This window comes from Mucilaginibacter corticis (assembly GCF_007558865.1).
Classification (GTDB): domain Bacteria; phylum Bacteroidota; class Bacteroidia; order Sphingobacteriales; family Sphingobacteriaceae; genus Mucilaginibacter; species Mucilaginibacter corticis.
Genome location: NZ_VLPK01000004.1, coordinates 115,344 through 173,014 on the forward strand (window position 1 = coordinate 115,344; position 57,671 = coordinate 173,014).

At 43.2% G+C, this 57,671-nt stretch carries 49 protein-coding genes, 1 tRNA gene, 1 pseudogene and 1 riboswitch (2 of these 52 cut by a window edge); of the genes and pseudogenes, 32 read left to right on the plus strand and 19 right to left on the minus strand.

From position 1 onward, the window contains the following. Both FO440_RS19150 and FO440_RS19155 read left to right on the plus strand, forming a co-directional pair. Positions 1 to 2,212, plus strand: partial view of a S9 family peptidase gene (locus tag FO440_RS19150; protein ID WP_222104018.1) — the 3' portion only. The gene continues 50 nt to the left of window position 1, outside the view; 2,212 of the gene's 2,262 nt are visible here — the last part of the coding sequence; its start codon lies beyond the left edge, outside the window; the stop codon is at positions 2,210 to 2,212. 88 nt (positions 2,213 to 2,300) lie between these two features. Then, a complete protein-coding gene (locus FO440_RS19155) occupies positions 2,301 to 2,879 on the plus strand; it encodes a YceI family protein (protein WP_144249914.1) in 579 nt (192 codons plus the stop codon). 218 nt (positions 2,880 to 3,097) lie between these two features. Here FO440_RS19155 and FO440_RS19160 read toward each other — a convergent pair whose 3' ends face one another. Next, positions 3,098 to 3,559, minus strand: a complete 462-nt coding sequence (locus FO440_RS19160) for a DUF2147 domain-containing protein (protein ID WP_144249915.1) — start codon at positions 3,557 to 3,559, stop codon at positions 3,098 to 3,100. 105 nt (positions 3,560 to 3,664) lie between these two features. Between FO440_RS19160 and FO440_RS19165 the strand changes: the two genes are divergently transcribed. Then, positions 3,665 to 4,198, plus strand: coding sequence for a hypothetical protein (locus FO440_RS19165; RefSeq protein WP_144249916.1), 534 nt, complete (start codon positions 3,665 to 3,667; stop codon positions 4,196 to 4,198). Between the two features lie 234 nt (positions 4,199 to 4,432). Here the strand turns inward: FO440_RS19165 and tamL are convergent, their stop codons facing one another. After that, on the minus strand, positions 4,433 to 6,847 hold the full coding sequence (tamL, locus tag FO440_RS19170; RefSeq protein WP_144249917.1) for a translocation and assembly module lipoprotein TamL: 2,415 nt from the start codon (positions 6,845 to 6,847) through the stop codon (positions 4,433 to 4,435). Here tamL and FO440_RS19175 point away from each other — a divergent pair. The 3 genes from FO440_RS19175 (at position 6,838) to FO440_RS19185 (ending at position 7,923) form a co-directional block, all read left to right on the plus strand. Beyond that, on the plus strand, positions 6,838 to 7,587 hold the full coding sequence (locus tag FO440_RS19175) for a TrmH family RNA methyltransferase (protein WP_144249918.1): 750 nt from the start codon (positions 6,838 to 6,840) through the stop codon (positions 7,585 to 7,587). The genes tamL and FO440_RS19175 overlap by 10 nt on opposite strands. 49 nt (positions 7,588 to 7,636) lie before the next feature. Continuing rightward, positions 7,637 to 7,707: transfer RNA gene (locus FO440_RS19180), tRNA-Cys, on the plus strand. A gap of 36 nt (positions 7,708 to 7,743) precedes the next feature. After that, the gene (locus FO440_RS19185; RefSeq protein ID WP_144249919.1) at positions 7,744 to 7,923 is read left to right on the plus strand and encodes a spore protein; all 180 of its coding nucleotides are present in this window, start codon (positions 7,744 to 7,746) and stop codon (positions 7,921 to 7,923) included. Between the two features lie 131 nt (positions 7,924 to 8,054). Here FO440_RS19185 and FO440_RS19190 read toward each other — a convergent pair whose 3' ends face one another. Next, positions 8,055 to 9,098: a quinone-dependent dihydroorotate dehydrogenase gene (locus FO440_RS19190; RefSeq protein WP_144250209.1), complete on the minus strand. Its 1,044-nt coding sequence runs from the start codon at positions 9,096 to 9,098 to the stop codon at positions 8,055 to 8,057. A 119-nt stretch (positions 9,099 to 9,217) separates the two neighbouring features. Between FO440_RS19190 and FO440_RS19195 the strand changes: the two genes are divergently transcribed. The 6 genes from FO440_RS19195 to FO440_RS19220 all read left to right on the plus strand — a co-directional run bounded on the left by FO440_RS19195 (position 9,218) and on the right by FO440_RS19220 (position 16,634). After that, positions 9,218 to 10,366 (plus strand): acyltransferase family protein, encoded by a 1,149-nt coding sequence (locus tag FO440_RS19195; protein ID WP_144249920.1) that lies wholly within the window; start codon positions 9,218 to 9,220, stop codon positions 10,364 to 10,366. Positions 10,367 to 10,400: 34 nt separating this feature from the next. Continuing rightward, a complete protein-coding gene (locus tag FO440_RS19200) occupies positions 10,401 to 11,210 on the plus strand; it encodes an SGNH/GDSL hydrolase family protein (RefSeq protein ID WP_246104274.1) in 810 nt (269 codons plus the stop codon). 150 nt (positions 11,211 to 11,360) lie between these two features. Continuing rightward, positions 11,361 to 13,286 (plus strand): ABC-F family ATP-binding cassette domain-containing protein, encoded by a 1,926-nt coding sequence (locus FO440_RS19205; protein WP_144250211.1) that lies wholly within the window; start codon positions 11,361 to 11,363, stop codon positions 13,284 to 13,286. Positions 13,287 to 13,335: 49 nt separating this feature from the next. After that, a complete protein-coding gene (locus FO440_RS19210) occupies positions 13,336 to 13,878 on the plus strand; it encodes a P-loop NTPase family protein (RefSeq protein WP_144249921.1) in 543 nt (180 codons plus the stop codon). Between the two features lie 758 nt (positions 13,879 to 14,636). Continuing rightward, entirely contained in the window at positions 14,637 to 15,515 is an 879-nt protein-coding gene (gene sucD / locus FO440_RS19215) for a succinate--CoA ligase subunit alpha (RefSeq protein WP_144249922.1), read from the plus strand. Positions 15,516 to 15,686: 171 nt separating this feature from the next. Beyond that, on the plus strand, positions 15,687 to 16,634 hold the full coding sequence (locus FO440_RS19220; protein ID WP_144249923.1) for a sugar phosphate isomerase/epimerase family protein: 948 nt from the start codon (positions 15,687 to 15,689) through the stop codon (positions 16,632 to 16,634). Between the two features lies 1 nt (position 16,635). Here the strand turns inward: FO440_RS19220 and FO440_RS19225 are convergent, their stop codons facing one another. Together FO440_RS19225 and FO440_RS19230 are read right to left on the minus strand one after the other, a co-directional pair. Next, complete coding sequence (locus tag FO440_RS19225) at positions 16,636 to 17,589, minus strand: glycoside hydrolase family 43 protein (protein ID WP_144249924.1); 954 nt, start codon at positions 17,587 to 17,589, stop codon at positions 16,636 to 16,638. Positions 17,590 to 17,647: 58 nt separating this feature from the next. After that, positions 17,648 to 18,259, minus strand: a complete 612-nt coding sequence (locus FO440_RS19230) for an RDD family protein (RefSeq protein WP_144249925.1) — start codon at positions 18,257 to 18,259, stop codon at positions 17,648 to 17,650. Between the two features lie 80 nt (positions 18,260 to 18,339). Further along, a riboswitch (cobalamin riboswitch) is annotated at positions 18,340 to 18,545 on the plus strand. Positions 18,546 to 18,711: 166 nt separating this feature from the next. Here FO440_RS19230 and metE point away from each other — a divergent pair. After that, entirely contained in the window at positions 18,712 to 21,015 is a 2,304-nt protein-coding gene (gene metE / locus FO440_RS19235; protein ID WP_144250212.1) for a 5-methyltetrahydropteroyltriglutamate--homocysteine S-methyltransferase, read from the plus strand. 232 nt (positions 21,016 to 21,247) lie between these two features. On the opposite strand, the gene FO440_RS19240 is transcribed toward metE, so the two are convergent. Continuing rightward, positions 21,248 to 21,664: a hypothetical protein gene (locus tag FO440_RS19240; protein ID WP_186292725.1), complete on the minus strand. Its 417-nt coding sequence runs from the start codon at positions 21,662 to 21,664 to the stop codon at positions 21,248 to 21,250. A 68-nt stretch (positions 21,665 to 21,732) separates the two neighbouring features. On the opposite strand from FO440_RS19240, the gene FO440_RS19245 reads away from it, so the two are divergent. Beyond that, entirely contained in the window at positions 21,733 to 22,293 is a 561-nt protein-coding gene (locus tag FO440_RS19245; protein ID WP_144249927.1) for a suppressor of fused domain protein, read from the plus strand. Positions 22,294 to 22,295: 2 nt separating this feature from the next. On the opposite strand, the gene FO440_RS19250 is transcribed toward FO440_RS19245, so the two are convergent. The 9 genes and pseudogenes from FO440_RS19250 to FO440_RS19290 form a co-directional block, all read right to left on the minus strand. Further along, positions 22,296 to 22,508 carry a cysteine-rich CWC family protein gene (locus tag FO440_RS19250; RefSeq protein WP_144249928.1) on the minus strand — a complete coding sequence of 71 codons (213 nt, stop codon included), beginning with the start codon at positions 22,506 to 22,508 and terminating at the stop codon, positions 22,296 to 22,298. 191 nt (positions 22,509 to 22,699) lie between these two features. After that, positions 22,700 to 25,078, minus strand: a complete 2,379-nt coding sequence (locus tag FO440_RS19255) for a ribonucleoside-diphosphate reductase subunit alpha (RefSeq protein WP_144249929.1) — start codon at positions 25,076 to 25,078, stop codon at positions 22,700 to 22,702. 120 nt (positions 25,079 to 25,198) lie between these two features. Beyond that, positions 25,199 to 26,170 carry a ribonucleoside-diphosphate reductase small subunit gene (locus FO440_RS19260; protein WP_144249930.1) on the minus strand — a complete coding sequence of 324 codons (972 nt, stop codon included), beginning with the start codon at positions 26,168 to 26,170 and terminating at the stop codon, positions 25,199 to 25,201. Between the two features lie 412 nt (positions 26,171 to 26,582). Next, positions 26,583 to 26,945, minus strand: a complete 363-nt coding sequence (locus tag FO440_RS19265; protein WP_144249931.1) for a methionine-R-sulfoxide reductase — start codon at positions 26,943 to 26,945, stop codon at positions 26,583 to 26,585. 167 nt (positions 26,946 to 27,112) lie between these two features. Continuing rightward, positions 27,113 to 27,538: a putative toxin-antitoxin system toxin component, PIN family gene (locus FO440_RS19270; protein WP_144249932.1), complete on the minus strand. Its 426-nt coding sequence runs from the start codon at positions 27,536 to 27,538 to the stop codon at positions 27,113 to 27,115. Next, positions 27,525 to 27,734, minus strand: coding sequence for a hypothetical protein (locus FO440_RS19275; protein WP_144249933.1), 210 nt, complete (start codon positions 27,732 to 27,734; stop codon positions 27,525 to 27,527). The genes FO440_RS19270 and FO440_RS19275 overlap by 14 nt, the downstream gene beginning before the upstream one ends. A 118-nt stretch (positions 27,735 to 27,852) precedes the next feature. Continuing rightward, positions 27,853 to 29,397 (minus strand): annotated as a pseudogene (locus FO440_RS24915) (serine hydrolase domain-containing protein). A gap of 174 nt (positions 29,398 to 29,571) precedes the next feature. Beyond that, a complete protein-coding gene (locus FO440_RS19285; protein ID WP_144249934.1) occupies positions 29,572 to 29,994 on the minus strand; it encodes a DUF4488 domain-containing protein in 423 nt (140 codons plus the stop codon). A 161-nt stretch (positions 29,995 to 30,155) separates the two neighbouring features. Then, positions 30,156 to 32,054: an SPFH domain-containing protein gene (locus FO440_RS19290; RefSeq protein ID WP_144249935.1), complete on the minus strand. Its 1,899-nt coding sequence runs from the start codon at positions 32,052 to 32,054 to the stop codon at positions 30,156 to 30,158. Positions 32,055 to 32,448: 394 nt separating this feature from the next. Between FO440_RS19290 and fabG the strand changes: the two genes are divergently transcribed. From fabG to FO440_RS19305, 3 genes are all read left to right on the plus strand, one after another. Next, entirely contained in the window at positions 32,449 to 33,192 is a 744-nt protein-coding gene (gene fabG, locus FO440_RS19295; RefSeq protein WP_144249936.1) for a 3-oxoacyl-[acyl-carrier-protein] reductase, read from the plus strand. A 158-nt stretch (positions 33,193 to 33,350) separates the two neighbouring features. Beyond that, positions 33,351 to 33,833: a hypothetical protein gene (locus FO440_RS19300; protein WP_144249937.1), complete on the plus strand. Its 483-nt coding sequence runs from the start codon at positions 33,351 to 33,353 to the stop codon at positions 33,831 to 33,833. Between the two features lie 108 nt (positions 33,834 to 33,941). Next, positions 33,942 to 36,029, plus strand: coding sequence for a vWA domain-containing protein (locus FO440_RS19305; RefSeq protein ID WP_144249938.1), 2,088 nt, complete (start codon positions 33,942 to 33,944; stop codon positions 36,027 to 36,029). A 53-nt stretch (positions 36,030 to 36,082) separates the two neighbouring features. Here FO440_RS19305 and FO440_RS19310 read toward each other — a convergent pair whose 3' ends face one another. From FO440_RS19310 to hemW, 3 genes are all read right to left on the minus strand, one after another. Beyond that, on the minus strand, positions 36,083 to 36,964 hold the full coding sequence (locus tag FO440_RS19310) for a cupin-like domain-containing protein (protein WP_144249939.1): 882 nt from the start codon (positions 36,962 to 36,964) through the stop codon (positions 36,083 to 36,085). A 207-nt stretch (positions 36,965 to 37,171) separates the two neighbouring features. Then, a complete protein-coding gene (locus tag FO440_RS19315; protein WP_144249940.1) occupies positions 37,172 to 37,714 on the minus strand; it encodes a fasciclin domain-containing protein in 543 nt (180 codons plus the stop codon). Positions 37,715 to 37,868: 154 nt separating this feature from the next. Next, positions 37,869 to 38,990, minus strand: a complete 1,122-nt coding sequence (gene hemW / locus FO440_RS19320; protein WP_144249941.1) for a radical SAM family heme chaperone HemW — start codon at positions 38,988 to 38,990, stop codon at positions 37,869 to 37,871. Positions 38,991 to 39,137: 147 nt separating this feature from the next. Between hemW and FO440_RS19325 the strand changes: the two genes are divergently transcribed. From FO440_RS19325 to porN, 15 genes are all read left to right on the plus strand, one after another. Further along, on the plus strand, positions 39,138 to 40,442 hold the full coding sequence (locus FO440_RS19325) for a paraquat-inducible protein A (protein ID WP_246104275.1): 1,305 nt from the start codon (positions 39,138 to 39,140) through the stop codon (positions 40,440 to 40,442). Next, on the plus strand, positions 40,429 to 41,721 hold the full coding sequence (locus FO440_RS19330) for a paraquat-inducible protein A (protein WP_144249942.1): 1,293 nt from the start codon (positions 40,429 to 40,431) through the stop codon (positions 41,719 to 41,721). Before FO440_RS19325 ends, FO440_RS19330 begins: the two co-directional genes overlap by 14 nt. 88 nt (positions 41,722 to 41,809) lie before the next feature. Continuing rightward, complete coding sequence (locus FO440_RS19335; protein ID WP_144249943.1) at positions 41,810 to 42,313, plus strand: DUF6265 family protein; 504 nt, start codon at positions 41,810 to 41,812, stop codon at positions 42,311 to 42,313. 95 nt (positions 42,314 to 42,408) lie between these two features. After that, the gene (locus FO440_RS19340; RefSeq protein ID WP_144249944.1) at positions 42,409 to 43,422 is read left to right on the plus strand and encodes a LacI family DNA-binding transcriptional regulator; all 1,014 of its coding nucleotides are present in this window, start codon (positions 42,409 to 42,411) and stop codon (positions 43,420 to 43,422) included. Positions 43,423 to 43,506: 84 nt separating this feature from the next. Then, positions 43,507 to 44,889 carry a sugar porter family MFS transporter gene (locus tag FO440_RS19345; RefSeq protein WP_144249945.1) on the plus strand — a complete coding sequence of 461 codons (1,383 nt, stop codon included), beginning with the start codon at positions 43,507 to 43,509 and terminating at the stop codon, positions 44,887 to 44,889. Between the two features lie 128 nt (positions 44,890 to 45,017). After that, positions 45,018 to 46,496, plus strand: a complete 1,479-nt coding sequence (locus FO440_RS19350) for a family 43 glycosylhydrolase (RefSeq protein ID WP_144249946.1) — start codon at positions 45,018 to 45,020, stop codon at positions 46,494 to 46,496. A gap of 1 nt (position 46,497) precedes the next feature. Further along, the gene (locus FO440_RS19355; protein WP_144249947.1) at positions 46,498 to 47,466 is read left to right on the plus strand and encodes an ROK family protein; all 969 of its coding nucleotides are present in this window, start codon (positions 46,498 to 46,500) and stop codon (positions 47,464 to 47,466) included. 9 nt (positions 47,467 to 47,475) lie between these two features. Further along, positions 47,476 to 49,056, plus strand: coding sequence for a glycoside hydrolase family 172 protein (locus FO440_RS19360; protein WP_222104022.1), 1,581 nt, complete (start codon positions 47,476 to 47,478; stop codon positions 49,054 to 49,056). 50 nt (positions 49,057 to 49,106) lie between these two features. Then, positions 49,107 to 49,916: a PI-PLC domain-containing protein gene (locus FO440_RS19365; RefSeq protein ID WP_144249948.1), complete on the plus strand. Its 810-nt coding sequence runs from the start codon at positions 49,107 to 49,109 to the stop codon at positions 49,914 to 49,916. Positions 49,917 to 49,996: 80 nt separating this feature from the next. Next, complete coding sequence (locus tag FO440_RS19370) at positions 49,997 to 50,968, plus strand: DUF4271 domain-containing protein (RefSeq protein WP_144249949.1); 972 nt, start codon at positions 49,997 to 49,999, stop codon at positions 50,966 to 50,968. 24 nt (positions 50,969 to 50,992) lie between these two features. Next, positions 50,993 to 51,751, plus strand: coding sequence for a uroporphyrinogen-III synthase (locus tag FO440_RS19375; protein WP_394348382.1), 759 nt, complete (start codon positions 50,993 to 50,995; stop codon positions 51,749 to 51,751). A 255-nt stretch (positions 51,752 to 52,006) separates the two neighbouring features. Next, the gene (gene porK / locus FO440_RS19380) at positions 52,007 to 53,344 is read left to right on the plus strand and encodes a T9SS ring complex lipoprotein PorK/GldK (protein WP_144249951.1); all 1,338 of its coding nucleotides are present in this window, start codon (positions 52,007 to 52,009) and stop codon (positions 53,342 to 53,344) included. Between the two features lie 43 nt (positions 53,345 to 53,387). Continuing rightward, positions 53,388 to 54,191: a type IX secretion system motor protein PorL/GldL gene (gene porL, locus FO440_RS19385; protein ID WP_144249952.1), complete on the plus strand. Its 804-nt coding sequence runs from the start codon at positions 53,388 to 53,390 to the stop codon at positions 54,189 to 54,191. 47 nt (positions 54,192 to 54,238) lie between these two features. Beyond that, a complete protein-coding gene (gene porM, locus FO440_RS19390) occupies positions 54,239 to 55,777 on the plus strand; it encodes a type IX secretion system motor protein PorM/GldM (RefSeq protein ID WP_144249953.1) in 1,539 nt (512 codons plus the stop codon). A gap of 6 nt (positions 55,778 to 55,783) precedes the next feature. Continuing rightward, positions 55,784 to 56,761, plus strand: coding sequence for a type IX secretion system ring subunit PorN/GldN (gene porN, locus FO440_RS19395; RefSeq protein WP_144249954.1), 978 nt, complete (start codon positions 55,784 to 55,786; stop codon positions 56,759 to 56,761). 75 nt (positions 56,762 to 56,836) lie between these two features. On the opposite strand, the gene uvrC is transcribed toward porN, so the two are convergent. Next, positions 56,837 to 57,671, minus strand: partial view of an excinuclease ABC subunit UvrC gene (uvrC, locus tag FO440_RS19400; protein ID WP_144249955.1) — the 3' portion only. 1,025 nt of this gene lie beyond the right edge of the window; the window shows 835 of its 1,860 coding nt (coding positions 1,026-1,860); its start codon lies beyond the right edge, outside the window — the gene reads right to left on this strand; its stop codon occupies positions 56,837 to 56,839.

The window sequence follows — 57,671 nt, forward strand, 5'->3', positions numbered from 1 at the left end:
AGGCGCAGCCCCTTACGCCGTCAATGCGCAAAAAAAAACCGAATATGCAACCCTTACAGACGCGTTGTTTGCCGGGCAGCGGTTAAATGGCAAACAAGGGCCCCAAAGTGTTAACTGGATAAACGACGGCCAGAAATATTCATACATAGCCGGCGAGGAGATCCGTTCAATGGAACCTTCAACCTTAAAGGACGAACTGATATTCTCAAAACAGGGTCTTAGTTTCCCGGGCACTACAAAGCCTTTTGATTATGAATCGTTCCAATGGTCGCATGATTCAAAGAACCTTGTCTTTCAGTCAGATTTCAGGCCTATCTACCGTAAATCAGGCATATCAGATTATTATGTTTATAACCTGCAAAGCAAACAACTAAAGCTTGCCGCTAAAGATGCGCGCACCGCCGAGCTATCGCCGGACGGTAAAAAGGTAGGAATTGAGCGTAAAGGCAATATGTATGTTTATGACTTTGCAACCGGGCAGGAAAAACAGTTAACTGACGATGCCACCGGTGATAATGCCATTTTTAACGGACATTACGATTGGGTTTACGAAGAAGAATTTGGCAAGCCGCAGGCCTGGAACTGGTCGCCTGATAATAAATACATAGCCTATTGGCAGTTTGACGAGAGCAAAGTACCCGATTTTGAAATGACCAATTTCGAGGGAGATCATAATGATATTGTACATATCTCTATCCCGCAGGTGGGTGATGAGAACCCAAAAGTACGCATCGGCGTAGCCGATGTTACTACCGGTAAAAAGATCTGGCTGCAGCCTGATGAGACAGGCGATTTTTATATCCCGCGTATTTACTGGACAAGTAACCCGGATGTTTTGGCGATGATGACGCTAAACCGCGAGCAAAACCATATGAAGCTGTATTTCTTTAATGTAAAAACAGGCGAACACCATGTAGTACTCGAAGAAAAGAATACCAGCTGGGTAGCCGTATTTGATTTTTACACCGAGGTGGATGATATGGTTTACTTTCCAGAAAAATCAAAAGAATTTTTCTGGGTGTCAGACCGCTCGGGTTATTACCACATTTACCGCTACAGCTATGATGGTAAGCTGATCAACCAGGTTACCAAAGGCGATTGGGATATGATAAAAGTAAACGGCATCAATCCGCAGACAAAAAGTATCTACTACCTGTCGGCCGAGTCGTCTGGCCTGGCGCAGGAATTTTACACTATCAACTTTGATGGCAGTGGTAAAAAGAAACTAAGCACTGTTGATGGATTTCATCGTATCGATATGTCACCAAATACACAGTATTACATAGATACTTACAGTAACCTAAGTACACCAACCCATGTTGATCTATTTGACAATACGGGTAAATCATTAAAAACATTAGAAGATAACCAGGCCGTTACCGAGTTTTTGAAAACGCATTCGTACTCGGCACCCGAATTGTTTAAGGTTAAAACAAGTGATGGGGTAAACCTTGATGCTTATATGATCAAGCCGTTCAATTTTGATCCTTCAAAAAAATATCCTGTTGTGTTTACTGTTTATGGCGGGCCTGAATCGCATTCGGTCTACAATAAATTTTCGGCGAATGGCTGGCAGCAATGGCTCGCACAAAATGGATATATCGTTGTGGACCTGAACAACCGGGGCATATCAAACTATGGCAGCGCGTTTTTAAAGATAGGGTATAAGCAATTAGGTAAATATGAGAGCGCCGATTTTGCTGAAACCGCGCAATACATGAATACTTTACCTTACGTTGATAAAGGCAACATTGCCATAATGGGTACCAGCTATGGTGGTTACGCTACTGTTTATACATTGCTTAACCACCCCGGAGTGTTTAAGGCGGGTTTGGCCAATTCGGCAGTTACCGACTGGCGTTTGTATGACGATATTTATACCGAGCGTTATATGGGCCTTGCTAAAGAAAATGCCGCAGGCTATGATAAAAGTTCAACGTTAACGGCTGCCGGTAACCTGCAGGATCATTTACTGATTATCCATTCTATGAGTGACGATAATGTGCACCCGGCAAATACCATGCAGTTGCTTACCGCGTTAACTACAGCAGGCAAAGATGCCGATGTTAGGATCTATCCCAAAGGGGCACATGGCGCGGCTTATGATCTGGCAAGTTATGTGTTGATAGAAAATGTTAATTTTCAATACCTTGAAAAATACCTGAAGGGAAATAATAATTTGCCAAATCTTAATGCTAAAAAAGCACAATAGACATGCAAAAGTCAAAATAAATGTTTAAACATTTATTTGTTAATGTTATTTTTACTTTTGTTGAAACATAAAAAAACAAATCACAAAAATGAAAAAGATCGTTTTCCTTTTAGCAGCTGCCATATTATCAGTAACTGCTGTATCTGCACAATCTACCTGGAAAGTAGATAAAATGCACGCTAAACTTACATTCACTGTTACCCACCTTGCGGTATCAGATGTAGATGGCTTATTTAAAGACTTTGATGTTACTATTGAAAGCAGCAAACCTGATTTTAGCGATGCTAAATTTACCCTTGTTGCACAAACCGCGTCTGTTAATACCGAGGTTGATAAACGCGATGAAGATTTAAGAAGCGCTAACTTTTTTGAAGTTGACAAATATCCTACAATGAACTTTACCAGTACCGGTATTACAAAAACTACTGCAAATCATTATAAATTAAAAGGTAACCTTACTTTACATGGTGTTACCAAACCGGTTGAAATGGACCTGTGGTACCGTGGTACTATAACTAACCCAATGAGCAACAAGCTTGATGCAGGTTTTAAATTAACCGGTGTTATCAAACGTTCTGACTTTGGTTTCGGCGCAAAATACAGCGCACCTATACTAAGCGACGAAGTACAAATAAAAGCTGACGGCGAGTTCGGTAAAGCTAATTAAGAGATTAGTCATTAGTCATTAGTCATTAGTCATTAGTCATTAGTCATTAGTCATTAGTCATTAGTCATTAGTCATTAGTCATTAGTCATTAGTCATTAGTCTAATTTTGGCTATACAAGTTACTAAAAAGGGCGATAGGTATTGAAACTTATCGCCCTTTTTCATTTAGCCTACGACAGGCCTAATCTCTAATCAACCAATCTCTAATCAACTAACTCCTAATCCTTAACCCGCATAAAACTCATGGTTTTGCCTATAAATTTAAAATGCCAGTAACCGGTAACCTTTAATACGCCGTCTTTGTCAATCTGTACAGACGCGCTCCATTCCTTTCCGCTTTGCGCGTCATAGATCTTGCCATTTTCCCAACTGTCTGATTTGGGTACATAAGTCATGGTGCTTAGTATATCCATGCCTAATAATTTGCGGTTTCTTAAAGCCGGATCAGGGTTATGCTTATCAGTCCACTCATCCATGGTTTTGCTATTATCGACGTTTTTAAACCAAATGGTTTTCCCTCTAAATCCGTTTCCTTCTTTATATACCTGAACTATAATGTCTTTTTTTGATGAGATCCATTTGCCGCAGATCCTGTCGGCATCATTTGTTGTGTATTTAGGCGCAATAGCGGTAAGAAAAAATAGGGTGAAAAATTTAAATAGTAGTTTATTATATAGCATTATACCTTATACTTTAATTCAATTGATGTTAGTACCTGCATCATCGAATTTTATTAACTAAATTTATTGCGGGTTGTTTGTAATTTTCAAACCTAATATTAAAAAATGAAAAAGATATTATTTGTTGTTTTCCTGATGCTGGTTGCAGGCAATTTTGCGTTTGCCGATACCATTACTATTAAACATTTTGTAATAAAAGAAAACCCGTTTGCCGATAGCGAAATAGCACTTGTAGCAGTTGATACGGCAGGAAATATCCAGGAGAATGTTGACGGTGTATTTGCATTTACAATTAACGGTTTCCAGGAACAAATGCGCTTTGAAAAGGGCACGGCTTTTTATCGCCATAAATTAGATAAATCGGCATTTTTTTATGTGAAGCATGTTAATGATGCCGGCACACATTCCATGCTCTATTACATTTACAAACAGGACGGCAAACTGCACCCCATGCACGTAAGCTGGATGCTGTTGGTAATAATTCCGCTGGCTTTAGTGCTGTTAGGTTATATGTTTAAGCGGTTTATCATCATCGCGGTAGTGATCTTCTGTGTTTTCCTGTACTTTAACCACCACAACGGTTTAACTATGCCTACCTTTTTCGAGAGTATATTTGATGGGTTGAAGGGGATGTTTTAGTCATTAGTCATTAGTCATTAGTCATTAGTCATTAGTCATTAGTCATTAGTCATTAGTCATTAGTCATTAGTCATTAGTCATTAGTCATTAGTCATTAGTCATTAGTCATTAGTCATTAGTCTAATTTGAGGCTATACAAGTTACTAAAAAGGCGATAGGTACTGAAACTTATCGCCTTTTTTATTTAGCCCGCGACAGACCTGATCTCTAATTAACTAATCACTAATCTCTGCGTCAAAACGGCATCCCGATACCGAAGTTTAGCTGCATGAAGTTATAGGTATCGCCGGCCGGGTTTCCTTGCGTATCAATACCGGTTCGGTTAGCATTAAAATAGGCTTGTTTAAATGCGCCAGGGTGGAATAGTTCGTTAGCATGTCTGAGTAGTACCCATTGGTCTGCGCCATTAAACTGCGGGTCTTTAAATTTAAATGCGGCATCCAGCCTGAATACGAAGAAACTCACATCAAACCGCAAACCGGTGCCTATACCAATGGCTGTAGACTGCAGGAAATTATTAAGCCTGAACTCGCCGTTAGGGTTGTCGCTTTCTTTATGCAGGCGCCACACGTTACCTGCGTCAATAAACACAGCTCCTTTTAGCTTGGCACCAAAGAAATCGTTGGCCAGCTTATACCGATATTCGGCATTGGTGATAAATTTGATCTCGCCAAACTGGTCAATGTACTTTAAGCGGGCGCGTAAGGTATCACCGGTAGTAGGGATCAAAGAACCCGAAGGGCCATAAGCTGTCCCGCGGTTAAACTGTCCCGGCCCTAAAGTACGGGGCAGCCATGCCCGCATATCGTTGGCGCCGCCGGCATAAAAGTTTTTTTCAAAAATTAGCTGGTCGCTGTTGCCATACGGCAGGCCTATACCGGGGTTAACCCTGAATATAAATTGGCGTTCGCCGCCAAAACTATGGTAAACCCTAAAATCAACTTCGGCTTTGGCATATTGCGCAAACGCGTATCCAAAAATGGTGTGCTTACCCAGGCTATCCTTTGCTGTGTTTAATGCTTTTGTTATGCCTGATAACACATTACCGCCGACATCTAAAGACCCCCTGAAATAAGTAAAGTTTGAATAGCTGTTTAAAAAATTGCCGTTAACCTGGTAGGTATACTGGCTACCTGTTGTAAGGATGGTACGGCCAATTAATTTAATGTATGAGTACCGCTGTTGCGCTAACAGTTGCTGATAAGCCGCGGGATCAATAACACCTTTTGAAAACTCAATATCAATGGGAGTAACACTATGTATCTTGTTGGCCGTCTCCAGGAAATCATAAGTTACTGAATTAATAAAACTGGTGCGTTGAACCAGGCCTTTTTGATAGAACAACGAATAATTGGTTGAAAACGTAGTATGTGGTACACCGTATTTACCCGGTTTTGCAAAATTGAATGGTGTAACTATCCACGGGTATATCAGGCTTGCACCCGCTTTGAAATCTTGATTCTCAATGCCGCTTTTATTTACTGAATTATGATCGTTGTCAAACAATATACTCCAATTTAACTTCAACTGTAACGTAACCGCTTTTTTAAACATATTACGATTGGTAAACGTATTACCAATGTTATACCCATAATTACCCCCACTGAATAAAAACTCACCTTCAACCCGGTCAGACATTTGTTTAAGCGGCACTAATTGTAATACTGTATTCAACCTGTTGGTACTATCGGGAGTTTTTGTATAAGTTGGGTTGGGCACGTTCCTGAAAACGTTGAGCTCTGATAAACGCGAAGTAGTGATAGTTTGAAAATCAGCATTGTAAAGTTCGCCTTTCTTTTGATAGATATAATCTACTACCGGGTGCGGTTTAAATCGTTTTGAATGATCAACAAATTTAAATTGAGAGCCAACCTGTATGGTATCGGCCTTTGCCGTATCGCGCCCGTTACTGCTGGTTATAGTAATAAGCGTGTTGTTAATGGTATAAACCGGGTGCTCGGGTTTATCGGCGGGGTTATCAATGATCATGGTCAGGTCAACCACGCTGCTGTTATAGGTTGAGTCGGATATATAATTAATATACTGTCTGAAAAAATCAAAGTAGCCGTTACGTTTCATCACCTGGAAAAACGCGTCGCGATCATACGCTAGGCTATCGGTATCAAATCGTCCGCCGGGCTGCAGGTGCGAAAACTTAGGACGGTTGGCACGGTACAGGCCGCGCACTTTGGGGTCTGCTATGCTGTCAGAAATTTTCCGGATCTTGAACAAAGGCCCCTCAACGGTGGTGAAAACCAGCTGCGCCCTTTTCTTTTTAATAGCTATACTGTCGGTAACTTTTGCTTTTAAATAGCCCTTGCTTTGTATAAATTTTTCTATCTGTATACGCGAAAATTCAACCAAATTGCTGTCTAATATCGCGGGCGGGTCGCCAATGTTTTTTTTGCCGTTTTTATTGAACAGGTAATAAAGCTGCAGGTTAAAAGCGTTATTGGGTTGTTGCTGCTTATCTACATAATTTAACGCAAGCTCTGTAAACTCTTTATCCATCCCTTTAATGGTAACTTTGCGCACTAACGATTGGTTACCTTTAAGGTTACGTGTTAAACTGCAGCCCGAGCCTATAAAGAGCAGAAGAATACTTAATATTGCAATACGGTATCTATTTGTACTTATATATGCTTTCAAAATCTAATATCAGTTTACTACAGTCTTTACAACATAAAAAATTTCGCAGGGAACATGGCTTGTTTTTAGTTGAAGGCTACAAATCGGTAACTGAATTTATTAATTCGGCCTACCAAATTGAAGCTGTGTACCATACGGCCGCTATTGCCCCAAAAATGCTTAAATTATCGCAGAAAATGAATTTTCAGGAAATTTCATCTGCTATACTTGAAAAAATAAGCGCTTTAAAAACCCCGGCCGATATTATAGCGGTAGTTAAAATACCACAATGGCCGGTTTTAAATTATACTACCCTTAACAAAAAATTCTCCATTGTGTTGGACGGAATTCAAGATCCGGGCAATATGGGCACCATTATCCGTACGGCCGACTGGTTCGGCATAGAAAATATCATTTGTTCTGAAGATTGTGTAGAGGTATATAACCCAAAGGTAGTACAGGCCACAATGGGTTCGCTTTCGCGGATAAATGTGCATTATGTTGATTTGGAAAATGTTTTATCCGAAACAAAGCTGCCTGTGTACGGTGCTTTACTTGACGGGGAAAATATATACAGTACCGATTTTGGCAGTGAAGGTTTGGTGGTTATGGGTAATGAAGGCAAGGGTTTGACAGAAAAAGTTAAGCAATTAGTAACCAAAGCTATAACCATACCTGGTGCCGGTAACGCCGAATCTTTAAACGTAGCAATTGCCACCGCGATATTTTGTTCAGAAATAAACAGAAATAAGCTTAAATAAATGTTGGCAGGCAATAAATAATTACTATTTTTGCAATCCTTTAGAAAAAGGTCGGATGGCCGAGTGGCTAGGCAGAGGTCTGCAAAACCTCCTACAGCGGTTCGAATCCGCTTCCGACCTCATTGGGTTAACATAAAATATTAAAAGTAAAGCATCATGGGCGTAACACGTTTAAAAAGAAAAGATAGAAGGAACAAAACTTTTTCAAGATTAGAAGTTCAGTTTTTAAAGAATGCAACTAACATTGAACCGGGAAGCCGTTCTGCAGAGTCACCTAAAAGCCAGGTAACTTTAAACAATATTGTTTTGGCTAAAGCAGCAGCTGCCAACAACTAATTTTAAAGAAATTTTAATATTTAAGATCCTGCCGGTTTTACCGGTGGGATTTTTTTGTTGAGCTTTTCCGTAGAGACGCAATACTTTGCGTCTCAGGATTGTTTGTCTATAAGACGCAAAGTATTGCGTCTCTACATTAAGGATAATATCTTCTTATTGATCTTCTTTATCAATCCTGGTCCTTCATAAATAAACCCGGTGTACAACTGGATCAATGAGGCACCTGCTTCCAGTTTCTCAATTGCATCCTCTTCCGAATGAATCCCGCCCACACCAATAATGGGGAATGATCGGTTTGATTTATCAGCCAGGTAACGTATTACTTCCGTTGATCTTTTGGTCAAAGGCACGCCGCTTAAGCCGCCGGCTTCTTCTTTTAGTTTGGGATTTGACAGAGACGATTTATCAATTGTAGTATTGGTGGCAATAACCCCCGCTATTTTGGTTTGCTGTACAATCTCAACAATGTCATCCAGTTGCTCATTAGTGAGATCAGGTGCTATTTTTAATAAAATAGGTTTGCTGATATCGTTCTTACGGTTGCGTTGCTGTAGCGTATTTAAAAGTTCCATCAGCGGCTCTTTTTCCTGTAATGCACGTAGGCCCGGTGTGTTTGGCGAGCTTACATTTACCACAAAATAATCAACCACATCAAACAGGCGGTCAAAGCATTTAATGTAATCGCTTGTCGCGTCTTCGTTAGGCGTGTTTTTGTTTTTGCCAATGTTACCGCCTATCAGTAACCCTTTCTGCGCAGGCGAAGCTTTTTTACGATAAGCCGCTATCCGCTCGGCAACAACATCAACCCCTAAATTGTTAAAACCCATGCGGTTGATCAGCGCCTTATCCGCAGGACTGCGAAACATACGCGGCTTGGGGTTGCCGGGCTGTGGCAGGGGAGTAACAGTGCCTACTTCGATAAAACCAAAGCCCATATTGGCCAGTTCGCTTATTACTTCTCCGTTCTTATCAAAGCCTGCAGCCAGGCCAACCGGGTTGATGAATTTAAGTCCAAAAACCTCTTTTTGCAGGCGTTGATCCTTTAAATCCCATACGGCGCGGCTCAACGCTGCGCCACCCGGAAAACGGTTAAACCGTTTTAAATTCCTGGTAACAAAATAATGAATGTTTTCGGGGTCGAACCTGAACAGTATAGGCTTAATTAAAGAATACATGGCGCCAAAGTTAGCAGTTTTAATGCTGACCTTCATATTCGGCTTCAATTTTATGGAATATGATCGCGTAAGCAACTATTTGTAATTGCGGGCGTAATAATAATTAAATACAGCCATATATGTACAACCCACTGCCGGATAACCACAGGTATAAACAATTGGATAGTTTGAGAGGGCTTGCCGCGTTAACCGTTTTTATCGGGCATTCTATAGGTTCTGTTGTAAATACTTCATTATTAACTAAGGTGCAAACCACCCCTCTAAGCATCCTGTTTAATGGGTATGCCGCGGTCATGTTCTTTTTTGTTTTAAGCGGATTTGTACTGAGTTTGCCTTTTATCAATAACGAAAAACCATTAAGCCTTACCGCGTTTTATACCAAACGTTTTTTCAGGATCTATCCTGCATTTTTAATAGCTATGATCTTATCAGTAGTTTTAAAAGAACTGGTGTATAATGAGCATACCATGGCCAATTCACTATTGTGGTTTAAACAATATTGGGCTTGGCATTGGGATCAGGTAAACCTGAAAGATACGATACGCGCGCTCCTGCTGATAGATCCAGGTTTTAACAAGCGGCTGATAGATCCGCCTGTCTGGTCGTTAGTGGTTGAAGTTAAGATGTCCATAATACTGCCTTTTTTTATACTGATAGTTTCGCGTTGCGGAGCTTTGGTGAACGTTGGCCTGTTTTTCCTGATCTCTTACCTGGCTTACCGGCATACCGGTTTACAAGTAAGTGTGTTTTTCCTCGGGGTTATTTTGGCAAAATATCAACAACAATTAAAAGATAACATAAAAGCATGGCCAATGCCCGTATTGGTTGTGGTCATGCTGGTTAGCTTATTGCTGTATAATGCCGGTTTAGAATTTCTTGACTTTCATTTAAAACCGTCCTACGTGCTTTTCTCAAACTACCTGCCGGCGATAGGCAGTTGCATGATCATTATTACCGTGTTGGCCAGTAAAAGATTAAGCAGCCTGTTTGAACGCAAGGTGTTTGTGTTTTTGGGCGTCATATCTTATAGTTTTTACTTAATGCACTTCCCGGTATTAATGACGATGTTCTCCATAATAGTAAACCGGTTTGCTTACGGAACACAGGTTGCGACAGCGGTAGCGTTTGTCATAACGGTATTGATCAGCTATTTTATGACGATATTTATTGAACGCCAATTTCGGCGCCTGGCATCCCGTCTGGTAAAGAAACACAGTATTTTTAATACCTGTAACATTAAAGCTACAGGCAGTTTGAAAGCGGTTTGACATATTTGATTTTTCAAATAAAGCTGTAAATTCGATGATCCCGCTCTGGTGGGGTATGACCAATTTAATGTTTATGGAAGATCAATCTAACAACCGTCGTAGTTTTATAAAAAGCGCGTCAATAGGTGCTGTCGCGGCTATCAGTATTCCGCAAATCGTAACGTCAGCATTAGCCGCAGCGCCTAAAGGCAAGAAAATAAGCATCGAACAAGGCGATGTGATCCTTTTTCAGGGCGATTCAATTACAGATTCGGGCAGGGGAAGACGTAATGATTGGTCCCCCAACGACGCCGGGGCAATGGGCAACGGGTACGCGCTGATGGCTGCCGGGCAGTTGTTGCTGCAAAACCCGGGTAAGGATCTGAAGATCTATAACAAAGGCATCAGTGGCAATAAAGTTTACCAATTGGCCGACCGCTGGGACGCCGATACCTTAACTGTTAAACCAAATATATTAAGTATCCATATAGGTGTTAATGATTACTGGCATACACTTAACGGCAGTTATAAAGGCACCATTGATAATTACATTGCCGATTATAAAAAGCTGCTTGACCGTACCAAGGCCGCCTTACCAAATGTGAAATTGATCATCTGCGAGCCGTTTGGTGTTTTAAATGTAAAATCGGTGACCAAGGATTGGTACCCAACTTTCGACCTGTTCAAGAAAGCCGCTCGCGATATTGCCGATGAATATAACGCCCCGTTTGTACCATACCAAGCTGCATTTGATAAAGCCATAACCCAGGCCCCGCCCGCATATTGGACAGGCGACGGCGTACATCCATCAATAGCCGGTGCAGCCTTGATGGCAGAAACGTGGTTAAAGGCGGTGAAGGCGTAGATTTTTGGAGTAAAAGGTTAAAGGCGAGAGGGAAAAGGTCTTTTCTTTCATCTTTATAAATCTGTTTGTCATTAAATGGCATCTTTGGCCTTTTACCTTTTACCTCAAAGCTTTCAGCTTTCGCCTCAAAAAACGTATCTTTGCGGCCAAATGATAGCTATAAATAATCTTACGTTCGAGATAGGTGCAAGGGCATTGTATGATGAGGCCAACTGGCATATTAAACCCGGTGAAAAAATAGGCCTTATCGGCGCTAACGGAACCGGTAAAACTACGCTTTTGCGGATCATCACCGGTGAGTATAAACCTACATCGGGCACCATATCAATGGCTAAGGACCTCACCATGGGTTACCTTAACCAGGATCTGTTGTCGTACTCGTCTGATAAGAATATTGTGCATGTAGCTATGGAGGCTTTTGAGCGCCAAAACCAGTTGCATGATGAGATTGAAGCTTTACTTAAAAAATTAGAGACAGATTATACCGAAGATCTGCTGCACAAACTAAGCGACAAGCAGCACGAGTTTGAAGCGCTTGATGGCTATAACATAGAATATAAAGCCCACGAAATTTTAGCGGGCCTTGGTTTTAGCGAAGCTGATTGCCAGCGCAAACTAAGCACCTTTTCGGGTGGATGGCGCATGCGTGTAATGCTGGCCAAGATCTTATTGCAGGCACCCGATATTTTGTTACTGGATGAGCCTACCAACCACTTAGACTTACCATCTATTCAATGGCTGGAAGACTATTTGAAAGCTTTCCAGGGTGCTATAATCATCGTATCACACGATAGGTGGTTTTTGGATAAAGTAATTAACCGCACAGTCGAATCGCGCAAGGGTAAGCTTACCGTTTATGCGGGTAACTATTCTTTTTACCTGGAAGAAAAAGCCTTGCGTGCCGAAATTCAGCGTGGCGAGTTTAAAAATCAGCAATCAAAAATAAAGCAGGAAGAACGTTTGATCGAGCGTTTTCGTGCCAAAGCATCCAAAGCAAAAATGGCGCAATCGCGGATCAAGATGCTGGATAAAATGGAGCGTATTGACGATGTGGACGATGATAACCCTGAAGTTAACTTCCGTTTCAAATTCAGCAAGCAATCAGGCCGTCACGTAGTTACGTTGGAACATATCACCAAAAAATATCCGGCCATTGATATTTTGGATGATGCCGAAGCTATTATTGAAAAAGGCGATAAAATTGCCCTGATAGGTGCCAACGGTAAAGGTAAATCAACCCTGCTGCGTATTGTGGCGGGTGCCGATAAAGACTTTAAAGGCACGGCGGTAACAGGCCATAACGTTACGCAGACTTTCTTTGCGCAACACCAGTTAGAGAGCCTGCACTTAGAGAACCAGATTTTGCAGGAGCTACAGGCATTTGCCCCAAAGCAAACTGATACCGAATTGCGCTCTATATTGGGGTCGTTCTTATTTACCGGCGATGATGTTTTTAAGAAGATCAAGGTATTATCGGGTGGCGAGAAATCGCGCGTGGCATTAGCAAAAGCATTAACTGCCGACGCTAACTTCCTGGTACTGGATGAGCCTACCAATCACCTGGATATGGCATCGGTAAATATATTGATCCAGGCCTTGCAACAATATGAAGGTACGGTGATCGTGGTATCGCACGACAGGTATTTCCTGGATAACGTGGCCAACAAGATCTGGTTTATTGAAGATCAAAAGATCAAGCAATACCCGGGTACTTATGCCGAGTACGACGAATGGTATGCCAAACGTAAATTAGAGCCCAAAACAGCTTTGCCAACGCCTCAGCCAAAAAAAGAGGAGAAAAAGCCTGAGCCGGTTAAACAAAGCCAGCCATCTGAAAACAAATTTCAGCAGCTAAAGAAACTGAACCAAGACCTTTCAAAAATGGAAGAGCAGATTGCCGCTTTAGAAAAAACGGTAAAAGACCTGGAAGCTAAACTGGCTGATGATAAGATCTACAACGACAGCGCTAAATTAAAGGAAACCAATACCACCTATGACCAAAAGAAAGCCGAGCTAAAACAAGTTCAGCAGCAGTGGGAGGATCTGGCAGAGCAGATCATGGAGTTGGAAGCATAATACTTACAAAGGCAGCCTTTAAAGCTGCCTTTTTTGTGAACCTTCTATTATGAAAATACATGTTATGGGTGCATCCTGTGCCGGTTCAACCACTTTGGGTAAAGCTTTGGCCGATCATCTGGGGTACGCTTGTTTTGATACGGACGAGTACTTCTGGATACCTTCTGATGTTCCGTATACGATTAAACGCGACCCTGCAGAGCGGAATGCAATGCTTAAAAACGATTTTTTAAAAGAAGATAATGTTATAGTGAGCGGATCATTAGTTAGCTGGGGCGAGGAGTGGCTGACGGCGTTTGACCTGGTGGTGTTTTTATATGTACCCCACCAAATAAGAATGTATCGCTTGCATAAACGGGAAGTGGAGCGCTACGGCGATGCCATATTTACCGACCCGTTAAGGATTAAATTATATAAAGACTTTACCAACTGGGCCACCGGCTATGATGATAACAGTACCAATGGCCGCAACCTTGCTGTGCATTTAAATTGGTTAAGTAAATTAAATTGCGCCGTGTTGAAAATAGAAGGAGATACCACCGTTGCCGAAAGATTAAACATAACCGTTGCTAAAATGAAAGATATCTCATAGCAGACCTGTATGGCAGGGCTGTCCGTCCGCAAGGGAACCCGGACAGATCGGACGGACGGACAGGTTGTTAATGAGGTGTCCGACCGTCCGAAAGGTGTCCGCACCTATCGCGGACGGACACTCTGAGTAATATTGATTTTTTAATTAAATATTTGATAATCAATAAATTATATGTATATTTGTATACTGTTCCAATCAACTGCCATATCCTGTAATATTATACCAAACTGCTAACCCTTTTTTTATTTTATAGAAGAAGAGGAGAAGGGGGGAGTGTATTAAAATTTTTGATAAATTTTATTTTTTACCAATGGGATATATTGATTGATAATTATCAAGTAGATTATATTTTACCATTGATACGATACTGCTTTGGTAGTACCGGTTTTATTTGCGTTAAGGATGGAAACGGATACAGGCCAGCTGGGGGCTTGTTGCAGGGTTGTGGCTAAGGCCTGAAGGCGTATGAGTGTACAGCCTGACCTGACCTTAGGAAGGTAACGCCCATAAAAAAATCGGTATAAAGGTGTCCGTCCGAAAGGGGAACAGGACAAAACGGACGGTCGGACACTCAAATATTGGGAATGTTTAACTTTTGCAAGCTTGTCCGCTTTGTCCGATCTGTCCGCGTACCAAGCGGACGGACACCTTTACGGTGCGATTGTAAATTTTTCATCATATCATAAAAAATTGTATGCCGATACAGGCAGGGGCGAAAAATAATTTTAGCTTTGCGATATAAAAGAAATCAAATACCAATGAGTGTTCTCGTAAATAAAGATTCTAAAGTTATAGTTCAGGGTTTTACAGGTAATGAAGGTAGCTACCACGCATCGCAGATGATAGAGTATGGTACCCAGCTTGTTGGCGGTGTTACACCGGGTAAAGGCGGCCAAACGCATTTAGACCGCCCTGTATTTAATACCGTTGCCGACGCTGTTGCAAAAACAGGTGCCGATGTATCTATCATTTTCGTTCCGCCTGCATTTGCTGCTGACGCGATCATGGAAGCTGCAGAAGCCGGTATAAAAGTTATTGTATGTATTACCGAAGGTATCCCTACAAAGGATATGATAGCGGTAAAAGAATATTTGACAGATAAAGATGCTCGTTTAATTGGCCCTAACTGCCCGGGCATTATCACTGCCGACGAAAGCAAAATAGGTATCATGCCGGGCTTCATCTTTAAAAAAGGTAACGTTGGTGTGGTTTCAAAATCAGGTACGTTAACTTATGAGGCGGTTGACCAGGTGGTTAAAGCCGGTTTGGGTATCACCACAGCTATAGGCATTGGCGGCGATCCGATCATTGGTACACCAACTAAAGAAGCGGTTGAGCTGTTGATGAATGACCCTGAAACACATGGCATCATTATGATAGGCGAGATAGGTGGCGGCATGGAAGCCGAAGCTGCTCGTTGGATAAAAGAAAATGGTACTAAACCGGTGGTAGGTTTCATTGCCGGCCAGACAGCGCCTCCGGGACGCCGTATGGGCCACGCAGGTGCTATTGTTGGCGGTGCCGATGATACTGCTGCTGCTAAAATGAAGATCATGGCCGAGTGTGGTATCCGCGTTGTTGCTTCGCCTGCCGAAATTGGCGCTGCTATGGCAGAGGAGCTGGCTAAGTTAGCTTAAAGCTGAAAGGCTAAAGCAGAAAGCTTTGTAGATATTGAGATCCCGGTCAGGTTTGGCCGGGATTTTTTGTTTGATAATGTTTTGTGCAAGTAACAATTTGACTACAGGTTTGCTCGGCCTTGTCAAATTTTGCTACCTTACATCAACCATTATTTACATAAATTATCGCTTATGAATATCCGTCACTTATCCCGTCGCCGGTTTATTGGCAGTAGCGCAGTTGCGGCAGCAGGTACGCTATTGTTACCTAAAACAACATTTGCCCATTCGTTTTTTGGCATAGCCGATAAGCCTAACTCGGTTGTGGGCGGGGTGCTCATAGGGGTAACAACCTATTCATACCGCGATATGAAGAACGTTACCGCCGAGGATATGCTGCAATACTGCCTTCAAAATAACTTGAGCGGTGTCGAGCTGCGTGGCGATGCCGCCGAGCTATCCGCAGGTGCTCCAAAGCATGAAGCCGGGCAGTCGGGTGCCGATTTTAACAAGGCGATGGCTCAATGGCGAGCCACGGTATCAATGGATGTTTTTAAGCAGATAGGTAAGAAATTTAAAGATGCGGGTGTACAGATCTACGCCTACAAACCCGTAGTATTTGGCGATCACAATACTGATGATGAGATCAATTATGCCTTTAACGCGGGCAAAGCACTTGGCGCCAATCATTGCAATTGCGAAATGCCCGAAAGCGACGCGCAAACCAAGCGCATTGGCGACATAGCCGCGAAACATAAAATGCGTATTGGTTACCATGCCCATACACAGGCCACGCCAACTTTGTGGGACACCGCCATGAGCCAGTCAGAATATAACTGCATCAATCTGGATATCGGCCATTACGTAGCGGGTAATAACCCCAGCCTGGTTGATTTTATCCTGAAAAACCACGAGCGTATTACCAGTATGCACATTAAAGACCGTAAGGTTAATAACGGCCCGAATACCGAATGGGGGCAGGGCGACACCCCGATAAAAGAAGTATTGCTGCTGATGAAAAAGAATCACTACAAGTTCCCGGCGACGATAGAACTGGAATACAAGATCCCGGCAGGATCAGACGACGTGAAGGAAGTTACCAAATGCCGTGAATTTGCAGCCGCCATATTAAGCGCCTGATCTATTTGTCTATCGTCAGAAATTTAAAGCTGTTCTTGTCGGCCACTAAGGCCGCGGGCTTATCTTTTGTGAAAGCTAATTTGATAATGGCTGTTTTTCTGCGCTGTACTTTGGTATTGCTGTAATGTGTGTGCAATACATAATACATTTGCCCGTCTTTACCGGTGAAGATATCGCCATGCCCGGTACCATTAAATCCAACCAAATGACGGCTGATGATAGGATTTGACGGGTTCTTGGTCCACGGACCCATTGGCGATTTTGACATAGCATAACCGATGGCATAGTCGATATTCTGATAATCGTTACTTGAATATAGCAGGTAATACAAACCATTGTGTTTAATCACAGTCGGCCCCTCGCACACAGGCCAGCTTTTGTTGGCTGTGTTTTCCCAGGGGAGGCTTGAGTTTACGCATTCTTTGGCTTTTGCGGTATCAATGTCCGACAGGTCATCTTTTAAGGGAGCAACAAATACCCGGTTACCATTTTGCAGGCGAACAAAGTATAAGTATAGTTTACCATCAGTGTCCTTAAATATAAACGGGTCTATCTGGTGCACCGGCCCCAAGATCTTTTTAACGACCGATTGCTTGAATGGTCCAAGCGGACTGTCACTTTCAGCTATCGCGACATCTTCGTTAGCCGCATAAGCCATGTAATATTTATCCTTGTTCTTAAAGATCTGCGGCGCCCAGAACGATTTATCACCATAACTATCGCCTTTAGCAAGTGCTAAACCGCCATCAGCTTTACCAACCCCTGCCTTCCAGTTTACCAGGTCGGACGATTGGTACACCGGAAAACCTTTATTGCTGCCTGTACCATACAGGTAATATTGGCCGTCTTCATAAAATATAGTGGGGTCTGCTAATTGTATGGTGTCTTTTTGAGATGATTGCGCATTCACGACAGTAAAGGCCAGCAAAGCGCACAACAGGTAAAAGTATTTCATAGCTTACAATTTTATGCTAAGATAAAATTTAGGCAGGTAGGCTATCGTAAAGAATTGGTTATAATCGGTCTTTGATTACCAGCGTGCCCGCAACCTTGTCATGCAGGCATTGTTGCTGCTTGTTAAAAAATGCATATAAATAACCGATAGCCAGTGTGCCTACAGAAAGTACTTTAGCCAGGTTACGGCCGGCAGCATGGGCAAAACTAAGGCGATTGCCCTGCATATCGCAAACCTTAATTTTAATGATGCGCTTACCAAAGGTGGCTTGTTTGGCAGAACTTTCCATCATCATATGATAGATGAGGTAAACTATGGGCACAATAATCAGCAGGGCTAATATTAATGCGAAAACCACCAGCTGTTTCTCAATAAATAAGGATGCTACAAATAACAGCAATATACAGGTGCCGGCTACAAATACCCAGTCCAGCACCGCTGCAGTGGCGCGCTGATCAAACGAGGCATAATACTGCAGGAACACCTCATTCTTAAAGCCTAAAAGTTCACGCAGTTCGGCAACTTCACGGGCTTCCTTGTAGTCGGACATGTCGCCGGTCTTTACAAAGTCGCCGGGTTTTATTTGGCGCGATCTTAATTCGTCAATCGTAAACGGGCCTTCGGGCTTGCCGTTAATTACCAGGATAAATGTGTTTTGGGTAGATGTCATCTGTACCCAAAAATAAGATTATTCTTTTATTAGTGTTATAGGGTTGATATAATCTTATCTATATTTGCTGCAAGTTCTTTACTTTATTTTCAACAGATAGGTTTGCGGTTATAATGACCGCGATTAAAAAGGAACCGTGTGTAAATCACGGGCTGTCGCGCAACTGTAAGTAACACACCACAGTTGATGCCTTAACTCCAAATATGTCCATTGTTTGCCAAAAGCGGATGAGAAGGACGGCATCAACGTTACAAGCCAGGATACTTGCCATTTGTTTAAGACAATGCTTTCGCGTTTTGAAGCAGTAGTCAGAGCACAAAAAGGAATCTTTACGGGTGTTGTATGCCTGTGATTTTGCCTGCGTGTCTTTTATTACCATTCCACGAAAGCATACCGAAAACCGTAAGGAGCATTAAGTCAAATTAATGTTTAACCAAAAAAGTTTTATGCGTATGCTCAAAAACAATCTCGGCTACCCACGTGTGGGTGCCCATCGTGAACTCAAAAAAGCCAGTGAACAATACTGGGCCGGCAAAACCGGTAAACAAGAATTATTTGCCGCCGCCCGCGACATTCGCCGGCAAAACTGGCAGGTACAGCAAGAGGCCGGCATCGACCTAATCCCCTGTAATGATTTCAGCTATTACGACCAGGTATTGGATACCTCGCTCATGCTGGGCGTTATCCCGCAGCGGTACACGCCGGTGCTGAGTAAAAACCCGGACAATAACGAAATTGACCTATATTTTGCCATGGCACGCGGTTACCAGAAAGACGGCCTGGACATTACCGCCATGGAAATGACCAAATGGTTTGATACCAATTACCATTACATTGTGCCCGAGTTTACCGCTAACCAGCAATTCAAGATCTTCTCTGAAAAGGTATTCGAGGAATTTACCCTCGGACTCAATACATTAGGCAAAGCGCCTAAAACGGTATTGATTGGCCCGGTAACCTACCTGCTTTTGGGTAAGGAAAAAGAGCAGGGCTTTGAAAAGATCGACCTGATCAAGAACCTGGTGCCGGTGTACATCGACATCCTTAAAAAGCTAAAAAGCTACGGTGCTGAATGGGTACAATTGGATGAGCCTTTCCTGGCGCTTGATCTTAATCAAAAAGCAAAAGATGCCTATACCTATGCTTACAAGGAGATTCGCAAAGCGTGCGCGGGCTTAAACCTGATGGTGGCTACTTATTTTGAGAGCCTGCATGAAAACACGCCGCTGGCACTAAGTCTGCCGGTTAACGCGCTGCATATTGACCTGGTGCGTGCGCCGCAGCAGTTGGATAAGGTATTGAGCCTGGTGCCCGATAACCTGATCTTATCATTAGGTGTGGTTGACGGCCGTAACATCTGGAAGAATGATTATATCCGTTCATTAAGCCTGATCAAGAATGCTGTTGCCGCTGTTGGTACGGATAGGGTGATGATAGCGCCAAGCTGCTCGTTACTGCATACGCCATTCGATCTTGATTTGGAAACCGCCATTAACCCGGAGATTAAGAACTGGATGGCCTTTGCCAAACAGAAGCTCAACGAGGTTAACGAACTGAGCCTGATCATTGATGGTAACAACGACTTGCTGCAGGCCAATTTAAAAGCCATATCAAGCCGTAACGTCTCTAAGCTGATCCACAGGCAGGAGGTAAAACAGCGTGTTGCTGCAATCACCAACGCGGACGCTGACCGCGTTAGCCCCTTTGCCGAACGGCAGAAGATCCAGCAACAGGCGTTTAAACTGCCATTGTTCCCTACAACTACCATTGGGTCATTCCCCCAGACCGACGATATCCGACAGCTGCGCGCCAAATTAAAGAAAGGTGAGCTTACCCAGGAGCAATATGATACCGAGATTGCCCACGCCACTATCGATGCCATCCGCTGGCAGGAGGAGGTAGGGCTTGACGTATTGGTACATGGCGAGTTTGAGCGCAATGACATGGTGGAGTACTTCGGCGAGCTGCTTGACGGCTTCTTGTTCACCAAAAACGGATGGGTACAAAGCTATGGCAGCCGTTGCGTTAAGCCGCCGGTTATCTATGGCGATGTGAGCCGTCCGGCGGATATGACCGTTAAGTGGACAAGCTTCGCGCAAGCCAATACCGATAAACTGATGAAGGGGATGCTGACAGGGCCGGTTACCATCCTGCAATGGTCGTTCGTGCGCGATGATCAGCCACGCTCTGTTACTACCAACCAGATAGCTTTGGCTATACGCGACGAGGTGGTTGCTTTAGAACAGGCAGGCATTAAGGTGATCCAGATTGATGAACCGGCCATCCGCGAGGGTTTGCCATTGCGCAAAGCAGATTGGGCAACTTACTTGGATTGGGCGGTTAAGGCGTTCCGGATCTCGGCGGCGGGTGTGCAGGACGAAACACAGATCCATACACATATGTGCTACAGCGAGTTTAACGACATTATCAAGCATATTGCCGATATGGATGCCGATGTGATCACCATTGAAACCTCGCGCTCGCAAATGGAACTGCTGGAAGCCTTTGCTGACTTTAAGTACCCTGCCGAGATTGGCCCGGGTGTTTATGATATCCACTCGCCGCGCGTGCCAACTACCGAAGAAATGGTAAGCCTGCTAGAAAAGGCGGCCGACCTGCTGCCTGCCGGCAACATCTGGGTTAACCCGGACTGCGGACTTAAAACCCGCAAATGGCCCGAAACCAAGATAGCCCTGCAAAACATGGTGGCTGCCGCCAAAGTCGCAAGAGAGATCTTTAGCAAAGAACCGGTTTAGTCAATGACCCATGGTAAAGCGTCCGCGCTTTACCATGCACGTTGGGTTATAACAGGTGTACCAAAGCAAATGTGTATTGAAGATACACTTTGGTACACCTGTTTTTGTAACTAATTGATAATAAAAAAGTTGATTCTTTTATTCGGGTTTGATGGTACAGTTTGGCACACTTTTCATGACTTTTAGGTCATTTTTTAGCATGGCGTTTACTGACAATATAGTGTCACCAACTTTAATAAACCAACGCCAGCGGCCCGTCCTTAGCTACCAATACCGACCAGCCCGGTTTTGAACCTGAAGCTACCGACGCGATAAACTTGTCGCGGATATAAATACCTACTTCTATCAGGCCATCGTCTAAAGATTCAGTCCATTCGCAGCGGATCTCGCTTTCTGCCGATATCGGTTTTATCGCGGCTTCTTTTGCCAGGTATTCGGTTGGGTTTAAAAATGGCATGTCCTCAGTCCGCCAAAAAGAAATAGCCGGGGCTTCCTGCCGGTTATATAGCCATACATCGCCAATGGTGTCTTCGCCTTCCAGTAAATAAGCGTAAGCCACGCGGCCGTCGTCTTCTATTTTTAAAAAATAGTTGCGGTCAAATTCGCAGGGGATTTGGGTGGTGAAGGTGGGCATATCGTTGTAAGCCAAACTTACGAAGTTTTTAAAACTTCGTAAGTTTATTGCTTTTTGGTTACTTTTAAAGTACTATTATACGAATGGATAACCAATATACAATTACCTTAAGAAAGCATTACGAGGATCATTTCGGAATTGTAGGAAATAAGCTTAGGTGGAGTATAGATCCACATAAAAAGCTTGATCCATTTTTTCACGTATTGGAATTTCCGCCAAACCCTAAACATAATATGTGGACTTATTGTTCCGTGGGTATGTCGCCTGGGATTGTTAGCAATATCATGGTTGAGCTTTTTATATTTTCACCGAAAGAAGATTTTACTTTAGTTGAACTTTTAACGGTCGCTGCCTCTTATCATAAAAATGCTGAACCATTGGATATACATCATACGTTTAATATTGGAAGACCTTGGTTGGATAACTCAAAATGTGATCATTGCTTTATTTCATTGCCTTATCTTGACGGTGAAAAGTTAGAGTTTTTTGATTTTGGTGGTAAAACCACTCATTGCTACTGGGTTATTCCTATAACCGAATCAGAGCAAAATTATAAAATTGAAAAAGGTTGTAATGCTTTGGAAGATTTGTTTGAAGAAAATGCAATAGATTACATTAATCCGCAAAGAAAATCATTAGTGTAAAATCATACTATCCCCATCGCGTCCCGATACTCCTGTTGCAAGGCCATTAAACAATTCGCACACATGCAGCCTTCATAATTCTCGCTGATGTATTGTACCTCGTTTAAGGTAAGCTGCACTACACTGCACTGGCATTTGGTGTAAGAGTTTGCCTTACATTCAATGCCGGTACCGCAACGGTCGCAGGCAATTATTTCATGTTTAGAGTGGATCATGTTGCTTATCAACAAATATAACGCAAAAAGGCTATACCCATTGTCAGCCTAATTTCTTCTTTTACCCAAATAGAGACACAATACTTTGTGTCTCCCGGAAAATGATTGAAAATAAAAAAGACACCCTGATAATAGGATGTCTTTAAATATTATTTGTAAAAGACGCAAAGTATTGCGTCTCTACGATTAGCTTATGCCGAGCAAGTCACGCAGCCTTCTTCCATTGAGCAGGTTGGGCCGGCTGGTATTTCGTCTGCCACTTGTTGTACCACTTCTGGTATAACTGGGTCCATGTTTTTACCGCCCTGGTTCTCAACTGTAAATTTAACCGCTTGCGATGCCGCTTGTGTACGCAGGTAGTACATACCCGTTTTCAAACCTTTCTTCCATGCGTAGAAGTGCATTGAAGTCAGCTTAGAAGCATTTGGCGAGTTAATGAACAGGTTTAATGATTGCGACTGGCAAATGTAAGCACCACGGTCGGCAGCCATATCTATAATATCACGCATCTTGATCTCCCAAACTGTTTTGTACAGGTTCTTCAAATCTTGCGGAATTTCAGCGATATCTTGGATAGAACCGTTTGCAGTGATGATCTTATCTTTCATGGTGTTGTTCCATAAGCCAAGGTTCACTAAGTCGCGCAATAAGTGTTTGTTTACAATGATGAACTCGCCACTTAATACACGGCGGGTATAAATGTTTGAGGTGTATGGCTCAAAGCATTCGTTGTTACCCAATATCTGCGAGGTTGAAGCGGTAGGCATTGGCGCTACTAATAAGGAGTTACGTACACCATGGTTCATTACATCTAAGCGCAGGTTTTCCCAGTCCCAACGGCCGCTGTCCGGTTTTACTTTCCACAAGTCAAACTGGAACTCGCCTTTTGACAATGGCGAACCTTTAAAGGTTTCGTAAGCGCCATCTTTTATAGCCAGGTCCTTAGAAGCGGTCATGGCAGCAAAGTAGATGGTTTCAAAGATCTCTTTGTTCAGTTGTTTAGCTTCAGGGCTTTCAAACGGCATACGCAGCAATATGAAAGCATCTGCTAAACCTTGCACACCTAAACCGATAGGGCGGTGGCGCAGGTTTGAGTATTCGGCTTCTTTAACCGGGTAGTAGTTATGGTCAATGATCTTGTTCAGGTTTAAAGTAGCCTGGTAAGTCACTTCATATAATTTTTGATGATCAAAAGCGCCGTTGATCACATAACGCGGCAACGCTAATGATGCCAGGTTACATACAGCTATCTCATCAGCAGAGGTATACTCTAAAATTTCGGTACATAAGTTTGAGCTTTTAATAGTACCTAAGTTTTGTTGGTTTGATTTGCCGTTGGCAGCATCTTTATATAATAGGTATGGCGTACCGGTTTCAACCTGGGCGTCAAGCACTGCAAACCAAAGTTCCTGTGCTTTGATCACTTTACGGGCACGTCCTTCTTTTTCGTAACGTTTGTATAGTTTTTCAAACTCTTTACCGTGGCAGTCTGCCAAACCGGGTGCTTCGTGCGGGCAGAACAAGCTCCAGTCTTCGTTAGCTTCAACGCGCTGCATGAACAAGTCGCTCACCCAAAGGGCGTAGAATAAGTCGCGTGCGCGCATTTCTTCTTTACCATGGTTTTTACGCAGGTCAAGGAACTCGAAGATATCTGCATGCCATGGCTCTAAATAGATAGCGAAAGCACCTTTACGTTTACCGCCGCCCTGGTCAACATAACGGGCAGTATCATTAAATACGCGCAGCATAGGGATAATACCGTTGCTGGTGCCGTTAGTACCGCTGATGTATGAACCTGTAGCACGTACGTTGTGGATGCTTAAGCCGATACCGCCTGCGCTTTGCGAGATCTTAGCAGTTTGCTTTAAAGTATCATAAATACCGTCAATACTGTCATCCTTCATGGTTAACAAAAAACATGACGACATTTGTGGTTTTGGTGTACCCGCGTTAAACAGGGTAGGTGTAGCGTGGGTGAACCAGCGCTCGCTCATCAGGTTGTAAGTTTTGATGGCGCTGGCAATATCTTCTTTGTGGATACCTACCGATACGCGCATGAACAAGTGCTGCGGACGCTCGGCAATTTTGCCATCCAGTTTTAACAGGTATGATTTTTCTAAGGTTTTAAAGCCGAAGTAATCAAAGCCAAAGTCACGGTCGTAAATAATGCTGCTATCCAGTTCTTCAGCATTTTTTTCAATGATCTGGTAAACATCGTCAGCCAGTAACGCGGCGTTTTTCCCGGTTTTAGGGTCAACGTACTGGTACAGGTTGCGCATGGTTTCAGAAAACGACTTGATGGTGTTTTTATGCAAGTTAGAAACAGCTATACGCGATGCCAGTAACGCGTAATCGGGATGCTTCGTCGTTAATGATGCCGCGGTCTCGGCAGCAAGGTTATCCAGTTCTGAGGTAGTTACACCATCAAACAAACCTTCAATTACCTTTTTAGCCACATCAACCGGATCAACCAATGAAGGGTTTAAACCATAGCACAGCTTCTCGATGCGTGCGGTTATTTTGTCGAACTTTACTGACTCTTGCTTACCGTCTCTTTTTACTACGAACATAATTTCTTGGCATTTTAATGATTAGTGGTTAGCACCTGCATACTAACCGGTATTATATTATCTATCTCTATACATTGCAGTATCGGTTATCTTGCTAACTGATACTAATAACTGGTTTTCTTAAAAATCCTCGTCTAACGAGAATGATTTGCTTTCCTGAGTGTTTAATACACCGCTTTTTTGGTAATCGCCCACACGTTTCTCGAAGAAATTGGTTTTGCCCTGCAGCGATATCATCTCCATAAAATCAAATGGATTTGAGGCGCCGTATACTTTGTCATAACCCAGCTCGCCCAGCCATCTGTCGGCCACAAATTCAATATACTGGCTCATCAGTTTGGCGTTCATACCGATAAGACTAACCGGCAGCGCGTCGTTAATAAACTCTTTTTCTATCTCAACCGCGTCGGTTATAATGGCTGTAGCCGCTTCTTTTGATAGTTTGTTCTCTAACATGCGGTACAGCAGGCAGGCAAATTCGCAGTGCATACCTTCGTCGCGCGATATCAGCTCATTACTAAAGGTTAGGCCCGGCATTAAGCCGCGTTTCTTTAACCAGAAGATAGAGCAGAAACTGCCCGAGAAGAAGATACCCTCAACTGCCGCGAATGCAACCAAGCGTTCGGCGAACGATCCGTTGTTGATCCAGCGAAGGGCCCACTCGGCTTTTTTACCTACACACGGTACGGTCTCGATAGCGTGGAACAGGCGGTCCTTTTCGGCAGGGTCCTTAACGTAGGTATCAATTAAAAGCGCATAGGTTTCTGAGTGGATATTTTCCATCATGATCTGGAAACCGTAGAAACAGCGTGCCTCCGGCAACTGCACTTCGCTCATGAAATTTACCGCCAGGTTTTCGTTCACAATACCATCGCTTGCAGCAAAGAAAGCCAGGATGTGCGATACGAAATGTTTTTCGCCTGGGTTAAGGTTTTCCCAGTGCTTCAAATCATCAGAAAGATCAATTTCTTCTGCCGTCCAAAAGCTGGCTTCGCATTTTTTATACATCTCCCAAATTGCGGGATACTTGATAGGAAGAATAACAAAACGATCCTTGTTCTCTTTTAATAATAATTCTGTTTCTTCTGCCATGCGCTTTACTATTTTATTTTTTTAACCCTTAATTTTCTTTAGCTACCCCGGTAATTTTAGCCGACAATGCCCCGGCGCAGTTGTTATAAAATGGTGATAAACCAAAATTTATCACATTAAACTACGCTAAACATTCACCCTCACTAATCCCTATTCAACTATGTTAACAGTGTATATCAGCCCACAATTTTGTCGTGGTTTTTCCCTTTTTTACCGGCAAGGACACCGGTAATTCTGGTGCTTTAAAGAACTTATAATCCAAAGATATGAGTTGCTGATTTTAGATGTTAGTGATAGTTTTACACATCACCTATAAGTTATAAACAATATTTTTGTTAAGATTAAAAAGCACTGATTAATAACTTGTTAAATAAACATTACGGGAGTATTAAGATTATCGGCGAAAAAATTGTTATGACCGGGGCACAAATTTCATCGACACGGAATTGACACAATGCCTTACGTTTTTTGGTGTCAGGTATTCGCCCTCAAACACGTGGCCCAGGTGGGCACCGCAATTGGCACAAACAATTTCCGTACGGCGCCCGTCGGCATCCGGAACACGCTTAACAGCGCCCGGAATTTCATCATCAAAACTTGGCCAGCCGCAGTGCGATTCGAATTTGGTTTCTGACGTATACAGGGGTGCGTCGCAGCGTTTGCAAACGTATAAACCCTCGGCCTTGTTATCTAATAATGACCCTGTAAACGGCCTTTCTGTACCCTTATGTAATATTACCCACTCTTCGTCGGGTGTTAAATTATTGTATTTCATCTTAATTATTAATTAATCTGTTTACATTAAATCAAACCATATCTGCTTCGATTTAACACTATACAAAATACGACAAATTAAGGGTATTATTTGTTTTGGAGAGGGATGTTTACACAGGTTTGACAAGGGGGAGACTCCGTATGTCGGTGCTCTATACGTAGCTTAATTTAAAACTTTAAGATTTGCTCAAATTGATGAATGTTGGCCAAAGGAATGCGTGGGAACGGAACCGATTGCAATACATCGAAATGATGGTCATGGGTTATGATGTAGTCTGCGTTTGCGGCAAATGCACAATCCACAAATTTGTTATCGTCATTATCGGTAGTAATCAAGCCTAATTTATAAAATATCGGAACAAAAACTACATTTGGTAGCTCACTGAGTGATCTCAGCACATTTACAGCTACCTCTTTACTCCACTGTTTACCAATAATTTCCTCATATTCCAGTAGGATATCCTGTGATATAGCCATACTAAATTTGCCTTTAAGCAAAGCTTGGTAAAGCCAATGATATTTTGATCTGCTTGATATCGATACTAATAAAACGTTGGTGTCAATAACAACAGTTAGTTTTTTACTGCTTCTCATTTAACCATTTATCCATATCATCATTGGTTAGTCCTTTGTTATCCCACAAATCATCAGCAGCTTTGATAGCCTTATCGGCAAAAAACTTTGACAACAGTTGTTTCATATCTTTCAAATCCTTACTGGACAGATCTGTGCCAAATAGCTTCATCAATTCTATCTGTGCATTATTCAGCGGGTATTTTAAAGTGCTCATGCTTATGTCTTAAATGATGGTAATAAAACAAAATTAATGTTTTTGTTAATGAAAATGATGAGTGTTTTTCATCTCGCAGTAATTGAGTTCAAAATTAATGGCATCGGTTAATTTATCACTACTTCCCCACCACGTCCATATGATAAGCCTGTATCAATCCCGGGTTTTCGGGTGTCAACGTAAATGATATACGGATATTTGCCGTTTCGCCCTGCATGATAAAATACCCGCGCATCTGGTTTTCGGGGATAACGGTGGTTACGTTATTGATCTTGCCCGCTTTGGCGAAAGCATCTGCTGTCGCAATTTTTAGCTGATCGGGGAAATAGTCCATAAAAAAGTTATCGGCAAATATACCGCTGGCTTTGGCCGTGCTCCAGTCGGTGATCACCCTTAGCAGGTCACTTTTGCGCTGGTCTAAAATAGCCGAAGCAGGTAAAGCCCGCGGTTTTATGGCCGAGAGGGCAAGCAAGGTATCCAACACCCGGTTATTGATCTCGCCGGTATTGGCATAGGTTAAATTGGCAAAACAAACCACGCCGATACCGTAGTCAGGCATGATGTTCCACTGGCTGCCGAAGCCCGGCAAACCGCCGGTATGGCCAACGTAAACGCGGTAATCGCAATCCTTTGCCCAGCGCAGGCCATAGCAATAGGCGCTTACATTGGGGCATGGCCTGCCCGTAGGCGTTTTAGCATTGGCCGACAAATAATTTACATCCCAGGGATACTGCATCTCGCGCACCGAACTGCGTTTTACCGGGCCGGTTTCGTCATCGTCCCTCGGCGGCCAGGCGTTGAGGTGTACAGCCATGTATTTACTAAAATCTTCAATGGTGGTTATTAGTCCGCCCATGGCGCCTTACGCGCCATCATGCAGCAGCGGCTGCTCTACCCACTTGCCATCCAACCAGCGGTAACCCAGGGCCAGCTTATCTTTGGGTACTTTGGTATACTCCCAGTAAGTGTGGGTCATGCCCAGCGGTTTTAAAATATATTCGGTGATATAGTCCTCATACGTTTTGCCCGATACCTTTTTAATAATGTAGCCCAAGGTTGCAAAGCCAAGGTTGCTGTACTCGTATCCCTGGCCGGGGTTATTTGAAAAAGAAACGCCCTTTTTATAAAGCGCTACCAAAGCTTCATCAGTGGCGGCCAATTGGCGGTCGCCCCATGGGTTATCTTCGGGGTAGCCGGCGGTGTGGGTCAGCAGGTTTTTTATGGTGACGGGTGTAGCGTCTTTAGTTAAATATTTCATGCCCTTCATTTCGGGGATATAGAGATAGGCGGGGTCGTCCAGTTTTATTTTTCCCTCATCGCGCAGCTTTAAAATAGCCATGGCGGTAAGGCTTTTGGTCATAGATGCAATACGGAAATCAGAACTCGCGTCGGCAGGGATCTTAGCGTTAATATCGGTATAGCCATAGCCGCCGGTATGCACCAGCTTACCATCAACCACAATGCCGTAAGTAACGCCCGGCCAATGACTTTTATCCGCGTAATCTTTATATAGCTGATCAATTACGGCATAGGTCGATTCGATCTTTTTTAACCTGTCGGGATCCGTAAATGCCCCAGGCTTATAAGTTTGTGCCGATGCCCGACAGCAAACAGCCGATACCACAACTAAAGAAATAAAGCGGAGTAAATTTTTTGCGACCATAGTAAAGGGGATTGATACTACAAGATAGGCAAAAAATCCGGGTGATCCATATTTTAAAATGAATCACCCGGATACAACATAACGATGGGTTTTAAACCCATCGTTATAAGAGGCTATTGATTCCCGTCCCCGCATGGCCTCTCGATAGAGTACCCTACGTTGCAAGAGTTCCGCTTACAGCTTCCGCCAAACTTCAGTGAACTTCATTCCCGATTCGACAGTGAAATTGAATGTAACCTGTTTTTGGTCTTCGCTGAATTGATAGTTTATTTTGAAGTCGTTTCCTAAAGGGCCGCCACTCATTTCGGGGATCCGATACAAAGTTCTTTCTAAATAATACCCGTCTTTAACAAAGTATTTTCCACTGTGTGAAATAAGGGCTCCGGTACTGCGCATTTGTACATTGGCAAATGTACCGTCGCTGTTAAATGTTTTCAAAAAGCCATGCGGAGAGTTTTGTAACGGTTGGCCGTTAGCAGATGCTTGTGACAATTCCCAGATGCCGGTAAATGATTTTTTGCTGGCCTGGGCAAATGTGGTTATTGCCAATAATTGAAGGCATAATAATGCGGTGGTAAGTTTTAATATGGTTTTCATGTTTAGGTAATTGGTTTAACCAAATATATAAAAACTATTAACGGTTTGATAACATCGAAAAGGGTTGTCAACAAAATAAAAAGGGTGATCCATATTTAAAATAGATCACCCGGATATAATTAGCGATGGGCTTTAAACCCATCGCTACGAAAGGCTATTAATTAGTCGACTGTCTTATCATCGGCAGGTTTAATAATAACGTTATCATTCGCTGTTTGCAGCTTTTTAAGCATTTCGCTGCCTATCAGCGCATCAATCATGCCGTTACCACCGCCCTCTTTACCGCTTACCAGTATGTCGGGCACCAGTTTAATACCGTGGGCAGCCAAAGCTTCGGCTACACGTACAATGGCGTATTGCTCGGTACCCATGGCCTCGGTTTTTTGCTTGGTTACTTCGGCTTCTGACAAACCAATGGCCTTGATCTTGCTGGCTTCGGCACTACCGTTCACTTCGGTGGCGTTCGCGTCGGCCTTGGCGTTTACGGTCTTGGCTTCGGCATCGGCCTTGGCTATAATGGTACGCACCTCGGCATCCGCTTTAGCGTTAATGGTTTTGGCTTCGGCCTCACCTTTTGACGCGGCTACCTTAGATGCGGCCATCTGTGTGTTGATCTCAACCTGGCGGGTCGACTTCACAACTTCAGGCTGCATATCTGCACCGGCTTTAGCGCTTTCAAATTCCTTACGTTCAATCTGCGCGTTACGCTGTATCTCATAAGTGATCTTTTCCTGTTCGGCCAGCTTACGGTCGGTCAGGGTTTTCATCAAGGCGGGCGGCGGCGTAATGTCACCTATCAGCGTATCAACACCAACTACGTTATAATTATCCAATACCTTGCTGATGTGCTGCTTGGCATCATCCTGCCTTTGGATCCGGTTTGCCAGGAACTCGATCACGTCACTCTTTTGTGCCGAGTTACGGAAGTAGTTGGCAATGGTAGGCTCCAACACCTGCGACACCAGGTTGCGCATGTTACCGAAACGGGCGATAACCTTTGGCGCTTCGTTACGCGGAATGTGGATGATCTGCGACACGTCCAGGTTGAACGTAAAACCGTCAGACGAACGTACGGTGATGGTACACAGGTTCTTATCCAGCTCATGCGCTTCGGTACGGCTGTCGGCCCAGTTCAGCACAATGTTGGTGGTAGGCACAACCTCAACCGCATGGGTGTAAATGTTTACCGGGTGCTTACCGGGGTCGAGCGGTTGTTCCCAAACACCTTTTTCGTTATGTTTTACAATGTTACCGTGTTTAAAGCTGTCGCCGGTGGTGTCCTTACCCTCAGGGCCTACGAACGAGTTGACCACGCCCACATAGCCGATAGGGATGTAAACCATATCCACCTGTTCAACAATTACAAACCAGGGGTTAAGGTAATAAGTACCCGCCAGGATCACATCTTCCTGCAAACCCTTCATACCGCCTGCGTTGATAAAGGCCATAGGGTCCTGGTAGTTTTTGTGCCCTGCTACGGATACACCCGCAATTTCGCCTTTGTCAAGCGGTTCACCGTCAAGCGTGGTTACTATGCCCACCTTGTTTTCATGGATCTGGGTAATAGGCACCATCTCTACCTCAAACAAGAAGGTATTGATACGGTAACTACCCGGCGTTAAGAATGCAGCCTGCGGGCCCTTCTGGCCTTTGTTGTCCAAAAATGCAATAGCATCCTGGAACTTGTCGCAGTCTACCGGTTTACCCAGCACACGGCCCATATCCATAGGCGCGCCGTCTTTGGCCTTTACCAGGCCCAGCTTACCCTGCGGGATGATGGTAAAAGCTTCCATAGTAATGCTGTACTGCCACGGCCACATGCGCCAGTACAGGCCCGGGGCAAGCGCTTTGGCCTGCATACCTGCTTCGCCATGTATGGCGATGATGCGGCCGTCGGGCAGACGCTTATCGCGCGCCAGCACGTACTTTTTAACCACCAGCCCGATACGGTCATCAGGTACGATGATCATACCGAAGAAAACACGAAGTACAAATTTGTACATCACAAGAATAACCACGACGGGAACTACCCACCATAGTGAAAAAATTAAATCAGCCATTATTTTTTTGGTTTTTTTATCCGGAACCCTTAAGGTAGGCGGGCCCTCACAAAACTTACAGCTTAAACTGGTTACCTTAACTGTATAGTATCATTATGATGATGGATTATTTGTTTTGTTACAAAAAATGTAAGATATTTTTAAATATGTTGAGGATATGGTAATAGAGCTTTGCGTAAGCAATATCATATTGGACGATATCAGACATGATCGTCATCGCGAACGAGGTACGAGTGTGGCGATCTCTACACGATAGGTAAACGACATACCTGGCGTGTAGAGATTGCCACGCTATCGCTCGCAATGGCGGTTTGATTTACCCGCCCTTCCTTTCATCAACTTTTCATACTAAATTCTTATCTTCGCTGCCCGAAACTGATTCTGAATAAAGTTTATGAAATTATTAGAAGGAAAAACCGCGTTAATAACCGGAGCGTCAAAAGGTATTGGGCGCAAAATTGCCGAAAAGTTTGCCGAGCACGGCGCTAATGTGGCTTTTACTTACTTATCATCTGTTGAGAAAGGCCAGGCCTTAGAGCAGGAGCTGCAAAGCTTTGGCACTAAAGTAAAAGGCTATCGCAGCGATGCTTCAAAATTTGACGAGGCTGATAAACTGATCAACGATATCATTGCCGATTTTGGCACTTTAAATATTGTAGTAAACAACGCCGGTATCACCAAAGACGGTTTACTGATGCGCATGACAGAAGAGCAGTGGGACGACGTATTAAAGGTTAACCTTAAATCGATCTTTAACGTTACCAAAGCGGCATCAAAGATCATGATGAAAAACCGCGATGGCGTGTTCATTAACATGAGTTCGGTTGTTGGGGTTGACGGTAACGCCGGTCAGTCGAATTATGCGGCTTCAAAAGCAGGTATTATCGGTTTCTCAAAATCAATAGCTAAAGAATTAGGTTCACGTAATATTCGTACCAACGTTATCGCTCCGGGCTTTATCCGCACCGAAATGACCGAGGTTTTAGACCCTAAAGTTGTTGAAGGCTGGGCGGCATCTATCCCGCTTAAACGTGCCGGCGAAACTGAAGACGTAGCCAACGCATGCGTTTTCTTAGCGTCAGACATGGCAACTTACATCACCGGACAGGTTATCCCGGTTGATGGTGGAATGTTGTAATTAGTTATCAGAGATTAGTGATTAGAGATTAGTTGCTTAAACATATTTAAAACAGCATATTTGATATACAAGTATGCTGTTTTTTTATGCGGATATTTTTAACTTTTTTCGCTGCGGTGTTGTTATTAGGCTGTAGTTATCCTAAAAAGGATTACATTATGCCTGATAAAAAAGATATTAATGAAGTTATAAAAGCGGTAATTACTCAAGGTAAATCGTTCCGTGATACATTGCCTTTGTCTGTTGATCTTTATGGGCAGGATGGCCCGGAGAAAGATTTTTTTGCTTTTGAGGTAGATTGGCTTTTAGATGCTAAGAAACCTTTTCATTTTCAAAAGGCAGATTCTGCTTATTTCCTTTTTCAAATTCATCATTTACATCATTTAAAAATTGATACGACTGGCCTTTTAAAGACAAAATTTACTAACACCGCTCAAATACTTAACGAAAGCTGGGACCAACGCAAGCAATACTTTCACAATAGCCTAATGATACCGCTGTTTTCATCAGATCAAAAACAGGCTTATGTGCTGACGGATAGTTATTATGGTATAATGGCTGGTGAGGGCTACAGTTTTACACTCCGTAAAATAAAAGGTAAATGGCAAATTATATATGAAGAGCTTGCCTGGCAAAGTTGACTCGTTATCAATATTATTACACCAAACTTTCACAATAATTTCGCATTTTGCACAATAACGTAAAACAATCCTGATAGCTATCAGGACGTACATCGTTTACCTTTAAAAATGTTGCTATTTTCTATCACGTGGGGAGCTGTTTCGGGATGGTGGGCGTTGGTCTGCCTGTTGCTGGGTTTGCTGTATGCCTGGTTAATGTACCGGCAGCCGGTAAACCTGGGTGATAGGTTTCGTTACTTACTATCGGTGTTCCGAGCTGTCGCTGTGTTTTTGATAGCCATGCTGTTGGTGTCGCCATTGGTTAAGTCGAGCAATTACCAGCCGCAAAAGCCGCTTGTTTTAATAGCGCAGGATAATTCAGAATCTATCAATACATTTCATCCTGCCGGATTTAATCCTGCTAAATTTGTTGATGACCTTGGCAAACTCAAACAGCAATTGGGCGATGGTTACGAGGTGCAGGAATTTAATTTCGGGCATGACCTTGACGGGGGGCTTTCAAAAAACTTTACCGGTAAACAAACCAATATAGCAGCAGCCCTGCGGCAGCTGAACGACAGGTTTGTCAATCAAAATATCGGAGCACTTGTTTTGGCATCCGACGGATTATATAACCAGGGTGCCGATCCGCAATACGAGGCACGCAACTTTAAAACCAACATTTATACCATAGCTTTAGGCGATACCGTTGCCAAACGCGATCTGCTGATAGGTAATGTAAACTATAACAAGACCGCATTTTTAGGGAACGATTTCGAGATAGAGGTACTGGCCCAGGCTTTTCAAAGCAAAGGCGAAACCATGCATCTTACTGTAACCGAGGATGGCAGACAGGTAAATACGCAACTTATCCCGGTTAATAATGATGCTTTTAAAAAGATATTGACCATTAAGTTAAATGCTGATAAAAAGGGTATCCATAAATTTAATATCAGCATCACACCGGTTAAAAACGAGCTGTCCACACAAAATAATACCGAAACTATTTATGTAGAAGTGCTTGACGCCAAACAAAAGATATTGCTGGTTTATGATGGCCCGCACCCCGATATCAGCGTAATAAAACAAGCCATTGAGGCTAACAAAAACTACGAATTAAAGGCCAGCCTGCTATCAGACATCGGGACTTTGAAGTTAAACGATTACAGCCTGGTAGTTTTACATCAGCCTTCAGCAGGTACTTTCGCGGCAATGAAAGACCTGATCGCTAAAGGCAAAACACCATTATGGTACATGCTGGGCGCGCCGGCCGATGTGCCTGATTTTAATGCGGCGCAAAAGTTAACCCGTATCAGTACGGCCCGTGCCGAGATGCAGGAAGTATTTGCACAACCCGTGCCTGATTTCTCCGCTTTTACCTTGTCAGATTCTACACTGCAAAAAATAGCTAAGCTGCCGCCTTTACTGGCGCCGTTTGGCAGTTACACATCGGCGGTAAGTAATGGAATCTTGTTTAAGCAAAAGATCGGGTCGGTAGCCACCAGTTACCCACTGTTGTTATTTGGCGATGATGGCGGCAGGCGGATAGGCGTGCTTACCGGAGAGGGTTTGTGGCGCTGGCAACTGGCCGAGTTTGAAAGCTATGGCAATCATCACGCTATGGAAGAATTATTTAGCCAAAGTGTGCAATACCTGACTGCCAATGCCAACAGGCAGCGTTTCAGGGCCTACCCGGCAAAGAATATTTTTGACGAGGGTGAGAATGTACTACTTAATGCCGAACTGTACAACGACGCGCTTGAACTGGTTAACACCCCCGACGTTAAAATTGAACTAAAAAATACCGATGGTAAAAATTACAGCTTTTTAGCCACGCGCAACGGGCAAAGCTATCAGCTTGACGCGGGCACCTTGCCGGTGGGTGAGTACACCTATACCGCAAATACCAAATTAGGTGATAAGCTGTTTAACGCTAACGGGCAATTAACGGTTAAACCACTTAACTTAGAGATCAGGCAAAGCGCGGCTGATCACCGTTTATTAAAAAACATGGCTAAGCAAAGCGGCGGCGAAATGCTGCAGCCATCAGAGATAAGCCGCCTTGCAGACCTGATCCGCAAAAATGAAAACATTAAAACCCTGGTTTACGAAGACAAGCACTACAGTGATTTGATAGACGTGAAATGGGTCTTCCTGCTGATAGTGGCCCTGTTAAGCACAGAATGGTTTTTAAGAAAACGAGAAGGCGAGATATAGCGAATAATATATAAGCATCCGCAAACCACTAATCTCTAATCAACTGATCTCTCTTAACGCGGTTCCCCATCGGCTAATGCCTTGGCGGCGCGTTTAATGGCCAGCTCTTCTTTCCAGTTCATATAGCGCGATTTAAAGTTGCGTTTCATTACATCGTCAAACTTGCGCTGTATAGTTAAATTGTAAAGGCTTTTTGCTTTAATGGCCCATGAACTATCCCAGGCACGCAGCGAGATAGAGAAAGAACCATCCAGATATTTCATCCAGTGCCAGTAGCCGGTAGGCATAAACAGGGTGTCGCCATGTTCAAGTATCATTTCCTGTCCTTCAACACCGTCTAAGGCCGGGAATTTATTGAAATCGGGTTTCTCTATATCGTAATCCTCCAGCGCGTAAGTAGCAAATGGGATCTGGTACAGGCGTTCGCTCCATTTATTATCAAACAAAATAACATGCTTGCGCCCGTTAAAATGCGTGTGGAAAATATGGGCAAGGTCAATATCGTAATGCAGGAAAGTTATTGATCCGGCGCCGCCGAAAAACATATTGGGGTATTTATCCAGAAAACCACCCATCAGGTCGGTTGGCGAGCGGTAATCGTCCAGTAATTTCGGCGCGTGTTTTATGGGGTCGAATAAAAATATCCGCAGGTCTGTAGGCTCTTTTTGGATCAGGTCAATGTAATCGCCAAACTTCATTTCGGAAGCCGATGCATTGATGGGTTTTGATGGGTCGGCCTTTGAACTGTCATACAGCGGGACTATCTGATCGCCTACGGTTTCCTTTAAATACTCAAAGGTCCATTTTTTTAAAGCTGGCCAGCTTTCAGTTGCTTTGCGTATTACCAAAGGTTTACGCGGCTTTAAATAATTATTAATAAAATCCTCTTTTGTTATACTATCAACCCTGTCAATAGGGGTTAAAATAATGCCCATGTTCACAATTAATTAACACGCAAAAATAATTAATTGAATAAATGTGAAATATGGCATGTTTGTTTTTGATATTTTGCTGACAAAAATAAAACCCGGCGCTTTAGCAACCGGGTTTTTCAAAGTATAGATAATTTATGGCTACGGTTTCCGTCTCTGCCAACGAACATAAGCAAGCCGCTTACCGCTAAAGCCATAAATTAGCTATATTTATTTGGGCATTAATACCGTATTAATTACGTGTATTACGCCATTACTTTGGTTAACGTCTGCAATGGTTATCCATGATTTACCACCTTTTTCGTCAACCAGGTATAATTTCTTACCATCGGCTTTAACCCATAATGAGCCGCCTTGTACAGTCTTTAATTCGGTTTTACCGGCTTTAACTTTTGCCCATAGGTCTGCAGCGCTTAATTTACCGGCTACAACATGATACGTTAATATTTTTGTAAGCGTTGCCTTATTTTCAGGCTTAACCAAAGTTTCTACTGTGCCTTTAGGCAATTTGTCAAACGCCTCATTAGTAGGTGCAAATACGGTGAATGGTCCGGCAGATTCTAATGTTTCAACCAATCCGGCGGCTTTAACGGCAGCAACAAGGGTGGTGTGGTCTTTTGAATTTACCGCGTTTTCAACAATGTTTTTTGTAGGGAACATTTCTGCACCGCCAACCATTTTGGTTTGTGCATAAGCGCCCGGCGCAATTGCAATAGCTGCTAACGCAAGCGCCGTGATAATTAGTTTTTTCATAATTTTCTGTTATATTTTATTTGAATGAAATACGACAGCTTGAAAAAGGTAGTTTTTTTGTTGTTATAACTGAGAGTTATAACTTATTGAAATCCAATAATGTTTTACGTGCGTAAGTACCCGCCTTTTCAAATCCGGGTTTAGCTGTAAGCGTTTAAAAAAACAGCTCGGCGGCAATATGGTCGGCGTAGAGTTTGCCGGTTTGGGTGAGGTGAATTTTATTTTCTGTTTGGATGATCCACTCTTTTTCAAGATAAGGACCGGCCGCTTTTACCAGATCATTGGCGGATGCCGAGGCAATGCTGTTTAACCGGTCAAGGTCCAATCCCCAAATGGTACGTAACGAGGTCATGATGTACTCGTTAAGCCTGTTGGTTTCTGTCAGGATCTCTGTTTCGGCAGGCAGGGTATCGGCATGGATGGCCTGCATATATTTGGCATTGTTGGCAATATTCCATTGCCGGGCCTCGCCGTTGTATGAATGTGCGGATGGGCCAATCCCCAGGTAATTAATGCCCCGCCAGTAATTAGCGTTATGCCTGCTGTAATGCCCGGATTTACAAAAGTTCGAGATCTCGTAATGTTCAAAGCCTTTGGTTTGCATGGCATCCATCAACAGGGTAAACTGGTCGGCGCTTTGCCGGTCGTTCATGGGCGGCTGCTTTTTCTTGCTGATCTGCGATGCCAGCGCGGTACGTGGCTCAACGGTCATGGAATATGCCGAAATATGGGGCACATCCAGCTCAAAAACTTTGGCCAGGTTATGTTTCCATTTTTGTTCGCTAAGCAGGGGATAGCCGTAGATCAGGTCGACGGTGATGTTCTCAAAGCCGAGATCCTGTGCCCGTTTTACCGATGATTCTGCCTCCTGGGCGCGATGCACGCGGTTCATCCATTGCAGATCTTCATCAAAAAAAGACTGGATGCCTATACTGAAACGGTTAACGGGCGTTTGGCGCAGGTCATGCAGTTTGGCCTTGTCCAGGTCGTCAGGGTTCGCCTCAAGCGTTATTTCGGCATCGGTGGTGACGGTGTGCACACCAGTAATGGTATCCAACAGTAAATTGATCTCATTAGCCGATAATATGGATGGCGTACCCCCGCCAAAATAAATGGTTTGGATGCTTTGATTTTGCAGGTAGCTTTTTTGCAGGTGAAGCTCTTTTACCAACGCTTGCAAAAGCTCATCCTTATACTTTAATGAGGTGCTGAAGTGAAAATCGCAATAATGGCAAGCCTGTTTGCAAAAAGGGATATGAAGATAGATGCCGGCCATGTGCCGCAAAGGTAAGGAATTTAAATATACTTGGTTTTATACTCAAAAAAGTATGCCGAGCATTTTGAGGTTTTTAAAAGGTCGTTTACAGCCAATCCAAACAATTTAAACCTATTTTGAGTTATCCTACCACTTATTTTAACCGGTTTGACAAAAAAGACTGCTTGTATTCCAAAACTCATCCTGATCATCGGGCTTGCTGTCCTGTTATCAGCCGAGGGCTTTTTTGCCTGGCGGTTATACACCCTGTCGGGCCAGCAGGAGCAGGTTAAGCAGGATTATACGGATATTAATAATATCACCCTCGGCCTCATGTCTGTTGATAACTGGAAGGACAAGGTGGCCAATATTGTAAGCCACCAGGTTAAACACTTTAAACTAACACCCAAGCAAAAGCACAGTTTACAGGTAGAGGTTGAACAGATCATCAACGCGCTGATAGATAAAGCCGAAGCATTGGTGAACAAGCCCCAAAAATCGCTTGGCGCTAAGATCAAGCAGCTGGCGGTTAAAACTTTTGTTAAAACGGACAAGATCAGGGCCCAGGTGCCAACGTTTGCGCGGGCCATTATTGCCAAGGTGGACAACCCGAAACAAAAGAACCAACTGAGCACGCTGGCTATGACAAAGTTTAACGAAGCGCAACATACCGGCAGTCTGGATAGCACCCATAAAGCCAATGAAACGCTTACCGAAAAGATGTACAGGCGGTACCACGTATCTTCACCAGACGAGCTGGATAAGCAACTCAGCGCCCGTTTGCAGATCTATCGCACAGACACTTTTCTGTATTGCTTCGGTATGCTGATTTGTATCCTTATCGTATTGGCCTGTTGGTGGTTTTTACGAAGCCGGGTAGACTTGCACGCCACGCTGTTTATCATGTCGCTGTTATTTGCCTTTATACTTTTATCGGTAGGCCTTACCGCCTCAATGATAGAGGTGGACGCGCGCATCAAATCGCTTGATTTTGTGTTGCTGGGTGAACATGTGCATTTTCAGAACCAGGTATTGTTTTACGAAAGCAAAAGTATATTAGGGGTAGTCGAAGTATTATTTAAACAGCCTGCGGCAGATTCGCTCGCTGTGGGTTTCCTGATCTTATGTTTCAGCATATTGTTCCCGGTAACCAAACTTACCTCTACGGGGATCCACTTGCTTAGCAAACGGAAACTGGCAGAAAACCGGATCATCAAATTCTTCGCTTTTCAATCGGGTAAATGGAGCATGGCGGATGTAATCGTGATCGCTATTTTAATGACCTACATCGGCCTGAACGGTTTGCTGGACAGCCAGCTTGCCGCTTTAAATATTAAAACAGATGATCTGACTATTTTAACAACTAATAACACGGCGTTACAACCCGGCTATATCATTTTTATCAGTTTTGTACTATATGGGCTGATCTTGTCGACCATACTAAAAGCAATAACCCCTTATGATGCGCACTAAAATAGCTAACATATTGCTGGTTACGTGCCTGTGCATATTGCTGGCAGGCGCAGCTTGGTTTGGTTATAAAACCCATGCATCGGCCAAAGCGCAGCAAGAGTTGAAGCAGGATTACAGCTTGTCAAACAGCGTTACCTTTGGGCTTTTTTCTGTGGATCAGTGGCGCGAGCGCTTATCTGAAGTGATAGACCACCAGATAGATGGCTACAGTATTACCCCCGAACAACAAAAGGCAATACAACTGGCGGTCGAAAAGCAATTGCATTCGCTGATTGCTAAAACCGTAGCCGAAATTGATAAACCTCAAAAGTCTATCGGTGGCAAACTCAAAAAGATGGCATTCCACGCGCTTGTTGATTCTAACGCTTTGCAGGAACAGGTAAGGCCGTTCGCTAAAACCATTGTGCATAAAATAAGCAGCCCCGCCAGCCAGGAACGGTTAAAAGGTATTGCATCCAGCAAGATCAAACAATTAGAAAACCAGACCTACGATAACACCTACGAGGCAAGCCTGAAAGTGACCAAATTTATCAGTCAAAAATATCACATTGCTGATCCCGCCGCTTTTGATAAAGTGGTTAATGATCGCCTTGCCATCATCTGGATGCAGACCATTAAAAATGCGCTGTATATGCTGGGCTGTGTACTGGCCGCCCTTATATTATGGTGGTTTACGCGGCATAATGTGCGTATGCAGGCCGTACTATTCGCCATGGCGTTGTTATTTGCCGGCGTATTACTAGTTGTTGGCCTTACTACCCCGATCATAGAAGTCGACGCGCGGATCCAGTCGCTAAAGTTTGTTCTCTTAGGCGAAAATGTAGCTTTTCAAAATCAAGTGCTTTTTTTTCAAAGTAAAAGTATCTGGGGGATCATCACCGCTCTGCTTGATCAGCAAAAGCCGGATGCCATTACTGTGGGGATATTGATCCTGCTGTTTATTGCGGTTTTGCCATTCGTCAGGTTGATAGCTAAAGGCATACATATTTTTATCAGCGATAACAAAGTAGTGAACTACCTGACCTTTGAAGCCGGCAAGTGGGATATGGCCGATGTAATGATTGTAGGGGTATTAATGACCTATATCGGCTTAAACGGCATTTTAAAAAGCCAGCTGACAAACCTTAACATACACAGCGGCACCCTGACCACAAACACGGTAAATTATACATCGCTGCAACCCGGATACTTTGTGTTTGTCGCTTATGTGGTATTTGAAACACTGCTGTCTTATATTTTGATACGTACAAATCCTGATAAGGTTAAAAAACGCAGATAAAATTTAGAGTCCTGTATCTGATGCAATTGCATAAGCATGCTGCAATTATTAAAAATATGTATCTTTAAGTTCCAATTATAACCAAGACATGAAACCTGTTTACTTCATATTACTGTTTTTTAGCAGTTTGCTGCCTGTTGCTGTTTTAGCCCAGGACGCACCCAAAGGCGGTTCATTTGCTGATATCAAATTTATTGAAGGCCACTGGAAAGCCACAACAGCCGAAGGCCGCGCTATCGAAGCCGTTTGGTTAGGTGCCGACGGCGACAACATGCTGGGCTTTATGCGTATGATGAACGGTGCCAAAGCCGATCTGTATGAAATGTTAGCTTACGAGCAATCAGACCAGGGTTTGGTATCATTGGTAAAACATTTTAGGCCCGGCATGTTAGGGCAGGAAGAAAAAGACAGCCCTAACCGTTACGTGTTTGTTGAGGCCAGCAAAGACCGCGCGATATTTCAAAACCCGGGCGGCGATCTGCGGATCCTCTATGAAAAACGTTCATCTAACCAGTTTGCTATAGCCCGTGGGGGCCAGGAAAACGGGCAATGGGTTTTTAAGGATCTGTTTGTGTTTAACAGGGTGAAATAATATCCCAATTTCTAGATTCTATTCAATAATTTCTTTCGTTTAATTGCTTTAATCGTTTAAAGTAATAACTTTGGCTTAACCAATTATAAATTTTAATGAAAAAAGTAGGCCTCAAAGATATTGCTGAGCACGTAGGTGTGTCAATTGCTTTGGTGTCCTACGTGCTTAACGGGCAGGCCGAAATTAAACAGGTAAGTAAAGAGAATGCCGAAAAGATCAAAAAAGCGGCCGAACTGCTTAACTATCGCCCTAACCAGATCGCCAAAAGCCTTAAAATGCATAAAACCCATACCATCGGGTTGGTAGTGGCCGACATTAATTACCGTTACAGTACGGGTATAACACGTGCCATTGAGGCCGAGGCAAAAAAGAAAAATTATACAGTGCTCTTCGGCAGTTCTAACGAAAATGAGGAGACCTTTGCCGAACTGGTAGATGCACTGATAAACCGGCAGGTTGACGGGCTGATACTGGTGCCGGTTGAAAATTCGCAAGATCAGATCAGGATGCTGCAAAAAGCAGAGATCCCGTTTGTACTAATAGACAGAAATTTCCCGGAGATCAAAACCAACCACATCGCCCTTGATAATTATAAAGCGGCATATACGGCTACCGAATATTTAATTAAGCAGGGGCACAAGCGGATTGCATTTGTAAATTATAAAACCACGCTTTTCCATTTACAGGAACGTAACAGGGGATACCTGGATGCTTTAAAAAATAACCGAATTGAGTTTAACGCGGCCTGGTTAAAAGAGGTCAACAGCAGTAACCGCACTGCTGACATACAGCGGTCAATAGATGAAATACTCGGCCTTGATGATCCTTGCGATGCGGTGTTTTTTGCTACAGATACCTTGTCGATAAACGGGTTGAAATATTTAAATCAGCTTAAAACTAACATACCGGGCCAGATTTCTGTGTTGAGCTTTGACGAGTCGGAAGCGTTCGAGCTTTTTTATTGCCCGGTAACGCATTTACGGCAACCGGTTGAAGCAATGGGAAAGGCGGCTGTAGATACCTTGCTTGAGCTGATAAACCATAATAAAATAAGCAAGCAGATCAGTTTAATGTCAGACCTGGTCACGGGCAGATCGTGCAGGGAGTAAGTTTTTTTAGTCGAAATTTTAAACGTTTAATGTTTTGCATATAGTTAAATATAAACCAGTTATATATACTTAAAAAAAAGGATAATGAAACCAACAAAAACAAGATCAAATGTCTTACTCATTTCTATTATAGCCGCTACGGGCGGGCTATTGTTTGGGTTTGACACCGGTGTAATATCCGGCGCGCTGCCGTTTATGAAAGAGTATTGGAAACTAACCGATGCCAGTTTGGAATGGGTTACCACAACGGTACTGATAGGCGCGGTATTGGGTGCCATCAGCAGTGGCAAATTGTCAGATTACCTTGGCCGTAAAAAAATGATCATTATTAACGCGCTGATCTTTGCAGTGGGTGCAGTGGGCTGTACCTATGCAGGCAGCATTGTGTTCTTAATGATGATGCGGGTTATTATCGGTATTGCTATAGGAATAACATCATACGTAGTGCCCATGTACATTGCCGAGATAGCGCCAACCCGCCGCAGGGGCGCCATGGTTACGCTTAACCAGTTAATGATTACCATTGGTATCCTGGTATCGTACATTACAGATTATGCGTTGGGTAATGATGCCAATTTAGAATCATGGCGGTGGATGTTTTTTGTAGGGTTGTTTCCTGCACTGATCTTGCTGATAGGTATGTTCTTTTTACCCGAAACACCGCGCTGGCTCATCAGCAAAAACCGATGGGCAGAGGGCGAAGCGGTGTTGAATAAGGTAGAAGACCCCGATCTGATTCAGCAAACCCTTGCCGACCTGAAACGGGATATCGAACTAACCGCGCAAAACAATACCAACAGCGGCGAGATCTTAAAGCCATGGCTGCGCCCGGCGCTTATTATTACCGTAGGCATCTTTTTCTTTCAGCAGTTTTCGGGGGTGAATACCATCATTTATTATTCGCCCATTATTTTTAAAATGGCTGGGATAGTAAGTAATACCGAGTCTATCATACCGGCCATCATCATCGGTACGGCAAACGTGCTGGCCTGTTTTGTATCGGTTGTTTTATTAGATAAAGTTGGCCGTCGTAAGTTGTATATGGTCGGCATCTGGGGCATGATCCCCTCGCTGGCCTTGTTGGGCACTTGCTTTCATTTTAAAGAAGCATTAGGTGCAAGCCTGCCCATATTCGCGGTATTAAGTATTGTTTGCTATATCATATTTATCGCCATCAGCCTTGCGCCTTTGGGTTGGCTGCTGATATCAGAAGTATTCCCGCTAAATGTACGTGGCGTAGGTATGAGTATCGGCTCACTGTCGCATTGGGGCTTTAACGCTATTGTGGCTTTTACCTTTTTTAAGCTGGTTAACTCGCTCGGTGTATCGGGCACGTTTTTCCTGTATTCGGGTATTTGTTTGATCGGTATGTTCTGGGGCAGGTATTATATCCCCGAAACCAAAGGCAAATCGCTTGAAGAAATAGAAGAACACTGGCGCAAAGGCGGCAGCCCGAGGGATTTGTAATCGGTTTAGCTCCCCTCTTGAGAGGGGCAGGGGTGTGTTAAACGCGCGAACACACCCCTGCAACCGCACTGTCTTACGCGCCCCCTCTCAAGAGGGGAGTTTTATTGTCAATTTTTAAAATCACACACATGAAAAAATATATCATACTATTAACACTCGCTTTAGGCACACTTAGCCTGAGCGCGCAAAAGCTGGGCGTAAAGTACGACCCAACTATCCAAAGCACTAAAAACCTGCAATACTGGCGGCCAAAAGGCAACTTATTTGTGGGCGATTGTATGCCTTTTTACAAAGACGGCGTATTCTCTATGTATTGGCTGCTTGACTCGGCGCACCATGCCAGTTTGGGCGGGCTTGGCGGGCACCAATGGGCGCTTAGCACTACTACCGATCTTAAAACCTGGAAACAGGAACCCATAGTTTTACGTATTGACGAGTCATGGGAAAAGTCTATCTGTACAGGTTCTGTGGTTTATTATAAAAATAAATATTACGCATTTTACGCCACAAGGCTTGTAAACGACGGCAAGGTGAATGAACAGTTAAGTTATGCTATCAGTAAAGACGGTATCCACTTTGATAAACAAAAACCTAATCCGTTTTATACATCGGCACCGGGTTACAGCAAGCGCGATTTTAGGGACCCCAAAGTTTTTGTTGACGAAAAAACCGGCGAGTTTCACCTGTTTGTGGCAAGCTGGAAAGAGAACACACCACTACGCCATGAGGGGGGCAGCCTGGTACACATGGTATCTAAAGATCTGAAAAACTGGACCGTGTTAGACCCTGTTTTGACCGGGCAAGGATCAGTACCCGAGTGCCCTGATTATTTCCTGTGGAATGGCTGGTATTATTTAATTTATGGCGATGGCGGCGATACTTATTATGTAATGTCGCGCAACCCGTACGGCCCGTGGCAGGAACCAAGATACCAGGCATTGAACGAGTCGTGGGTTAATGTGGCTAAAACCGCAGCATTTAAGAACGGTCGCCGCATAGTAGGTGCCTGGATCCCGAGCCGCGACCAGAATAAAGATAATAATGGCGAGCGTTTCGGCGGCAACATGATCTACCGCGAATTGAAACAAGAAGCAGACGGCACACTATCTACCAGTTTCCCGGCAGAGATGATCCCTGCAACTGACGCACCTTTAAGTTTAAATATCAAAACAGATATGGATGCCAAAACAGATGGCGCGGACGGCTTATCTATCAGCACTACCAGTGGCATGGGTTCTGCGCATTTAGAGGATCTACCGCTTAATTGCCGTATTACCATGGAGATCGATCCAACAACTCCAATTGCCGAATATGGCTTTTATTTAAGAGCGGATAATCAGGCCGACAACGGCTATCGTGTAGATTTTCTGGCTGGCGATAAAGATGTTTGGCTGGGCAACACCATGATCCGTGTGGTTGATGGTTTGGATAAACCCATGAAGCTGGATATTATTATGAAGGATGATATCATCGATATGTCCATTAATGGCAAACGCACCGTTGTGAACCGTTGCCCTGAGCAAAAAGGTAAGCAGCTTTATTTCTTTGCCAAACATGGTAATGTTAAATTTAAGTCGATAAAAATTAGCCCGCTTAAAGAAGATTGATATGTTATTAGGTTTTGATATTGGCGGTACCAAATGTGCCGTAGTCTTGGGTAAGTTGACCGGCGATGATCCTATTGAGATAGTGGACAAGGTGGCTATGCCAACTGTGCAACCACCGCTTGGCATGATCAATATCTTATTCATAGCCGCCGAACGCTTGCTGGCCAAGCATAACATCGCCAATGCACAGCTTGACGGCATCGGCATTAGTTGCGGCGGTCCGTTAAGCAGCAAAAAGGGTTTAATATTGTCCCCGCCCAATTTACCGGGCTGGGATAATATCCCTATGGTTGAGCTAACCGAAAAACGATTCGGCAAGAAAACGCTGTTGCAGAATGATGCCAACGCCTGTGCCGTTGCCGAGTGGAAATATGGCGCAGGTAAAGGTTATGAAAATGTGATCTTTTTAACCTTTGGTACCGGTATGGGCGCGGGGCTGATATTAAACGGCCGGCTATACTCGGGTACGTCTGATTTTGCCGGCGAGGTAGGGCATTTGCGCTTGTCAGATATGGGGCCGGTTGGTTTTGGTAAATCAGGCTCGTTTGAAGGTTGGTGCAGCGGCGGCGGCATAGCGCAACTGGCACAGATAAAAGTTAGAGAGCGGTTGCAGGTGGGCGAGAAGGTTTCTTTTTGCGAGAGTTTGGATGATCTGCCTAAACTTACCGCGCGCATAGTAGCAGAAGCCGCACACAACGGCGACGAACTGGCTATTGATATTTATAATACCTGTGCCGAATATCTTGGCCGGGGATTGTCTTTACTGATAGATATTTTAAACCCCGAGGTCATCATCATGGGCAGCATCTACGGCAGGGCAAAATCGCTACTGGATACCCGCATGATGCAGGTAATTGAACGCGAGGCCTACATTGGTTCACATAGCGTATGTAAGATAGTACCCGCGGGGCTGGGCGAAAGTATCGGCGATATGGCAGCGCTTAGCCTGGCTGTATTAAGCAACGATTAAATAGCTAACATGAAAAAGTTTGCAGCTTTAGTATCAATAGTATTGTTTTTTGCGACGGCCGTTATCGCGCAGCAAAAGACAATAACCATTGGCACGCTCTTAAGTGATATGGTAAATAAAGAACTGGATGTATGCTTTCCGGTGCCATATTACACCTCAAAGCTGCAAACCAGTTATGACCGCCGTTCGGTAATACCCAATACGCCCTCATGGCATGCCAATGATGATGGCTCGGGGTTTATCCGTTATGAAGCCAATAATGGCCGGGTTGAGAAAGTATTGTTTGATGAAAAAGGCCCGGGTGTTATCACCCGGATCATTACCACAGGCAAAGCCGCCGGCGCTAACCTGCGGATCTACTTTGATGGCGAAAAGGAAGCAAGTATTACTATCCCGGGATATGATATCTCAAAGCTCCCCATCAAAATACCCGAAGCGCTGTTGATCCTGCATGAACATTATAACACTACGCAGGGCAGCTCTATGTATTACCCAATTCCTTACGCTAAGAGTTGCAAGATAACTGTTGATGATTTGAACCGGGGGTATTATTTTCATGCCAACTACCGTACTTATAATAAGGGTACCAAAGTAAAAACTTTTACGGTTGCCGACGCTGCTAAATATAATAAGCAAGCAGAAGAAACAAGTTATCAATTATTGCATCCGAAAAGTTATAAAGGCGATGAATTTAGAGCTAATAAAGTATTAATTCAAGATTCGATGTATTTGGATTTGCCAAAAGGATCGCAAGCTATTAGGACATTAAATTTGGGAATTGGCATTGTAAATCAAGCTGATTTTGCTCAGATGATGCGTAGTTTAATTGTGAAAATAACTTTCGATGGCAGGCAGACAGTCAGCGCTCCATTAAGTGATCTGTTTGGCGGGGGGATGGGAGCACCAAAGGTTAACAGTTGGTATTTAAATACTAATGGAGATGGGGAATTAACTATGCGCTTTATTATGCCTTATAAAAAAACAGCGCGTATTGAAGTGATAAATATTTCTAATTACTACGCTATTGTTCACATAACTGCAAATACCTCGCCTTGGAAATGGAAACCCAATACGCTTTACTTTCATGCCACCTGGCGGCAGGAAAACAATCTGAAAACCAATGTAGGGTTAGATTATAACATGGCTACGCTTACCGGCAGGGGCGTATTTAAGGGCGATGTTTTATCGCTGTACAATCACACCAAACGCTGGTATGGCGAGGGCGATGAACATATCTGGGTGGATGGCGACAAGTTTCCATCACATTTTGGCTGCGGCACAGAGGATTATTATAACGCTACTTTTGCGCCAATTCACGTGTATCAAAACGTATTTGGCGGGGCGACACGCGAGGATGATGAAGCATCGCGCGGGTATAACACCTTTGTGCGTACCCGCAATTTAGATGTGATCCCCTTCAATAAAAAGCTAAAGTTTGAGTTCGAACTCATTAGTTGGGATGATGGACTGGTTGATTATTCATCTACCGTTTACTGGTATGGCGATCTTAATTCAAAAGCCATAACCGCATCGCCCGATAAAGACGCGTTGTACGTTTTGCCCAAAGCTGTATATACAAGCGATAAATAATTAACAGTTTGATAACCTGTTTTACTATCAAAATATTTAGTTTTATCAGCATGAAAACCAGGTTTCAATTATTATTGGCGGCGCTGTTTTTGCTAACAGGCGCTAATGTCTTTGCACAGGCAAAATATATGCACTCGCATAATGATTACGCTAACAATACCCCTTTTTATAAAGCTTTTTATAACGGCTTTAATTCTATCGAGGCGGATATATTTTTAGTTAATGGAACATTATTGGTATCGCATAGCGATAAATACCTGGAACCTGAGCGCACATTAAAAGGTATGTATCTCGACCCGATATTGTATGCCCTGCGCCGCGATACTACCCGCCGCTTATGCCTTTTAATTGATGTTAAAGACGATCATGTTAAAACTTTGCCCGCCCTGGTAAAAGCACTGGACCATTTAAAGCCTTTACTTTTGAGCAAGGATAATCCGCAGGGCAGGCTAAAGATCCTGATCAGCGGTAACCGCCCTGTTCCGGCTAATTATAAAAATTATCCGTCTATACTATGGTTTGACGATGACCTGATCTATCCGCATACACAGGCCGAGTGGGACAGAGTAGGGCAGGTAAGTCTCGATTTTGAAAAATGGTCTAAATGGAAAGGCACAGGTACAATACCCGATGCTGATAAACAACACCTGCAAAAAACTGTTGACAGCGTACATACCAATACCGGCAAGCTGGTAAGGTTTTGGGGCGCGCCTGACAATATGGAATCGTGGAATACCCAAATAGACTTTGGAGCTGATATTATAGGTACGGACAGGATAGAACAACTGGCCGGTTATCTCACAAAAAAGGCGATGACACAACCTGTTACCACAAGCATCCCTAACAAATTATTGAAATAGGTTTCGTTATTTTTAACGCTATTGGCATAAAACAACCAATAATTCAGGTATTTTTGCAGCAAATTAACCCGGGTTGGTAAATGCGTTTTATTGTTTTATGTTTCTTGTTTATGGTTACCTGCAGCATGGCAGGCTATGCGCAGCAAGATACATCGGCCCAACAAAACACTACTGTTAACCCTGTTCAGCAACCTGCCGGCGTACAGGTGCTTGACTCTGTGATACAAGCCACAGCTGCCCGCCAAAAGTTTATTGAAGATTCCCTTTCAACGCAATACATCAGATATCCTGACTCGGCCATGAACCGAGAGGCGGCGGCAAAATTCGTTCATGATTATCTTTACCATGGGAATGGATTTTTAGATATTCCCTTTAAATCAAAAAGCATACTCAGAAGCGGCCATACCCGCCAAACGCGCGATCAATGGATCATCACCATCATCATAGGTTTGTTGTTGTACACGGCACTGCTCAACATTGTAATGAACAAGGATGTTAAAAATGTTTTTTTATCTTTTTACAGTAAACGGGCAATAGTGCAGGCAAGCAAAGAGGATGCGCAGATAAATTTCTGGGCTTTCATTGGTTTGTTTTTACTATTTGGTTTAACCTTTGGTTTATTTTTATATCAGCTGGCGGCTTACAAAGACATCTATTATAGTGTTAGCGGTTTCAGGTTGTTTATTTCGCTGGTGCTGATCATTTTATTGCTGTTCGCCTTTAAGTTCCTGGTATTAAAGTTTGTAGGTTTTGTTTTTGATATTCAGAAATTGGTGACAGAGTACGTATCGGTGCTATACCTCACCTACTTTAATATAGCCTTTGTGTTTTTGCCGGTTACCGTATGTTTTAGCTTACTTTCGGCTCAGTTAATACCTGTTTTACTCCTGGTTGCTGTTGTATTAATTGTTGTCATTCTAACATGGCTTTATCTGCGCAGCAGCGTAAATATTATTTCTAATTTTCGATTTCATAAATTTTATTTATTTATCTATCTTTGTGCCCTCGAAATTTGCCCCATTTTGATATTGATAAAAGCATTGAATATATAATTTTTAGGTTTTATAAGAAGCGATTTGGAAGATAGAAAGAAAAAGGTTAAAAGTATATTGGTTACTTTACCAAAGCCCGAAAACGATAAGAATCCATACAACGAATTGGCTAAAAAGCTAAACCTGAAAATTGATTTCAGGTCATTTATACATGTTGAAGGAGTGCCGGCTAAAGATTTTCGTAAGGATAAAATAAACCTTGCAGATTTTACCGCCGTTATATTTACCAGCCGTAACTCGGCCGATCATTTTTTCAGGATCTGTGAAGAAATGCGTTTTGAGGTGCCTGTAGAAATGAAGTATTTCTGCCTGTCTGAAACCATCGCCCTGTATCTTCAAAAATATATTCAATATCGTAAAAGAAAGATCTTTTTTGGCAAGCAAACCGCTTCTGACCTTGCCGAGGTCTTAAAAAAGCACTCAGGCGAAAAATTCCTTTACCCTTGTTCTGACGTAGCTGCCGAAGAAACACAAAAGTTTTTGTTGGAGAATGGCTACAATTTTACACCTGCAGTGTTGTTCCGCACCGTGTGCAGTGATCTGAGCGATTTGGCTGATGTTTTTTATGACGTGATCGCGTTTTTCAGCCCGTCAAGCATCCAGTCTCTTTATAAGAACTTTCCTGATTTTAAGCAAAATAATACTCGCATAGCAGCATTTGGCGCAACAACCCATAAGGCAGTATTGGAGGCGGGATTGATTTTAGATATCCCGGCACCAAGCCCTGCTGCACCGTCAATGACCATGGCCATTGAGCAGTATTGCAAACAGGTAAACAAATAAAATTTCAGCGATTTTTGCACTCCTGTGTAACATTTTCATTATTTCGTCGTAATAGTGTAAGTAAATGCTTGATGGTTATTCCGTATGCTTTTACGCAACCCGGTTTTAATTAAAAGATTATTCAACCGTTAATGTATTTGCTTTTTAGTTTAAAGAATGCTACTTTTATTTAGAATATGCATTTTTTAAGATTTGATGAAGCAAATTTTATATATTCGGGGGTCATTTTATGACCGGATTTTTGATTTGTAAAAAATGAAGCAGATATACTTTTTAGTTTTAATTTTAGGTACGGCAATATTAAGCGGATGTCACAAAGGCGACAGGGGAGAGGCAATTGGGGCACCTGCCCGATACACCAAACCCGAAGTTCCTTATGGAATGGTTTACATCCCGGCGGGTACATTCTTAATGGGTCAGACAGACCAGGATATCACTTTTGCTCAGATCGCACAAACAAAACAGGTTACCATACCTGCTTTTTTTATGGACCAAACCGAGACAACAAACAGCCAGTACAAGCAGTTTGTTAACTGGGTTCGCGACTCGATAGCTATTACTTCATTTTTAAATGACCCTAAATACTACATGGGGGCAAACACAAAAAATCCCGCTCCTACCAACGCAAATACGCTTACACGTAACGATAAAAGATACATTAACTGGGATTATGTAAAAAAATATCCTGTATGGGGTGCCGGCGGTAAAAAGAACGCTGCTGCAACCAACAATAAATTGCAGGGCATGTTTTACCAGGGCGATGACCGTGTGTTTGATCGGAATGAAATTGACGTTAGGTTATTAAAATATAACTATGCCATGCCTTTATTGCGTGTGGCTGCTGATTACAGGAACGACAAAACCAAAAAACGTTCAGACTTTATTTTACGTGATACTGTACCGGTTTACCCGGATACATTGGTTTGGCTAAGCGATTTTTCATACGCTGCCAATGAGCCTATGGTTGAGGGTTATTTTTCACACCCATCATTTAAAGATTACCCTGTAGTAGGTGTAACCTGGAGACAAGCACGCGCGTTCACCGTATGGCGCACACGTTATAATGAAGCTTATAAAGATTCAAGACGTTTGCCACACCGCTCGCCTTATATGTTACCAACCGAGCAGGAGTTTGAATACGCTGCACGTGGTGGCAGGGTAGGTACAGATTACCCATGGGGCGGTCCGTACATTAAAAATGCAAAAGGCTGCTTATTGGCAAACTTTAAACCGGGCCGTGGTAATTACTCTGACGACGGCGGTGCATATACTGTAAAAGTTAGATCTTATTTCCCTAATGATTTTGGCCTGTACAATATGGCAGGTAACGTTGCCGAGTGGACCGGTTCAGCTTATGATCCATCAGCATCAACCTTTGTGAATGACCTTGCGCCTACATTTAACTATGAAGCCAAGAAAACAGATCCTGAAGTGATGAAACGCAAAGTGGTACGTGGTGGCTCATGGAAAGATGTAGGTTACTTCCTGCAAAACTCTTCACGTAGCTATGAGTACCAGGATAGCGCGAAATCATACATCGGTTTCCGTTCTGTAACACATTTCCAGGGGCGTGACCTTAGCGACAGGCGCTAATTAATTTAAAACTTAAAACTAAAATATACTTATACGAATTTTTATGGCAGGAAAAAAACAACCATACGGAATTAATAACGTTGTATCCTGGGGTGCAACAGTGGTTATTATTGGCTTATTGTTTAAAATACAACACTTGCCGTTTGGCGGGTTATTTATCTCTATCGGATTAGGTGCAGAAGCCATATTATTCTTTATCCTTGGTTTTCAACGTGAAGAAGTTGAAATTGACTGGACCAAAGCTTACCCTGAATTAGCACACGATTATACCGGCGAATTACCAAAGGCAGCAGCAAGACCAGCTATCAGCGGTGGCGTTTCAACTACAGCTGCTTTAGATAAAATGCTTGAAGATGCTAAAATCGGACCTGAACTGGTAGGCAGCCTTGCTGAAGGTTTAAGAACTTTTGGTGATAAAGTTAACTCGATATCAAAAGTAGCAGACGCGGGTGAAGCCACTACAGCTTTTACAACTAAAGTAAAACAGGCAACTGACAGCTACGATAAGCTATCATCATCATTTGAGAAAGCATCAGGTAATTTATTGGAACTGGCTAACACAAATGTTGATTCAAAAGCATACCATGACCAGGTGAACAGCTTAGCTAAAAACCTTTCGGCATTAAACGCCGTGTATGAATTAGAGTTACAAGACTCAAGTGCACATTTAAAATCAATGAACAAGTTTTATCAAAACCTGTCATTGACCATGAATAACTTTAATGAATCATTAGAAGATTCAAAACAATTTAAAGACGAAGTGGGCCGCTTAGCTAAAAACCTGTCATCATTAAATGCTATTTATGGTAACATGTTAACAGCAATGAACGCGCCTCGCCAGGCATAATTTAGTTAGATAACAGGATTTTTAATACTAAAAAAGATATATAACAAATGGCTGGAGGTAAACAGACCCCAAGGCAGCGGATGATGGGTATTTTATACCTGGTTTTGCTGGGCCTTATTGCCCTTGATGTACCTGATAGCTTGCTTGATGCTTTTAAAAACATCAGCGACAGTTTAACGGCGTCAAAAAGTAACGTGGAAACCGGTATTAACAATACTTTTAGCTCTTTTGAAAAAACCAAGTTAAAGGAACAGCCGGATAGGGCAAAGCCTATTTACGAAAGAGCCGAAAAAGCTAAAAAACTGGCTGATGACCTTAACACTTATGTAGAATCGTTGAAAAAGATGCTTTCTGATGAGACAGGCGGTATAGATGAGGCTACTAATGATTATAAAGGAAGAGAGAACCTTGACGTATCTGTTGACTTAATGGTTAACAGGAAGAGAAATGCGTACGAGTTATCTAAAAGAATTAATGAAACACGTGAAGAATTACTGGCATTGTTAAATGCTAAAGACCGTGCAACAGTAAAACTGCCATTGGTTACGTTACCACCGCCACACAGAACAGGTTTCCAGGATAAAAGCTGGGAACAGGCAAACTTTGGTGAAGGTATGCCAATGGGCGCGGCAATGACCGGTTTAACTAAGATCCAATCGGATATTAAAAATGCCGAGAATGAGGTTGTTAAAAAGATCTTGGGTGAAGTTGATGTAGCGGTTGTTAACCTTGATCAGTTCTCGGCCGTAGCAGTTGCACCTACAAGCTATGTTTTGGTAGGTCAGCCGTACACAGCCGAAGTGTTTTTGACTGCGTCAGATTCTAAATCATCACCAACTATTACTGTTGATGGCAGCAAGGTACCTACAGAAGCCGGCCGTGGTAAATATACCGGCAGTACAGGTAGCGAAGGTGTACATACCTGGATAGGTACCATCTCTGTTAAACAGAATGATGGTTCTATGAAAACTTACACTACAGCGCCGCAAACTTATACGGTTGCAAGGCCATCGGCAGTGGTATCACCTGATAAAATGAATGTATTATACATTGGTGTACCAAACCCTGTTTCGGTATCGGCACCGGGTATTGCTAAAAAAGATCTTAAAGTAGGTATAAGCAGCGGTAGTATTTCGCCGTCAGGCAATGGCTATACAGTAACTGTTAGCTCACCGGGTACTACTACTATCAATGTATCGGGAGAGGTTTCAAAAGGTAAAGTTATGGCTTTAGGCTCAACTTTGTTCCGTGTAAAACGTATCCCTGACCCTAAGGCGCAGTTTGCCGGCAAATCTGGTGGTACAACCAGTGCTGCAAACATTAAAGCGCAGGACGCTGTTTTTGCCAAATTAGAGAACTTTGAGTTCGACGCTAAGTTTAACGTTACCCGTTTTACCTTACTGGTAATAAAGCCACGCCAGGATCCTTTGGTTTTTTCAGGAAGCAGCAATCAGTTAACCAGTGCAATGCATACAGCAATGAGTTCTGTAACACCGGGATCGACGGTAGTATTTAAAGATATTATAGCGGTAGGCCCTGATGGTACGCAACGCGGCTTAGAGAATATTGTGTTATTTGCAAATTAAGAGCATATGAAAAAGAGATTTTTAATAGTTGTACTTTGTTTAGCTTGTGTGGCATCGTTCGCGCAGACTAAAAAGAGAAAAACTACAGCTAAAAAAACTACCAGGACGACCCGAGCAACTCCGCCGCCTAATAAACAGACGTCGATGGTTGATACAACCAAGAAAATAGCTGACGCGCCTATAACTGCCGATCCTGCAAAACCTTTTGACAGGCCTTTGGATGGTTATTATAAAAAAGTAAACATCCAGAACGCCAGGGTAACACCATATCCTGCCGTACGCGAATCAGACATTGTATATTCAAAACGTGTTTGGGAAGAAATTGATGTACGCGAAAAAATGAATAATTATCTTGCTTCGCCAAAAGGAAGATTAATTGACGTTTTAATGAATGCCATAGCCGCGGGCGAGCTTACTGCTTATGACCCCGTTCCAACAAAGGATGATCCGAATGGCGATGGTTTTGCTACGCCTTTGACTCCCGGAAAAGCCAAAGCCAAGTTGGCCGATAGTTCATTGGTAGAAAGCTTTGATAAAAAAACCGGCGAAAAAACCGGCTCAAAAATGGTTGCCGGCGAGTTTCAACCGGATAGCATTGTTAAATTCCGTATTAAAGAAGATTGGCTTTTCGACAAACAGCGTTCTGTATGGGAGCCGCGTATTATCGGTATAGCGCCAATGATCAAACAAAAAGTAGAAGGTTCAACCTTAGCGCTTGATTACCAGCCGGCATTCTGGATCTATTTCCCTGCTGCCCGCCAGATCTTGGTTACTAAAGAAGCCTTTAACCGCAATAATGATGCTACAGATCTTAGCTTTGACGACGTATTCCTGAAACGCTTGTTCCATGGTTACGTAGTAAAAGTATCTAACGATAAAGACGAACGTATAAAAGATTACGCCATCGGTATTGACCGCTTATATGAATCTGAACGGATCAAGAAATCCCTTATGGACTGGGAACTTAATTTGTGGCAGTACTAATTTTGGAGATTAGAGATTAGTTAATTAGAGATTAGTCTTATTAGATATTAAAAGATAAAGCCCCGAATCGGGGCTTTATCTTTTAATATTGTTGCTGTCATCCTGAGCGATAGCGAAGGATGACAATGGGGCCTCCTCGCCGCCATTAAAGTATGCTACAATGGCTTTGGCTTGTTTGGTGTTCACCACTTCCTGCAACACTTCTTCATTTGCCTCACGGATCTTCTTTACAGATTTAAAGTATTTCAACAATTTTTCGGCAGTGGTTTTGCCTATGCCTTCAATCAGTTCAAGTTCGGTGGCCAGTGTGCCTTTGTCGCGTTTTTTACGGTGGAAGGTAATACCGAAGCGGTGCGCCTCGTCGCGTAAATGTTGTATAACTTTTAAAGTTTCAGATTTTTTATCCAAATACATAGGGTACTGGTCTCCCGGGTAAAAGAGTTCTTCCAGTCGTTTGGCTATGCCAATAACAGTAACTTGTTTTTCTATCCCCAACAGTTTTAAACTCTTCATGGCTGATGATAACTGGCCCTTACCACCATCAATGATGACAAGTTGAGGTAATCCGGTGTCTTCATCCAAAACCCTGCGGTAGCGCCTAAAAACAGCCTCTTCCATTGTGGCAAAGTCATTTGGCCCTTCTACTGTCTTTACGTTAAAATGTCGGTAGTCTTTTTTTGATGGTTTACCATCCTTAAACACCACAATCGCTGATACCGGATATTTACCCTGGAAGTTAGAGTTATCAAAGCATTCAATATGGCGCGGCAACTGGTTCATGCGCAGATCCTTCATCATTTGCGTAAGCAAGCGTTCGGTACGGATCTCCGGGTTCAACTTTTCGTACTGATCTATCCGTTCTTTTTTAAAGAACTGCACATTCTTTTGTGACAGGTCAAGCAGTTTTCTT

Coding starts and splice junctions, on each gene's coding strand:
- FO440_RS19155 (WP_144249914.1), top strand. CDS start 2,301: ATGAAAAAGATCGTTTTCCTTTTAGCAGCTGCCATATTATCAGTAACT.
- FO440_RS19160 (WP_144249915.1), bottom strand. CDS start 3,559: ATGCTATATAATAAACTACTATTTAAATTTTTCACCCTATTTTTTCTT.
- FO440_RS19165 (WP_144249916.1), top strand. CDS start 3,665: ATGAAAAAGATATTATTTGTTGTTTTCCTGATGCTGGTTGCAGGCAAT.
- FO440_RS19175 (WP_144249918.1), top strand. CDS start 6,838: ATGCTTTCAAAATCTAATATCAGTTTACTACAGTCTTTACAACATAAA.
- FO440_RS19185 (WP_144249919.1), top strand. CDS start 7,744: ATGGGCGTAACACGTTTAAAAAGAAAAGATAGAAGGAACAAAACTTTT.
- FO440_RS19190 (WP_144250209.1), bottom strand. CDS start 9,098: ATGTATTCTTTAATTAAGCCTATACTGTTCAGGTTCGACCCCGAAAAC.
- FO440_RS19195 (WP_144249920.1), top strand. CDS start 9,218: ATGTACAACCCACTGCCGGATAACCACAGGTATAAACAATTGGATAGT.
- FO440_RS19200 (WP_246104274.1), top strand. CDS start 10,401: ATGATCCCGCTCTGGTGGGGTATGACCAATTTAATGTTTATGGAAGAT.
- FO440_RS19205 (WP_144250211.1), top strand. CDS start 11,361: ATGATAGCTATAAATAATCTTACGTTCGAGATAGGTGCAAGGGCATTG.
- FO440_RS19210 (WP_144249921.1), top strand. CDS start 13,336: ATGAAAATACATGTTATGGGTGCATCCTGTGCCGGTTCAACCACTTTG.
- sucD (WP_144249922.1), top strand. CDS start 14,637: ATGAGTGTTCTCGTAAATAAAGATTCTAAAGTTATAGTTCAGGGTTTT.
- FO440_RS19220 (WP_144249923.1), top strand. CDS start 15,687: ATGAATATCCGTCACTTATCCCGTCGCCGGTTTATTGGCAGTAGCGCA.
- FO440_RS19225 (WP_144249924.1), bottom strand. CDS start 17,589: ATGAAATACTTTTACCTGTTGTGCGCTTTGCTGGCCTTTACTGTCGTG.
- FO440_RS19230 (WP_144249925.1), bottom strand. CDS start 18,259: ATGACATCTACCCAAAACACATTTATCCTGGTAATTAACGGCAAGCCC.
- metE (WP_144250212.1), top strand. CDS start 18,712: ATGCTCAAAAACAATCTCGGCTACCCACGTGTGGGTGCCCATCGTGAA.
- FO440_RS19245 (WP_144249927.1), top strand. CDS start 21,733: ATGGATAACCAATATACAATTACCTTAAGAAAGCATTACGAGGATCAT.
- FO440_RS19250 (WP_144249928.1), bottom strand. CDS start 22,508: ATGATCCACTCTAAACATGAAATAATTGCCTGCGACCGTTGCGGTACC.
- FO440_RS19255 (WP_144249929.1), bottom strand. CDS start 25,078: ATGTTCGTAGTAAAAAGAGACGGTAAGCAAGAGTCAGTAAAGTTCGAC.
- FO440_RS19260 (WP_144249930.1), bottom strand. CDS start 26,170: ATGGCAGAAGAAACAGAATTATTATTAAAAGAGAACAAGGATCGTTTT.
- FO440_RS19265 (WP_144249931.1), bottom strand. CDS start 26,945: ATGAAATACAATAATTTAACACCCGACGAAGAGTGGGTAATATTACAT.
- FO440_RS19270 (WP_144249932.1), bottom strand. CDS start 27,538: ATGAGAAGCAGTAAAAAACTAACTGTTGTTATTGACACCAACGTTTTA.
- FO440_RS19275 (WP_144249933.1), bottom strand. CDS start 27,734: ATGAGCACTTTAAAATACCCGCTGAATAATGCACAGATAGAATTGATG.
- FO440_RS19285 (WP_144249934.1), bottom strand. CDS start 29,994: ATGAAAACCATATTAAAACTTACCACCGCATTATTATGCCTTCAATTA.
- FO440_RS19290 (WP_144249935.1), bottom strand. CDS start 32,054: ATGGCTGATTTAATTTTTTCACTATGGTGGGTAGTTCCCGTCGTGGTT.
- fabG (WP_144249936.1), top strand. CDS start 32,449: ATGAAATTATTAGAAGGAAAAACCGCGTTAATAACCGGAGCGTCAAAA.
- FO440_RS19300 (WP_144249937.1), top strand. CDS start 33,351: ATGCCTGATAAAAAAGATATTAATGAAGTTATAAAAGCGGTAATTACT.
- FO440_RS19305 (WP_144249938.1), top strand. CDS start 33,942: ATGTTGCTATTTTCTATCACGTGGGGAGCTGTTTCGGGATGGTGGGCG.
- FO440_RS19310 (WP_144249939.1), bottom strand. CDS start 36,964: ATGGGCATTATTTTAACCCCTATTGACAGGGTTGATAGTATAACAAAA.
- FO440_RS19315 (WP_144249940.1), bottom strand. CDS start 37,714: ATGAAAAAACTAATTATCACGGCGCTTGCGTTAGCAGCTATTGCAATT.
- hemW (WP_144249941.1), bottom strand. CDS start 38,990: ATGGCCGGCATCTATCTTCATATCCCTTTTTGCAAACAGGCTTGCCAT.
- FO440_RS19330 (WP_144249942.1), top strand. CDS start 40,429: ATGATGCGCACTAAAATAGCTAACATATTGCTGGTTACGTGCCTGTGC.
- FO440_RS19335 (WP_144249943.1), top strand. CDS start 41,810: ATGAAACCTGTTTACTTCATATTACTGTTTTTTAGCAGTTTGCTGCCT.
- FO440_RS19340 (WP_144249944.1), top strand. CDS start 42,409: ATGAAAAAAGTAGGCCTCAAAGATATTGCTGAGCACGTAGGTGTGTCA.
- FO440_RS19345 (WP_144249945.1), top strand. CDS start 43,507: ATGAAACCAACAAAAACAAGATCAAATGTCTTACTCATTTCTATTATA.
- FO440_RS19350 (WP_144249946.1), top strand. CDS start 45,018: ATGAAAAAATATATCATACTATTAACACTCGCTTTAGGCACACTTAGC.
- FO440_RS19355 (WP_144249947.1), top strand. CDS start 46,498: ATGTTATTAGGTTTTGATATTGGCGGTACCAAATGTGCCGTAGTCTTG.
- FO440_RS19360 (WP_222104022.1), top strand. CDS start 47,476: ATGAAAAAGTTTGCAGCTTTAGTATCAATAGTATTGTTTTTTGCGACG.
- FO440_RS19365 (WP_144249948.1), top strand. CDS start 49,107: ATGAAAACCAGGTTTCAATTATTATTGGCGGCGCTGTTTTTGCTAACA.
- FO440_RS19370 (WP_144249949.1), top strand. CDS start 49,997: ATGCGTTTTATTGTTTTATGTTTCTTGTTTATGGTTACCTGCAGCATG.
- porK (WP_144249951.1), top strand. CDS start 52,007: ATGAAGCAGATATACTTTTTAGTTTTAATTTTAGGTACGGCAATATTA.
- porL (WP_144249952.1), top strand. CDS start 53,388: ATGGCAGGAAAAAAACAACCATACGGAATTAATAACGTTGTATCCTGG.
- porM (WP_144249953.1), top strand. CDS start 54,239: ATGGCTGGAGGTAAACAGACCCCAAGGCAGCGGATGATGGGTATTTTA.
- porN (WP_144249954.1), top strand. CDS start 55,784: ATGAAAAAGAGATTTTTAATAGTTGTACTTTGTTTAGCTTGTGTGGCA.